This window comes from Vibrio aestuarianus, from assembly GCF_012395185.1.
GTDB classification, from domain to species: domain Bacteria; phylum Pseudomonadota; class Gammaproteobacteria; order Enterobacterales; family Vibrionaceae; genus Vibrio; species Vibrio aestuarianus.
In genome coordinates this window covers 57,672-115,342 of the sequence record NZ_JAAZTU010000009.1, presented here as the reverse complement: position 1 = coordinate 115,342, position 57,671 = coordinate 57,672, and the positions used below count along the sequence as shown (strand labels likewise).

Sequence of the window (57,671 nt, the reverse complement as noted above, 5' to 3'; positions counted from 1 at the left end):
CGATTACCCATCACGCGATCAAGTGTCGCTAAAGACATATGCGCAGGAATAATATCAATGCCTTCAATATCAGTCTTCAGTATCAGAGGGGTAACACTCTTCTCGGTAAGTTCACGTTGTTGAAATAGATCGAATAAACTGGCAGGTACATCGTCAGAGTCATACCCTAAGTATGTGGTAAGCGAGGCATGAGGATCGGTATCAACCAGCAACACTCTTTTTCCTTGCTGACTCAGCAAACCGGCAAGCGTAATCGTTGTGGTTGTTTTACCCACACCGCCCTTTTGATTTGCAACGCTCCATACAATCATTGAACTTCCTTTATGCAAGACCAACTTCAACCAACATACGTTCAGCAATACGCTCTAACGGTAAGTCCTCAGTCGAAATCCCTGCTTTAGCAACCGCTTGTGGCATACCATACACCACACAACTTTCTTCATCCTGAGCCCAGATTGTCGCACCAGCACTTTTCAACATACGAGCACCTTCACGACCATCAGCCCCCATACCAGTTAATACCATCGATAACACTTTATCAGCGTAGATCTTCGCGGCAGAACCGAAGGTTACATCAACACAAGGCTTATAATTCATCCGTTCACCACCATCAAGAATACGCAGCTTTGCCGCACCCGGGCGTCCTTCGATCATCATTTGCTTACCACCAGGAGCCAAATAGGCAACTCCAGGTTTTAATGCATCGCCATCTTGCGCTTCTTTCACTTCAATTTTACACAAAGAGTTCAACCGACTTGCAAAAGCGGCAGTAAACGTAGCTGGCATGTGTTGAATAAGCACAATTGGGTGTGGGTAATTAGCGGGTAACTTAGTGAGAATTTTTTGTAATGCAACAGGACCACCGGTAGACGTACCAATCGCTGTCAATTGATATTTTTTACCTGACGCTTTAAAACGAGCCAGTGCACTCGTTGATTTTGGCGTATGAGACGTTGTTGGTACTGGAGATCTACTCGATAAAGGTGTCGCCGCTGACACTGCTGGACGTGAAACCAGCGGTCTTCTTAACAACCCTTTTTTAGATGCAATTTGGATAACACGCTGCTGTAACAGAGCAACTGCTTCATCTCTATTGCGTGCGATGTCTTCAAATTTTTTCGGTAAGAAATCTAATGCACCCGCATCTAACGCATCCAGAGTGGCTTTCGCCCCATCATGAGTGAGTGAAGAAAACATCAAAATTGGAATTGGGTTCTGTGCCATTATTTCACGAACAGCAGTGATGCCATCCATGATCGGCATCTCAATATCCATTGTGATGACATCTGGCTTTAAGCTTCTCGCCTTTTCAACAGCTTCTTTACCGTTGGTAGCGACATCAATGACTTCAAGACGAGTTTCTGAGTTAATAATCTCACTCACTCGACGTCTAAAAAAGCTTGAATCATCAACGACTAATACTCTAATCGCCATGGGTATCCTTATTCTTGAGTGCTCAAATTATATCCGCGAAGCCGCCGCATATTGCTTAAGCAAATCTGGCACATCTAATATCAGTGCAATATGACCATCGCTAGTGATCGTGGCTCCCGCCATACCTGGCGTACCTTGAAGCAACTTATCTAAGGGCTTAATGACCACTTCTTCTTGACCAATTAGTGCATCAACAACAAAGCCGACTCGTTGGCTGCCAATTTGTACAATAACAACATGGCCATGACCTTTACGTAATTCGACTTTACCGGCTTGAGGAGCTAACCAGTTTTGCAGATAGAAAAGTGGTATCGATTTTTCACGCACAATGATAGTTAATTGACCATCAACAATATTGGTACGGCTAAGATCTAAATGGAAGATTTCATTAACGCTCGCCAAAGGAAGTGCAAACGGATGCCCAGCAACACCCACCATTAGAGTCGGCAGAATCGCTAACGTCAGAGGAACTTTAATGGTGATCTTTGTGCCTTTGCCCATTTCAGAATCGATATCAATGGAGCCGTTTAGTGTATTGATTGCTGTTTTAACAACATCCATACCCACACCACGCCCAGAAATATCTGAAATTTTTTCTTTGCTTGAGAAACCAGGCATGAAGATAAGGTTGAAACACTCTTTATTTGATAAGCGAGATGCGGCATCCTCATCCATCATACCGCGTTTCACCGCTATACCACGTAGAACGTCTGGGTTCATACCACCACCATCATCAACGATAGCGAGTTCGATATGGTCACCCTCTTGAGAAGCAGACAAAATAACCTTACCAGTACGAGATTTACCAGCTTTTACACGATCGTCTGGCATTTCAACGCCGTGGTCAACCGAGTTACGCACTAAGTGGATCAATGGATCGGCAAGCGCTTCAACTAAATTTTTATCGAGATCCGTTTCTTCTCCTCGCATTTCCAACACGATGTCTTTGTTTAAACTACGTGCTAAGTCTCGAACAACTCGAGGAAAACGACCAAACACTTTTTTGATTGGCTGCATGCGGGTCTTCATTACCGCACCTTGTAGATCAGCAGTCACAACATCAAGATTAGAGACGGCTTTGGCCATTTCTTCATCATTACTGTTCAGGCCAAGGCTAAGCAAACGGTTACGAACTAATACTAACTCACCAACCATGTTCATGATGATATCAAGTGTCGAGGTATCAACTCGGACAGTCGCTTCCGCTTGTTGCGCTTTTTTAGCAGCGGCCGGTGCGACTTCTTTTTTATCTGTAACGACAGCAGTTGCAGCTTTCGCAGGTTCTGCGGTAACTTTAGGTGCTGGCTCTACGGCTGGTTTTGCAACTTGTGCTTTTGGTTTTACAGGCTCTGCAGGCTGCACATTCGCAGCGGCAGGCTTGGTCGCCATTTCCAGCTCTTCCACAGAAGGCCCTTTACCAGAACCATGTAGCTCATCGAGTAGTTTTTCAAACTCTGCATCGCTCATCAAATCATCACTAGCGCCTTGCGTTGGCTTGGCAGCTGGTGTTGTAGGAGTTACTGGGGTTTCAGAAACGGTTTTAGGCTCATCTACCGATGGCCCTTTTCCTGCACCGTGCAGCTCATCAAGCAATTTCTCAAACTCATCATCGGTGATGTCACCGCTTGCCGTGCTTACACTTGGTGTTTTTACTTCAGGTATTGCTGCCGGAGCAGAGCTAACTGCGTTAGGTGCCGTGCCCTTACCATGTAATTCATCCAGTAATTTCTCAAATTCGTCTTGAGTAATTTCATCGATAGAATTTGAATCGACAATATTGGCTGAAGCAGTGGCTTCCGGCTGTGACTCTTCAATGACGGGCTCATCTTCAACAACAGCATCAGCTACGACTTGTTCGACTTCATCTTCAGATTCAGGTCGGCAAAGTTTGTGCTGTTCATCGAGTAAAACAGGATCTGCGGCTTCAAGGGGTTCCCCTTCTTGAACAGCACTGAACTGTGCATTAACGGTATCCAAAGCACGCAACATCGTATCCATTAAGCTAGATGTCACACTTCTTTGGCCATTACGCAAGATATCAAATACGTTTTCAGCACCGTGGCAAGTTTCAACCAACTCCGTTAAAGCAAGAAACCCTGCGCCCCCTTTCACGGTATGAAAGCCGCGGAAAATTGCATTTAATAAATCTTTGTCTTCAGGGTTGTTTTCAAGTTCAACCAATTGCTCTGACAGCAATTCTAGAATTTCACCCGCTTCAACCAAAAAGTCTTGAAGAATGTCTTCGTCTAATTCGTAGCTCATACGTTACCCCTAAAAACCAAGACTCGATAACAAGTCATCGACTTCGTCTTGAGATGAAACCGCGTCTTCTCTTTCGTGAGGGTTCAGTATTGGACCTTCAGGATCGATTGAAGCGTTCTTCTTCTTATCCGATTCTTGTTCTATTTGGTTAGTACCAAAGGCTGTGAGGATTTCAACAAGACGACCCTCAACCTCATTAACCAAAGTAATTACACGTCTAATTATTTGACCTGTCAGATCTTGAAAATCTTGCGCCATCAAAATCTCAGTTAGCTGACCACGTAATTCGCTGCTGTTGCCTTCAACTTGTGACAACAATGCATCAATACGGTGGCAAAGCGCTTTGAACTCGTTGAGATCAATGCGTCCATGCATTAATTCGTTCCACTGAGGACGAACTTGAAGCAACCCTTCATGGAGGTTGTCGGCTATCGGCATGCATCTGTCCACTGCATCCATTGTCTTATTCGCAGCCACTTCTGTTTTATCAATGACGTATTGAAGGCGGTCCCTTGCATCTGGGATTTCGTCATTGGCAATTTGCGTCATTCGCTCATCAATACTGAACTGTTTCAAAGAATCATGCAGTTCCCTAGTTAAAGCCCCTATTTCTTGCAGCATTGGATTGCTTGCATTGTCATAGATGTCTTTAAGTAGCAGATCTGCCTGTTCTTGCTGTTCATTTTCTAGTAGCTGAACGAGCTCTTTTGCTTGTTCTAATGAAATCATCCGATTGGCCTTTTCGCGCGTAAAATGAATAGAATACCTTTTGCCTATGGCAAAAAAGCTTTATAAACGCTCGAAAATTTTATCTAGTTTTTCTTTAAGCGTAGCAGCCGTAAATGGTTTTACGATATAGCCATTAACACCAGCTTGCGCAGCCTCGATGATCTGTTCACGTTTTGCTTCTGCCGTAATCATAAGTACAGGTAAATGCTTTAGCTCTGCATCTGCTCGAATGTTTTTCAGCAAATCGATGCCTTGCATACCTGGCATATTCCAGTCAGTAACAACAAAGTCAAAATCACCTTTCTTAAGCATAGGCAACGCTGTCAGGCCATCGTCTGCTTCTTGGGTATTATTGAAGCCCAAATCTCGAAGTAGATTCTTAACAATACGGCGCATTGTTGAAAAGTCGTCAACAATAAGGATCTTCATGTTTTTATTCAAAATTGCCTCCACTGAGCTCGAAATCAGTGATATTAGTCATTTTGCGTCCAAGAACTTAACTTTACTCTTAGTCGCTGCATAGATTGGCTTAGTATTTGGCTAACGCGAGATTCGCTAACCCCAAGTACTTCACCAATTTCTTTTAAGTTTAGCTCTTCATCATAATAGAGCGAAAGTACTAAAGCTTCACGTTCTGGAAGTGATTTTATTGATTCAACCAATGCTTTACGAAACGATTCATCTGCAACTCCCTTAAATGGCGAGTTATCTTCATCGTCATCTAAAGGGGAAATTGCATCATCTGAAATGCCTAAGTCTTCAATACCGACAATTCGTGAGCAATTAATATCAGTCAATACAGTATGGTACTGATCTAATGACATGCCCAAAAACTTTGCAACTTCGGTATCAGATGGCTCTCGATTCAGCTCACCTTCCAGTACTGAAATAGCTTGGGTAATTTCTCGATTGTGTTTATGAACCGAGCGTGGTACCCAATCACCACGTCGAATATCGTCAAGCATTGCCCCACGAATTCGAATCCCTGCATAGGTTTCAAAGCTTGCACCTTTGGTCCCATCATAATTTTTCTGTGCTTCAAGTAGGCCGATCATACCCGCTTGTATCAAGTCTTCGACTAATACGTTGGGCGGCAGGCGTCCAATCAGGTGGTGTGCAATACGCTTTACCAATACAGAGTATTTTTCCAAAAATGCTTGTTGGCTATTAAGGTTTCCGTGTTGGTCATAAGTAAGCGCTTTATTCACCGAATGGTTCCCCTACACTTTCTGTTCTATTGAGTAAACGCTCTACAAAAAACTCTAGATGTCCACTTGGTGTTCTAGGAATCGGCCAAGTTAATGCTTTGTTCGCCAGTGAGCTAATTGCAAGTGCCGCTGGCGAGCGTGGATATGCATCGACGACAATCTTTTGTCTTTTAACGGCTTGGCGTACTTTATCATCTAAAGGTATACAAGCGACAAGCTCAAGGCTCACATTTAGGAATCTTTCTGTCACTAAAGTTAATTTAGCAAACAATTCCCTACCTTCACGATAGCTTCTGACCATGTTAGCGACAATCTTAAAGCGTTGAACTTGGTGCTCTCTGCTCAAAAGTTTGATCAGTGCATATGCATCTGTGATAGAAGTTGGCTCATCACACACCACAATAACCACATCTTGCGCTGCACGAGAGAAACTCACCACCATATCAGAAATACCGGCTGCCGTATCAATGAGTAAGATATCCATCTCATCTTCTAAGCTGCCAAAGGCGCGTATTAAACCAACATGTTGCGCATGTGACAACTCTGTCATTGCTTGAGTACCCGATGTCGCAGGGATAATTCGAATACCAAAAGGGCCCTCAACAATGGCATCTTTTAATTCACACTCACCCGCAAGTACATGCCCTAAGTTTCGCTTCGGTCGGATACCGAGCATAACATCCACATTAGCAAGACCTAAGTCAGCATCCAAAACCATGACCTTCTTGCCCTGACGAGCCATACAGATCGCCATACCGAGTGTCACGTGAGATTTACCAACACCACCTTTACCACCCGTCACGGAGATGACTTTGGTAAGTGACGGTTGAGTTAAGCGGCGTAAACCGCTCGCTTGGTCATATATCATATTATTCGCCATATCTGTCCGCCGCCTAGAATCTCTCGGAGTCACTGCTCCAGTAATGAGGTTCATTTTCTGTCGACTTCTCGAGCAATTCATTTGCCTTTGCGACCATGTATTTCGGCTGTGCAATCACAATATCTTCGGGTACACGTTGACCATTCGCGATATAAGCGACGGGTAACGCATTTTGAACGACAACACTCACAAATTCACCCAAACTCAATGATTCATCCAGTTTAGTCATAATGCACCCGGAAAGAGGTATCCTTCTGAAGTGCTCAATGGTTTCTTGTAGTACTTTTCTTTGAGCTGTAGCCGGCAATACAAGATAGCTATGAATCACTTCGCTACTCTCTTGCATTAAAGTATCGAGCTGTTCGGATAATCGAACATCACGTTGCCCCATACCAGCGGTATCGACTAAAATTAGGCGACGATTACGTAGCTGATATATTACATCGGCTAACTCATTGGAATCTTTAGCAACTCTTACAGGACAACCCATGATTCTGCCATAAATAGAAAGTTGCTCATGTGCGCCTATACGGTAAGTGTCCGTAGTAACGAGTGCTACATTGTCTGCTCCATATTCCATCGCAGCGCGAGCCGCCAGTTTTGCAATCGTGGTGGTTTTACCTACCCCGGTAGGACCGAGCAACGCGACCACACCACCACGCTTTAGAATATCTTGTTTAGAAACAGGAACTTGGTCCGCAACTAAGCCAAGTAACGCTTTCCATGCTTTGGGTGGTGGCGTATCTTCTGGGATATAACAAGCCAGTTGATCCGCTAGCTCTTGTGAAACTCCCATTCGCTCGAGTCTTTTTATCAACATTGCTCGCAGTGGTTCACGACGTTCAACTTCTTGCCACATGAGACCGGACACTTGATGCTCCAATAAGCGTCGAATCGACGTCATTTCTTCACGCATATTTTCAAGCTCAGGGTTTGCAGCATTCTGCTCCTTAACTTGTTGGCGATCATAGCGGGATGGGTCTAATTTTGGTGCAGGTCGAGATGCCGTTCTTCTGTCTTCAGCAATTAATTTTGCCAACGGTGAGTCAGCATTCAGTTCTGGGCTATTTCGACCTGTATTAGAATGCTTAGAACCCGACTGGCGTTGCAACAATGCCGACAAGGAATCTTCATTCTCTGAACGATATTCAGAATCAGAACTTCCCGGGGTACTGTATTGCTTAAGCATGTTCGCGAAACGCTTGGTCATTGAGCGTCCAGTATCTGCGCTATTTTGCAGGCTGACGCGATCATCATCGAGCTCGCGAGATGTAGTAGCATTATTCAATGACGGGGTGACCTGGGTATATCCCTGCTGTCTAGGCTGAGAACTGTAACGCTTGTTACTGTTTTGTTGAGTTGGCTGCTCACCATCAACAGCGGCGACAATTTCTACACCACCCGCGACTTTTTTATTCGACATGATCACCGCTTCTGCACCAAGTTCTTCTTTCACTTGCAGCAGTGCAGTACGCATGTCTTTGGCAAAAAATCGTTTTATTTTCAAAGCAGATATCCGTGTTTAAGGGGCAAAGCCTTATGTATCAGTTGGCCGCAGTTCCGTTAATTTCCGACGGCTTGAACAATTCGAATTTGTTTCTCATCAGGTATTTCTTGGTAAGAGAGCACTCGCAAATTCGGTATTGTGTTTTTCACAAACTTCGCCAATGTAGAACGAAGTACGCCTGAAGTTAGTAACACCGCAGGTTCACCTTTTAATTCTTGCTCTTGCGTTGCGTGGCTGAGTGCAGCTTGTAAACGTTCCGCTAAACCAGGTTCAATACCCGCAGACTCTCCGCCCGATGCTTGCATTGTCTGATGCAATATTTGTTCCAGCTCAGGAATGAGTGTAATAACTGGCAACTCAGGCTCTATTCCATTGATTTCTTGGACAATTAAACGTTTTAATGAGATTCGAACCGCTGCGGTTAATATGTCAGGTTCTTGACTCTTACCTGAGTACTCAGCCAATGTTTGTATGATGGTTCTGATATCTCGGATAGGAATGGCTTCATTAAGTAAGTTTTGCAGCACTTTAACGACGGTACCAAGTGGCAGTTGGTCAGGAACAAAGTTTTCCACCAATCGCGGCGCTGATCGACCAAGCATTTCGATGAGATTTTGCACTTCCTCATGACCAATAAGCTGTGAAGCATTATTTGTGAGAAGTTGGCTAAGGTGTGTAGCGAGTACGGTTGATGAGTCAACAACGGTGTAACCTAACGCTTGAGCATGTTCGCGTTGATCTTCTCTGATCCACACGGCTTCTAGTCCAAAAGCAGGGTCAACCGTACGCTCGCCATCAATGACGCCATAAACTTGCCCAGGGTTGATCGCAAGCTCTTGATCGGGACGAATTTCTGCTTCGCCAACGGCTACGCCCATCAACGTTATCCGATAGCTGTTTGGCGTTAACTCTAAGTTATCGCGAATATGCACTGCTGGGATCAAAAAACCAAAGTCCTGAGATAGCTTTTTACGGACACCTTTGACTCGCTCTAACAACTCGCCACCTTGGTCTCTGTCGACCAGAGGGATCAAACGGTAACCGACTTCTAAACCAATCACATCAACGGGTTGAACATCATCCCACGACAGCTCTTTCTGTGTCGGCGTATCGCTGTCAACTTTGGCGGGCAATTGTTTCTCTTCTGCCGCTTTCTTCTGTTTACGCTGCATTAAATAGGCACCGCCACCAGCCAAAGCTGCCAATAGTAAAAATGCAAAGTGTGGCATTCCCGGGACAATACCCATCACACCCAAAATACCGGCGGTGATGGTCAAAGCTTTAGGGTTGTCGAACAGCTGGAAAATAACCTGCTCACCCATATCCTCATCAGTATTTTGACGAGTCACCATGATGGCAGCCCCGATCGACAATAGTAACGATGGGATTTGTGCAACCAAACCATCACCAATAGTCAACAAGGTATAAATTTCAATGGCTTCTTTAAAGCCCAGACCATACTGAGCCATACCGATGGATAACCCACCAATAATGTTAATAAATAAGATAAGGATACCAGCAATCGCATCCCCTTTAACAAACTTTGACGCACCATCCATCGAACCGTAGAAGTCAGCTTCTTTGGTGACTTCAAAACGGCGTACACGAGCTTGCTCTTGATCGATTAACCCCGCATTCAAGTCAGCGTCTATTGCCATTTGCTTACCTGGCAATGCATCTAAGGTAAAGCGAGCACTTACTTCTGAAATACGGCCCGCACCTTTAGTCACCACCATAAAGTTGATGATCATCAGAATTAAGAAGACAACTAGGCCAACCGCATAATTACCACCAATAACCACATTACCAAATGCTTCAATCACATTACCCGCCGCGCCTGGGCCTTCATGACCGTACAGTAAAACGACTCGAGTGGAAGCAACGTTCAGTGCTAGTCTCAACAAAGTGGCAATAAGAAGCACCGAAGGAAACGCAGCAAAATCTAATGGCCTACGGGTATAAACCGTCACCAATAGCACCACCATAGATAGGGCAATGTTAAACGTGAAAAACAGATCCAACAAAAATGCGGGGATCGGTAATACAACCATCGCCAACGTCGCCAAAACCATAATCGGCGCACCGATAGCAGGCATACTACGTTGTGGTATTGACGGTAATCTATCCGCAAATGGGAGTGTGAATTTCATAGGCTAGCAAGCAATCTATTGATGAATATTGATATATATGACAATGAATTAGCATTGTGATGCAATTTTCAGTCCAGCAACAAAGTCAAAATAATGGCTACATATGATAAATGTTACTCTCATTGATCAAACGTAGCCTAGTTATTCATCTTATGGGAGTTTTTTACCCGCCCTCATTAAGGGTAGATACTCCACATCTGCTTTCCTTGCATAGTGTGCGGATCATAGTCGATGCCGATCAGTCCCGAGGTCGGAAACATCGGTGGTACAAGATCGGTGACAAATTCTGCGGCCAAATAACCGACTAATGGTAAGTGAGAGACCAATAAAACTGACTCTAACTGCTCGATATCGACTAACGCTGAAACATAGTCAAAGACCGTATCGGCTTGTCCATAGGGCGTAATATCATCATAAGTAACCACATCGTCAGATTCAAAATATGACGCGATAGATGCCCATGTTTGTTGCGCCCTTAGGTAAGGGCTAACAAGCACCTTGTCAAAGTGACGAAGACCTTGTTTCTCACAAGCAACGGCCACAGCTACTGACTCGCGCTGCCCTCTTTCGGTTAAGGCTCTTTCTGCGTCACTCGCGGCATAATGCTCAGCTTCTCCATGGCGCATAATAAAAATCTTCATTACTCATTCCTAGTGATTATCATGTTGGCAGTCTACGCTGCATTATTTTCAATTATATCAGGAGACCTAGCAAAGACTTCGACCTTGTTAACAGTCTATTAAAGTTGATCAAAGACTTAAAATGACATTTTGTTCATAAAATCGTTGCTTACTGTTTGCACCAAACTGTTTCAACGCCATAATTAGAATAGCATTTTCTGTGGAGATTCACCGTGCATTTAAGCCCAAACGACACTCACCATTATCGCTATGTAACGTTGACCAACGGGTTGAGAACGTTACTAATTCAAGCCGATGATGCGCAAAAATCAGCGGCGGCCTTAGCGGTCAATGTCGGCCATTTTGATGATCCATCAGATAGAGAAGGCCTTGCACACTACCTCGAACACATGTTGTTTTTGGGCACAGAAAAATACCCGAAAGTAGGCGAATTTCAAAGTTTTATTAGTCAACATGGTGGCAGCAATAATGCCTGGACAGGAGCAGAACATACTTGTTTCTTCTTCGATGTCAGCCCGAATACATTCGAAAAAGCCCTCGACCGCTTCAGCCAATTTTTCTGTGCTCCCCTGTTTAATGAAGAAGCCTTAGATAAAGAAAGACAAGCCGTCGATTCTGAATTTAAACTCAAACTCAACGACGACTCTCGCCGCTTGTACCAGGTGCAAAAAGAAACCATCAACCCTGCGCACCCCTTTGCGAAATTCTCGGTGGGTAATTTAGATACTCTGTGTGACAGAAATGATGTTTCTATTCGCGAAGAAATCGTCCAGTTCCATAATCAACACTACTCTGCCGATTTAATGACGCTTGCTTTATCGGGCCCACATAGTCTAGATGAACTTGAGCAGCTAGCAGAAGAAAAGTTCTCTTCAATATTGAATCAGCAGCTTGGGCATAAATCTGTCTCGGAACCTTTTGTGTTGGAAGAGCATACCGGGGTATTTATCCAAATCGAGCCATTAAAGGAACTTCGTAAACTTATACTAAGCTTCCCAGCGCCAAGCATGGATGATTTTTATGAAGTGAAACCATTGTCTTACTTCGCTCATTTACTCGGTTATGAGGGTGAAGGGAGCTTGATGCTAGCCCTAAAAGAAAAAGGTTGGATCACCTCTTTATCCGCAGGAGGAGGCGCTAGCGGTAGTAACTATCGCGAGTTTTCGGTCAGTTTTAGCCTCACCCGCGCAGGACTAGATCATGTTGAAACGATCATCCAAGCGCTCTTTAGCCAAATCAAACTAATCACCGAGCAAGGGCTAGATGAGTGGCGCTATGACGAAAAAAGAGCGGTGCTTGAATCGGCGTTTCGCTTTCAAGAAACCACTCGACCATTAGATATGGTGAGCCATTTAGTGGTGAACATGCAGCATTACAAACCGCAAGACACCATCTATGGTGACTACATGATGGCGGGTTACGATGAACAACTTCTACGAAAAATGCTTGCGTATCTAACGCCTCGCAACCTACGGGCTACTTTAGTTGCCAAAGGTGGTGTTTATGACAAACACGTAAAGTGGTATTCAACTCCCTATTCTGTGACGCCTTTTTCCAGCTCACAACTCGCACTATTTTCAACACCTATTGATATAGCGACCTCACTACCACCAAAAAATCCATTCATTTGTTACCACTTAGACCCAAAAGATTTGGAACCATCACAATCAGAATATCCTGAAATTATTGAAGAATTACCAGGTTTTCGTTTGTGGCATTTGCAAGATAGGGAATTTAGGGTGCCTAAAGGGGTGATTTACATCGCCATTGATAGCCCGATTTCGGTCGCGAACCCAAGTAATATCGTCAAAACACGTCTATGCGTTGAAATGTTTTTAGACTCTCTTGCCAAAGAGACTTACCAAGCCGAAATCGCCGGCATGAACTACAACATGTACGCACACCAAGGTGGCGTTACATTAACTATTTCAGGGTTCAGTCAAAAACAACCTCAGTTGATGGAAATGATTTTAGAACGCTTCGCCAAACGTGATTTCAGCGAGAGTCGTTTTAAAACCATTAAACAACAGCTTTTGCGAAATTGGCGCAATACGACTAAAGATCGTCCAATATCGCAGATTTTTAATGCCATGACAGGAATTTTGCAGCCCAACAACCCTCCTTATCATGTACTACTCGAGGCGTTAAAAGACATCAAGTTAGAAGAGCTACGTGACTTTGTTGATCAAATTTTGGCTCAGCTGCATGTTGAGATGTTCGTTTATGGTGACTGGCTACGAAAAGATGCACAAGCGATGGCCGAAACATTGAAGAATGCGTTGCGAGTCAAAGATCAACAATATGAAGAGTCACTACGCCCACTGATCATGCTCGGGAAAAATGGGACATTTCAAAGAGAAGTTCATTGCGATCAAGAAGACTCAGCGGTAGTAGTGTACTACCAATGTGATGATATCTCAGCACGTAATATCGCCTTATATTCACTGGCAAACCATCTGATGTCAGCGACTTTCTTCCATGAGATCCGTACCAAGCAACAACTTGGCTATATGGTCGGCACTGGCAATATGCCACTCAACCGACACCCTGGCATTGTACTTTATGTACAATCGCCTAATGCGGCTCCTAGCGAGTTAATCACCGCTGTCGATGAATTTCTGAATGCTTTTTACATGGTGCTTCTTGAACTTAATGAATACCAATGGCACAGCAGTAAACGCGGGCTGTGGAATCAGATTTCAGCGCCAGACCCGACACTACGTAGCCGAGCACAAAGGTTGTGGGTCGCTATTGGTAATAAAGATGCAGGTTTTGATCAAAGAGAACAGGTCTTGGAAGAGCTTAAATTACTCGCTCGCAGTGATATGATTCGTTTTATTGTTAATGAATTAAAACCAAGAACAGCAAATCGCTTGATTATGCACTCTCAAGGGAATGCTCATCACGACGCTGAAACACTGAATTTAGGCCAAGAAATCGGCTCAATTGAAGAATTTCAGCTTCGTCCTAAAGATTGCGATTTAGGTTAATATTGTTAGCAGAAAAATAGTCAGAGCGAGTTAAGCTTGCTCTGACGCTACGATATCTTTCAATGAATGCGGGTGTAACTTAATACATACCCCCTGCCACTTAAAAGCAACTGTCGGGTTATTCAACCGCTCCCCCTCTCCTTTTGGGCTCGATAATTTTACTTTAACCCCTTTTGACTCAAGCTTATTCCACTGCTCTTGCAGAGATGGATAACGCGACTGTATGTCATGCAGATATTCTTGAGCAGTTTGTACATTGGATGGCACAACAAACTCGATGTGTTCCCAAGTTTGCTGTGGGTAAATTTTTCCAGGAGCCGGATAAGGCAGTTCTAGACACTCAATTGACCAACCTAACACCTGCAGTGGTGATGAAAATTCAAGCACAATAATAGGACGCCCGTTAATTTCAGCGTTCGAAATCTCTCTTCCTTCATTAAGCCAAGCTTTATGTGCCAATATTGCTAAGTCAGGATCATTAATACGCAACGCAATGTGGTCGGCTTTATTGCTTGATAAATCAATATGCAAAATTTCAGTTAAGTCTTGAATTTTATGCATAAATTGAATGATATTTTGTTTTAACTGCTCAGGGTGAAGTTGTGCATCAATGAGAGGTTCAAGCATTTAAACGGTCCAAAATAATGATTTTCGCCCAATAGTACCAAGATCGGTTTGAAAAGTAGAAAATTTCCTAATTTAGTCCCTGTAAGCGCCTTAATAAAATTGGTATTATGTGCGCCAAATTATGAACAAAATCGAGATATGCATTCACCCAATGCGGTGAATAAAATGCATACCTTTGCAATTCCCAGAATTGAAGGACACGCGTGTGAATATCCAAGCACTTATTAATGACAAAGTATCTCAGGCTCTTGAAGCCGCTGGCGCACCTGCAGGCAGCCCTGCAGCTGTTCGCCAATCTGCAAAACCACAATTTGGTGACTACCAAGCAAACGGCGTTATGGGCGTTGCTAAACGACTAGGCACTAACCCTCGAGAATTTGCTCAGAAAGTATTGGACGTTCTAAACCTAGACGGTATCGCTTCTAAAGTTGAAATCGCAGGTCCGGGTTTCCTAAACATCTTCCTAGATGAAGCTTTCCTAGCAAAACAAGCAGACGCAGCATTGGCTGATTCTCGCCTTGGTGTAGCAACCGCTGAAACGCAAATCATCGTTGCAGATTACTCTGCACCAAACGTTGCGAAAGAAATGCACGTTGGTCATTTACGTTCTACCATCATCGGTGACGCTGTGGTTCGTACATTAGAGTTTCTCGGTCATAAAGTGATCCGCGCTAACCATATCGGTGACTGGGGTACTCAGTTTGGTATGCTTATCGCCAACCTTGAACGAGTACAGCAAGAGTCAGGCGAAGTATCAATGGAACTGTCTGATCTTGAAGCCTTCTATCGCGAATCGAAAAAACTGTACGACGAAGATGAAGCGTTCGCAGCTAAAGCGCGTAGCTATGTGGTAAAACTGCAAGGTGGCGATACGTACTGTGCAGAAATGTGGAAGAAACTGGTTGATGTCACAATGATCCAAAACCAGCGCAACTATGACCGCTTGAATGTATCTTTAACTCGTGATGATGTCATGGGTGAAAGTATGTACAACGACATGCTACCAACTATCGTTGCCGATCTGAAAGAGAAAGGCTTAGCTAAAGAAGACGATGGTGCACAAGTTGTATTCTTAGATGAATACAAAAATAAAGATGGCGAACCAATGGGCGTTATCGTTCAGAAGCGTGATGGTGGTTTCCTATACACCACAACCGATATCGCTTGTGCTAAGTACCGTTACGAAACCTTGGGCGCTGATCGCGTCTTGTACTTCATCGACTCTCGTCAACATCAGCACCTAATGCAAGCTTGGACCATTGTTCGCAAAGCGGGTTATGTTCCTGAAGAAGTCACTCTAGAGCACCACGCATTCGGTATGATGCTAGGTAAAGATGGCCGTCCATTTAAGACTCGTGCGGGCGGTACAGTACGCCTTGCTGATCTTCTCGATGAAGCACAAGAGCGCGCTGCAAAACTAATTGAATCGAAAAACCCAGATCTCGCCGCAGATGAGAAAGCCAATATCGCAAATACAGTTGCGATGGCCTCTGTAAAATATGCCGATTTGTCTAAACACCGTACCACTGACTACGTATTTGACTGGGATAACATGTTAGCGTTTGAAGGGAATACTGCACCATACATGCAATATGCCTACACTCGCGTTGCATCTATTTTTGCAAAAGCTGGGGTATCAATGGATAACCTGACTGGCGAAATCAAAGTTACTGAAGAAAAAGAGAAAGCCCTCATTGCTAAACTACTTCAATTTGAAGAAGCGGTACAAACCGTTGCTCGTGAAGGTCAGCCACATGTTATGTGTAGCTACCTATTCGAACTTGCGGGTCAATTCTCTAGCTTCTATGAAGCCTGCCCGATCCTTGTAGCAGAAGATGAGAGCATCAAACAAAGCCGTCTAAAATTGGCTGCGCTTACTGCGAAAACCATCAAGCAAGGCTTATCACTGCTAGGTATAGATACGCTAGATCGTATGTAATTATTTGATGTGACAAATATAAAAGGTTGGCAAACGCCAGCCTTTTATTTTATCTAGTAAAACACGACTTATATTGGATAGCGCTATGGATTTTGAACTTCACCCTCAACTGACTAAAGATACTTCGTTAATAGGTCAGTTTCCTCTTTGCTTAGCTTTATTACACAAAGATAACGCGGTTCCGTGGGTTATTCTCGTCCCTAAACGAGCAAACTTAAAAGAATTACACCACTTACCCATGCACGAACAACAGCAATTTTTGCTTGAATCACAGGCGGTTAGCCAAGCACTTGAAGCAACATTTTGCCCCGACAAATTAAACCTAGGTGCACTAGGTAATATGGTGCCTCAACTTCATATTCACCATATCGCTCGCTTCAAAAGTGATATTGCTTGGCCTGGTCCTATTTGGGGAAATACTCAAGGCGTAACACGCACAGAGCAAGAACAGCACGAACTATTGAGCAGAATACAGAATGTACTTTCATTAAGTTCAATTTTTAATAAAGCATAAATTAAAAAGCCGCTGAAAATTCAGCGGCTTTTTTTAAATCGAACCGTTAAAAAAGTTACAAAGTTACCGTCAGTGATAAGCCATCATTGCGGTTAAGTGCATAACGCACTCTTGTCACATGATGTGCTTTGTTGGTATCGATAGTGCGTGAAATAATCCCTTTTTTAATCCAGACACTCAGCATTGCGTCTACCCCATCTTCACTCATTGAAAATTTCTTAGCGAGATCTGCGCGGCTGACGATACCATTCTCTTCGATGTAACCTTTTAACTCAGTCAAGATCATGCGGCTTGTATCTCCAGTAACGACTGCAATTTACGCCCACGAATCTTCAATGTTTGGTAAATCAGAAGCCCAGTGATGACTATTGCACCGATCCAAAGTGAACTTTTCACCGGTTGCTGTATAAGGTGGCTTGCTTGGTAATACAATGTTGCACCACCGTAGGCTAACCCCATAGTCCAGATCGCAATAAAACGGGCATATTTCATACCAAATTCTCGAACATAAGCGCCCATTGCCGCAACACAAGGCGTATAAAGTAAGATGAAAATCAAATAAGCAAAAGCAGCATGGCCAGTCACAAAATGGTGCTTTAGGTTGCCAAAGATTGATGCATCTACCGCTTGATCTTCTGCAATAGCGTTACTGTCCGTTAAGTCACCAACTTCAATACCTAGTGGATCAGAAAAACTTAACCCCATTAAGTTTTCAGGTATCGACATTACGGCTTCTTGCAGACTTGCTACAAGGTCATACTCACCCTCATCGCTGGCGGCTGATGTGTACAAGTTATTCAAAGTACCGACTACCGCTTCCTTGGCAAAAATACCAGTGATAATACCTACCGTTGCAGGCCAGTTGTCTTGATTAACACCTATAGGTGCAAATACTGGAGTCACAACTTGCGCCGCTTTAGACAATACTGAATTGTCACTGTCTTCATTGCCAAAGCTACCATCGATACCAATTGAGTTTAAGAAACTCAAAATGGTCACGACCACAACAATGGTTTTCCCTGCGCCTAAAACAAAACGCTTTAATTTTTGCCACGTTTTGATCAGCACGTTTTGCACGGTAGGGATCTCATAGTCAGGCATTTCCATCACTAAACTATCACTGGAACCTGGAAAAAGTGTGTGCTTCAAAATAAGTCCAGTGAAAACTGCCGCCAAGATACCCAATAAATAAAGCGCAAAGACCACATTCTGCCCGCTTTCAGGGAAGAAGGCTGCGGCAAATAATGCATATACAGGTAAGCGTGCACCACAAGACATAAACGGTGCCATTGACGCGGCCAATTTACGCTCGCGCTCTTGATCTAATGTTCTGGTTGCCATAATCGCAGGAACATTACAACCAAAGCCTAGGACTAACGGCACAAAAGCTTTTCCTGGTAAACCGATACGCTGCATTACTTTATCTAGCACAAATGCGGCGCGAGACATATAGCCCGAGCTCTCCAAAATAGCCAAGAAAAGATATAAACAAGCAATGACAGGAATAAAGGTGGCAACCGTTTGAATACCACCACCTAAACCATCAGCAAGCACAGTAACTAACCAAATTGGTAAATGGTCATCCAGTAGATAATGCCCACCATCAACCAACAGTGCACCAACGCCAATATCAAAAAAGTCAATGAATGCGCTACCAATGTTGATAGAGAACATAAACATTAGATACATGACTACAAAGAAAAATGGTACACCAATCCATTTATTTAAAATGAATTTATCGGCTTTTTCAGTGAAGTTATGGCTTAATTTTCCTTCCGTTTGACGGATTTTTTTACATTGCTCATGTAAAAAAGTGTATTTGGTATCAGCAACATGTAGGTCGATATCTAAACCACTTGATGTTTGCTCTCTACGAACAAGAGCACGCTGTGACTCAGGTAAACTATTAATCACCAACAGATCATTTTCTAAAGCACGAATAGCCAATGCACGCGCAACCACTTCTTGATGCTGAAAAGCTGTCGATAATTTTTCAATTGATCGTTCAAATGCCAAACCATAGTCAAGTACCAGTTCTTTAAGAGCAACACCTTGCAGTAATAATTTGTGCAATTTCTCTTTGAAGCTATTGACCTGCTCTGTACTGGTAGCCGACAGCATGAATACCGGGCAACCCAATATCTTTTCAAGTCTTTTAATATCAAGGCGTTGTCGCTCTCGCTTCAAAGCATCCATTTTATTCAAAACGACAATCATCGGGCGCCCTAATTCACGAAGTTGCAGCGTCATGTATAAGCTACGTTCAAGGCAAGTCGCGTCGACAACATTGATAATGAGATCCGCTGGATGAGTCAATACCGCTCTAGAGGCAATAGACTCATCGATACTATTACTGTCATTACCACTATCTAAAGCGTAGATACCCGGCAGATCGGTTAATTTAAATTCATCGCCAGAGTGAGAATAGTGGCCTGTTTTTTTCTCTACGGTTACACCAGCCCAGTTACCGACTTGTTGTTTGGCACCTGTCAAGCCGTTAAATAGTGTTGTTTTTCCACTATTGGGGTTACCAACGGTTAGAATTTGATATTGCATTAAGCTTTCTCCACCTCAATACAAGCTGCGATTTTTTCACGCACAGCTAATGACACTCCTCTTACTTCAATTTGAAGTGGGTCTCCCATTGGAGCTCGTCGAACTAAAGTCACCGCAGTTTGAGGCAACAATCCCATCACCATCAATTTTTTGCGAACATCGTTTGGAAGTTGGTAAAACGCCGTAATATTTGCGCTTTCCCCTTCCTTTAATTGAGATAGTTTCATTTATAGCACTCTCAATGGTAGTGGTAATGAGAAATATTTTTATTAACATGAATAATACACGTTCATACGACTAATGTTCTTGAGTGAAATCAAAGATTGCGCAAATCAAAACGTTGCTTTCGTTAAAACCTATCACGTCAAAAACGTTAAATTGACCTTTTCACAAAATAACAAATCAACAAAAAAAAGAGCCAATAGTTAAGAGTCGATAATTTTATATTTAAAATCATGATGTTATAAAAACATCGAACATTGTCGCTTTTCTTATGCCATCTTGTCGTTAATTTTATAAGTGAAATAAGTAACTAGCCATATAGTGAACCCATCGAAAGGAAACTTCTCCTTTGATATGAATCCAGAGGTGATGTGAGGCTAACTCATATCACTCCGGCAGCAAGCGAAGGCACCTTTGGTGCCCGTGGTATAGTCCCCCCGGCTATACCACGATATTTTTTTTCATCATCACATCAAAGCCCTCTTCGAAGACGACAATTCCATCAACACACTGTTAGGCATATCGATATCTATCTTCGATCATAATATTCGCTACAAAACGTTCTTGAGCTCGCTATAGCTTATGGAGTTAGTTTTTACTCGTTGTCATCAATAAACTGAGTCGGAGATAAACCAAAGTGATATTTGAATCTTTGGCTAAAGTAGGAGGGATCATTAAAGCCACTGCCGAAAGCAACTTGAGATATTTTTTCACCAGCTAATAAACGCTGACATGCTTTTTCTAAGCGAACCTCATTCAAATACTCTTTGAAGGTTTTTCCAGTAACAGCTTTAAAACGTCGCTGAAGGCTTCTCTCTGAAACAAATAAGAGCTTAGCGGCCGATGATGTACTGAAGTCAGGGTCGGAATAGTATTGCTGTATCAGCAGTTCAACTTTTTTGAGCCACTCTTTCTCCAGCGGCTCAATCGTTACCTTCTCTGCGGCATCTTCCAGTTCAATGGCTTCAGACTCTTCTGTTAATAAATCCACACTAGGCCAAGAAAGCTCTGTCAAGTTTCGCTCTGAAGAAGAAAAAATATGGATTTCACCACCTGAAGATCGCATTAATTGATGTAACTCTTCTTGTTCAAAACCGGAAGTAGAGCCGTCAACGCTTGAGTTCATCATTTGATCACCACTATCAATAATAACAACAAATAAACGTCTTTCACGCTCATAGCAGTGGATCTGTAATGATTGATTGCGATATAGACGATTAACAGCATCAGACAGTAACGTATTGAAAATTAAATCAAAATTAAAGCTTTCAGATTCAATATAAGATTGCTTGAGCTCATTATTTACGACTAATGTGATTTCGGCTTTATCGAATTCATCTCGCCAACTGTCGATTGATGAGTTAAGAATGATCGATAAATCATAAATTTGCTGAGTGGAAGCTTTATCACTTCTCACATTCCGTAATAGCGTAAGTTCTCGTTTCACTTTTTGTGCAAGACGTTCTAAACGACCAAGTTGATTGAGTTGGGTACGATAAATCAACTGATCTAGAGTAGGTGAAATTGAATCTAGCATCTGTTCCACAAAAACATGTCGAATTTGTAGCTGCTTACGTAATTGGTGGTTGTTAGTGAGTACAATTTTACTTTGATGGCGTAATTGTTCCGTCTTCAATGCCACTTGTGATTTCAATTCTCTGTTCGCTTTCGCCACCCAATGCGAACGCCATAAAGAGGCTACAGCAACACAGCCCAATACTATAATGCTGTAAAACAAGATTGCCCATGATGAAAGATACCACGGCTTAGCAACAACAAATGATAAGCTGTTCATTGTGCTGTTTTGTGGATATTGAGTGTTGTCTCTAACTAAAATTCGGTAGTCACCAGGAAGTAAATGATCCAGCGTTAATTGCGAACCCTCTAGCGGTTGCCACTGGCCATCGCCTTCAATACGAAATTCAAGCGATTGGGTTCGGGATTCAGGTAAAGAACCAAATAAAAAACTAATCGAGCTACCATATTTCAGTTCTAGAGGGTGAAAACGGCTACGACCAATCATCACTGGCGTATGATCGATACTTATTTGGCTAAAAATAATCGACGTATTTGGGGGGGTAGCCGTAACAAGTTTACCCGGTGAGACCCTAAGCAGACCAAAACGGGAACCAGACAACAACCACGCTTTATTATCAATAATACTTGATGTACAAACCCCACTTTGAAATTCATTATGAATAAGACCGTGAGGTGCAGCATAGTGTTTTTTTATATCGCCTTGTTGATTATAAAGAGAGATACCATTCGATGAAGTCAGCCATATTCCTTCTTGTGATTCGGCTAAGCATTTAGGGCTGATATTATCCTCGGCCAAAGGGATTGAATTAAATTCATTCCTGTCATGAGAAAGGTTAAACAAACCGTAACTACTCGCAAACCAGATATCCCCATTGCTCCCTTCAAGTATATTGACACTGCGCCCATAACCACTTGTTGGCCGTCGAAAAACGATCTTACCTTGATTTAAGGTATAAACACCATGGTCTGTCCCGATAAACAGACCACGCTGAGTCGCTTTTAATAAGGTCACTTTAGCCGGTAGAAAGGCGTCAACAAACCAATCGATACCGTAATTAGTCAACGTATTAGCACCAACATCATAGGACCACAGTTGGTTCTCATTCGCTCCCCATAATAAACCGTTATTATCAAGGGTTAGGTGTAGGATACCTGCCGTGCGTAGATTAAAGGGCAAATGAGAAGATTCCTCCGCCTCAGTTTCTAAGTTATAGACAACAAGACCTTCATGGGTGGCAAGCCATAACGATGTGTTACTCAATTGCACAAAATCATTTATTGGCAGGTTGAACAAAAGCTTAATCTTGTTCCAATTGCTATCGAATTGGTAGAGACCTTGATTGGTTAATACCCAATAGCCTTTCTTATCTAACCGCGGAATAATTTTCTTAATTTGATTATGAATTAACTGTGGTTGCTGGTTGCGTTCGAAACGAAACCCAAAAAGCGAAAAATAGCGAATTCCTTTATCCGTTGCTATCCAAATACCGCCTTGCAAATCATTGACTAAAGAGTAAATTTGATTACCTGGCAAACCATTGCTGTCTTGATCATTACTTTCCAATTTAACTACATTGTTGGTCAGAAATGAGTAGACGAATAGACCATCTTCGGTGCCAACCCAATATTCGTTGTCGGTTTCAGCCAATGATAATACGTGTGAATATCCAATCCGTTTTGGTTGTTGGGAATTTGGATTTTTTATATCAATAATGAGTGCTCCGTTCAGCGTACCGACGATAAGCTCTCTGTTTTTTGCAGAAAAATAAAGCTTTTCAATAAAATGCTTCTTCGAGCTCAATACATGAGAAAAGCTTTCGCCATCAGATAAATAAACACCAGCATTGGTTGCTAGCACCCACTTTGACAATAGAAATTTAGCATCATTGATTGTCAATTGACTGACTTGGTTGAATTGATACATATCCGACAACGGATAAGTATCAATTCTTTTTGTCTGGATATTATAGGTGTAAAAATGTGCGTCATCGGTTAACCAAATAAAACCGTTAGAAGCACCTATATTTTTTATAACTGAACCGGCTGTGAGGCTGAAAACAAGCTCTCGGTGTTGGGCTGGGTAAGTACGATAAACTTCATTCTCAACGTAAGACCAAAAAGCATTATCGAAATAAGCAATGTGACCGCTGTCTTGTGCCAGTACTGAACCGCGACGAGGAAGGATATTTTGTCCATCAAAGAACACCACTTTACCATGAACATCGTGTATCCATATCCCCCCTTCATCACCCAAGAATAAGTTTTGGGCAACAAAGACTTTGCCTTGAGCTTGGGTTGGCAAGGGGTAAAAAATCGAAGGGGCTTTGTCCAGGGCTTGTGCATACCACGCCAATAACAGAAGTAGTAAGCACAAAACCTGACTCAAATATTTGGAATACAAAAATGTTCCTTTCAACAGCAGAGCCTTAATCGATGATACGCCTAATCATTAAACGTTTTTTTGCGACGATAATTATCAACTATTCTAGCTAAACTTATAACTTTTTGAAGTTACGGAACAAATAAAACAATAATATTTAGTGAAAATGACCACAAGTAAATGTACAACAAACAATACAGCGTGCATCTATTCAGACAAGCAGCCATAAATGCTATTACTCAACTGGTTCAGCAACTCAAAATAGCTGCCACTTTTCACATCTATATCCATACCCAACGGGTCGAGCACACCGCTATTCACTTGGCTACCTCGAGTCACGGTATCGATAACAGCTGGAGTAAACTGTGGCTCTGAAAAAACACATTTAGCTTCATTTTTCGCAAGTGAATTTTTGATGTTGATCAGGGTCTTAGCCCCAGGTTTTCTATCTGGGCTAACGGTAAAGTGACCTATATTATTTAACTGATATTGTTGCTCAAAATATCCATAAGCATCATGAAAAACGTAATAACCTTTATGTTTAACCGAACTCAACTGCTGAACAATATTTCGGTTAGTGATAGCTATTTCATTTAAGAAATTTTCTAAGTTAGCTTGGTATAGCAGCGCATTATCTACATCAGTGCTCTTTAAGCGCTCAGTGATTGCACTAGCGACCTGTTTAGCTTGCTCAACCCCAAGCCAAAAATGAGGATCATGAGTTCCATGGTTATGTCCATCATGGTCATGGTGATCACCAGAGAATTCTCTTAACTTTAGTTCAGGTATTTGACTAATGGTTAAGACGTTATGATGTGCTTGTAAGGTTTTACTTAAAAATGGCTCTAAATCTTCGCCATACCAAATCACTAAATCGGCTGCTCTTATCTTTTTTACATCAGACGGGCGCATTGCGTAATCATGAGGTGATGTGTTGGAACCAAGTAATACCGTTGGTTCTGTGACGCCTTTAGTCAGTTCAAAGGTGATCATTTGAATCGGTTTAATACTTGTCAAAACGGTATTAGCCCAAACCAGTGGTGATAAGGTTGCTAAGCATAAACAGTAGGCGATTTGACGCAACATGGTGGTTTTTCCATTCGGTATATAGCGTTAAAGAGAGCGAAATGTTACATTATAACACTTCCTAATTGCAAATAAGTTCCATTCATGTCCAGCTTAATTCAACTGCAAGATATTTGCGTAGACTTTAATGATCGTCGTGTTTTAGACAATATCAGCATTAGTCTGGAAAAAGGCAAAATTACAACGTTGATCGGTCCCAATGGTGCAGGTAAATCAACACTCGTCAAAGTTTTATTAGGGCTGCAAAAACAAAACAGCGGTACGATTACTCGGGCAAAAAAACTTAAAATTGGCTATGTTCCACAAAAACTAAAGCTCAATGACTCGTTACCCTTACCAGTTAAACGTTTTTTAAGCTTAGCGGGCAATTTCAGTAAGCAAGAGTTATTAGATGCGCTGAGACTGGTTGGCGCTGAACATTTACTAAATAACGATATGCATAAGTTATCCGGGGGAGAAACTCAGCGAGTTTTAATTTCTCGCGCCCTTTTACAACGACCTGATATGCTAATTTTGGATGAACCAGCCCAAGGCGTTGATGTTCAAGGCCAGATCGATCTCTATGACCTCATTGATGCTATACGCCACCGCTTTGGTTGCAGTGTGTTTATGGTTTCACACGATTTACATTTAGTGATGGCTAAAACTGATGATGTCATATGCTTACATCATCATATTTGCTGCTCTGGCTCTCCTGCAGCGATCACGCAGCACCCAAGCTACATAGCTCTGTTTGGTACAAGTAACCGTGAAACGCTTGCGTTTTACCACCATCAGCATGAGCATCATCACCATGACTTAGCCGGTCAACCAGTAAAGGGCGATGCGACTTGCTGCCATAATCATTCACACGGTCACCATCATGATTGAATTTCTTCTCCCATCAATACTTGCGGGTATCGGTATTGCCATTCTTGCAGGACCGCTAGGTTCTTTCGTTGTTTGGCGCAAGATGGCCTACTTTGGCGATACATTAGCACACGCCTCTTTAATGGGACTGGCGCTTGGCTTTTTATTAGATATAAACCTTTATCTAGCGTTACTCGTTTGCTGCCTTGGCCTTGCCATCATTCTTGTTACGATGCAAAAACAGCAGTTGGTGGCCACTGATACATTACTTGGTATTTTGGCACACAGCTCATTATCTGTTGGCTTAATTGCCGTGAGTTTTCTTGATAATGTACGCATTGATCTAATGAGTTATCTATTTGGTGACTTACTCTCGGTTAATACCACAGACCTCATGTTTATTTGGTCAGGTGTCATTGCTGTCAGTATTTTATTATTGATTTTTTGGCGACCCTTACTTTCAACCACAGTGAATGAAGAGCTGGCCTTTGTTGAAGGCATCAACGTCGATCTGATGCGGCTCATTTTAATGCTGCTGATTGGTGTTGTTATCGCTTTAGGTATGAAATTTGTTGGTGCCTTGATCATGACATCGCTACTGATTATACCTGCAGCAACCGCCAGACGTTTGTCCACCACTCCAGAACAAATGGCTTTCATTGCTTCCGTTATTGGAGCATTAGCTGTACTAGGTGGTTTAACTCTTTCATGGCATTTTGATACACCAGCTGGTCCTTCCGTTGTGATCAGTGCAAGCTGTATGTTTATGTGTAGTCAATTTGTAAAACGCTAAAACCCTTACCTATAAAAAAAATAAACCCCAGATTTTATCTGGGGTTTATTTTTCAGTCAGTGGTTAGAGACCTACCAGCCAGTCACTTCACGAAGTGCTTTACCGATATCCGCCAAACTTTTTACTGTTTTAACGCCAGCCGCTTCAAGAGCCGCAAATTTATCTTCTGCCGTACCTTTACCACCAGAAATAATCGCCCCCGCATGGCCCATGCGTTTACCTGGAGGAGCCGTTACACCAGCGATATAAGAAACAACCGGTTTAGTCACATTATCTTTAATAAATGCCGCCGCTTCTTCTTCCGCGGTACCACCAATTTCGCCGATCATAACAATCGCTTCAGTTTCCGGATCTTCTTCAAACAGTTTAAGAATATCAATAAAGTTAGAGCCTGGAATTGGGTCACCACCAATACCAACACAGGTTGATTGGCCAAAGCCTTCATCCGTGGTTTGCTTTACTGCTTCATAAGTCAAAGTACCTGAGCGAGATACAATACCGACTTTACCTTTCTTATGAATATGGCCTGGCATAATACCAATTTTACATTCATCCGGTGTAATAACACCTGGGCAGTTAGGGCCGATCATTCGTACGCCAGATTCGTCCAGACGTACTTTTACATCGAGAAGATCAAGAGTTGGGATACCTTCCGTGATAGTAACAATCAGTTTGATGCCTGCATCAATCGCTTCTAGGATCGCATCTTTACAAAAAGCAGCGGGAACATAGATAACAGAGGCTGTCGCGCCAGTTGTTTCAACAGCTTCACGTACTGTATTAAATACTGGAAGACCTAAATGGGTTTGGCCACCTTTGCCAGGAGAAACGCCACCGACCATTTGAGTGCCGTAGGCAATCGCTTGTTCTGAGTGGAACGTACCTTGTCCACCAGTAAACCCTTGGCAGATAACTTTTGTATCTTTATTAATTAGTACCGACATTATTTGCCCTCCGCCGCAGCAACTACTTTTTCCGCAGCTTCAGTTAGAGAAGTCGCAGCAATGATGTTTAGACCACTTTCCGCCAGCTTTTGAGAGCCTAGCGGCGCGTTGTTACCTTCAAGGCGCACAACGACAGGAACCGTAACACCCACTTCTTCTACAGCGCCAATGATACCGTCAGCAATCAGGTCACAACGAACGATGCCACCGAAGATATTAACAAGCACGGCTTTAACGTTTGAATCAGAAAGAATGATCTTAAATGCTTCTGTTACACGCTCTTTTGTTGCGCCACCACCAACATCTAGGAAGTTTGCCGGTTTGCCGCCATGCAGGTTAACGATGTCCATCGTTCCCATCGCAAGACCGGCGCCATTGACCATACAACCAATGTTGCCTTCAAGAGCGACATAGTTAAGTTCCCACTGAGCTGCATGAGCTTCACGTTCATCTTCTTGCGATGGATCATGCATTTCACGTAATTTTGGCTGGCGGTACATCGCGTTAGAGTCGATGTTAATTTTACCATCTAGACAAAGCAGATTACCTTCAGCGGTAATAACAAGCGGGTTAATCTCAAGCAGGGCAAGGTCATATTGTGCAAACATATTGCCAAGACCCATGAAGATTTTTACAAATTGCTTGATTTGATCACCTTCAAGCCCAAGTTTGAATGCCAGTTCACGGCCTTGGTAAGCCTGCGGTCCTACAAGTGGATCAATCGCGGCTTTATGAATCAGTTCAGGTGTCTCTTCTGCCACTTTTTCAATCTCGACACCACCTTCCGTAGATGCCATGAATACGATACGACGAGATGAACGGTCGACAACCGCTCCAAGGTAAAGTTCGTTCGCTATGTTTGAAGCTTCTTCTACCAAAATTTTAGATACAGGCTGACCATTTGCATCTGTTTGGTAAGTGACAAGATTCTTGCCTAGCCATTTCTGGGCAAAATCTTTAACACCATCTTTGGTGTCATGCAACTCAACGCCGCCCGCTTTACCGCGACCACCAGCGTGTACCTGACATTTGACGACTTTTTTGGCTGTACTAATACGACCCGCAGCTTCAAAAGCTTCTTGTGGCGTATCACAGGCGTAACCTTCTGGTACAGGCAAACCGAATTCTGCAAACAGCTGTTTGGCTTGATATTCATGCAAATTCATTATGTTATTCCGTTTGTTTATCCCTTAAGGGATTTATTATTTCCATAAAGCGACAGCCTCTGCTGTGCTGTACGTCTGTAGGGTGCTTCTCAAATTAAGCGAAGGTATTGGTACTCTTGCTTAAATGAAGGCTAAACGTGAGCATGCTTAGCCTTAAGGTTACTGGCGACTGTTACAGCCGCCAGTGTTGAAAACTCAACTTAAACGTCTAGTAATAGACGAGCTGGATCTTCAAGTAGTTCTTTGATTGTCACAAGGAAACCAACCGATTCACGTCCATCGATAAGACGGTGATCGTAAGATAGAGCTAGGTACATCATTGGCAAAATTTCTACTTTACCATCGACAGCCATAGGACGATCTTGGATTTTGTGCATACCAAGAATTGCAGCTTGTGGCGGGTTAATGATTGGCGTCGACATCAACGAGCCAAACACACCGCCATTCGTGATAGTAAAATTACCACCAGTCAATTCTTCAACCGTTAACTTGCCGTCACGACCTTTGATTGCAAGCTCTTTGATGCCTTTTTCAATTTCAGCAAGGCTCAATGTATCACAATCTTTTAAGACTGGCGTCACAAGACCACGTGGTGTAGAAACAGCCATGCTGATATCGAAATAGTTATGATAAACAATTTCTTCACCATCAATAGAAGCATTCACTTCAGGGTAACGCTTGAGCGCTTCAGTCACCGCTTTGACATAAAACGACATAAAGCCAAGACGAATACCATGCTTCTCTTCAAACAAGCCTTGATACTGCTTGCGAAGATCCATGATCGGTTTCATGTTCACTTCGTTGAATGTCGTTAACATCGCGGTGCTATTTTTCGCTTCCAATAAGCGCTCAGCAACACGCTTACGCAAACGAGTCATAGGCACGCGTTTTTGGCTACGTGCGGCAGCTTGCACTGGAGCAACTTCAACCATTGGAGCTGTCTTTTTCGCATTCGCTAGGTGAGCATCAATATCTTCACGAGTGATACGTCCGCCAACCCCGCTACCTTTAACCTGACTAGCTTCCAAACCATGCTCAGCAAGCAAGCGGCGAACTGCAGGGCTTAGAGCGTCATTGCTCTCTTCGGTTAACGTTGCTTTGTGGCGCTTATCAGGTGAAGGCTCTGTATCACTCGTTGTATCTTTTGTTGGTTCACCAGCGACTGCGCCTGGTTTCAACTTAGCTAACAACTGCTTAGAAAGTACTGTTGCACCTTCTTCTTCAACAATGACTTCAAGTACACCAGCTTCAGGAGCGGGAACTTCAAGCACAACTTTATCAGTTTCAATTTCAACAATAACTTCATCACGTTCAACCGCTTCGCCTGGCTTTTTGTGCCATGTTGCTACGGTTGCATCTGCAACTGATTCAGGTAGATCTGGAACCAGAATTTCAATTGTCATATCTGTATCTTCCTTTTACTTCTAGTTCTTTAAGCTAGGGTCAGAGCGTCTTCAACCAACGCTTTTTGTTGTTTCAAGTGTACTGACATATAACCAACCGCTGGTGAAGCAGATGCTGGACGCCCTGCATATTTCAGATCAGCACCTGCTGGAATGGCAGAACGGAAGTTATGTTGGCTACTGTACCAAGCACCTTGGTTTTGTGGCTCTTCTTGGCACCATACGTAATCAACAACATTAGTGTACTGAGCAATGGCTGCTTCCACTTCCTCTTTAGGGAATGGATACAACTGTTCTATCCGCACGATCGCAACATCATCTTGTTCGTTGTTACGACGTTGCTCAAGTAAGTCGTAGTAAACTTTACCTGAACAGAACACCACACGTTTCACTTTAGCTGCATCAAGGTTATCAATTTCACCAATTGCTGGTAAGAATGAACCTTCGGCTAAATCTTCAAGCGTTGATGTACATAGCGGATGACGTAGCAAAGATTTCGGCGACATTACAATCAACGGTCGACGCATCGGACGAACCACTTGACGACGTAGCATGTGGTAAACCTGAGCTGGCGTTGATGGAACAATAACCTGCATATTTTGTTCTGCACATAGCTGCAAGTAACGTTCTAAACGGGCTGATGAGTGCTCTGGACCTTGGCCTTCATAACCATGAGGCAGAAGCATAGTTAAGCCACACAAGCGCGCCCATTTTTGTTCACCAGAAGAAATAAACTGGTCGATAACAACTTGAGCACCATTAGCAAAGTCACCAAACTGCGCTTCCCAAATCGTTAGGCCGCTTGGTTCTGCTGTTGCATAGCCATACTCAAATGCCAATACCGCTTCTTCAGAAAGAACAGAATCGAGCACTTCAAACGGGCCTTGCTTGTCATGAATATTGGCTAAAGGAATATAGGTGCTTGCATCGCTTTGATTATGCAATACCGAATGGCGATGGAAGAAAGTACCACGCCCAGAGTCTTGCCCAGAAATACGAATGCGCTTGCCATCATCGACTAATGTTGCATAAGCAAGTGTTTCAGCCATACCCCAGTCCAGCAGCTTTTCACCGTTTACCATCGCTTGACGATCGTTGTATATTTTATCAACACGGCTTTGCAGCTTATGGCTTTCTGGATACTGACAAATTCTGTTGCCTAGCTCTTTTAAACGCCCCAGGTCAATTTGGCTATCCCAAGGCATATCCCATTCATGGCCAATATACGGTGACCAATCAACCGAATGCAGCGCCATTGGACGCCACTCTTTCACGACCACTTCGCCATGATCAAGAGCATCACGATATTCATTGACTAATTGAGTAGCCGTTTCTATATCGAATTCACCGCGTTCAATTAACACATCAGCATAAAGCTTACGTGGTGTTGGATGCTTCTTGATCTTTTGGTACATCAAAGGCTGCGTTGCATTAGGTTCATCAGCTTCGTTATGGCCATGGCGTCGGTAACAGACTAAGTCAATAACCACATCACGTTTAAACTCATTGCGATAATCAAGCGCAATGCGCGTAACAAAAGCAACGGCTTCAGGGTCATCAGCATTCACATGGAAAATAGGTGCTTGGACCATTTTTGCGATGTCAGTACAGTACATAGTCGAACGCGTATCACGAGGGTTCGAAGTCGTAAAACCAACTTGGTTATTAATGACGATACGTACCGTACCACCAACGCAGTAACCACGCGCCAAAGACATATTAAAGGTTTCAGCAACGACACCTTGTCCTGCGACCGCAGAATCTCCATGAATTGAAATCGGTAACACCGCTGAGCCATCCTCATCACCTAAGCGATCTTGACGAGCTCTAACAGAACCAATAACAACAGGGTTAACGATCTCAAGGTGAGATGGGTTGAATGCTAGTGCTAAATGCACATCACCACCTGGAGTGGCAAAATCAGCCGAGAAACCTTGGTGATATTTAACATCACCCGTCCCCCACGTTTCATCATGCTTACCAGCAAATTCATCGAATAAATCTTGAGGTTTTTTACCCAGGACATTGACTAGCATATTCAAACGACCACGGTGAGCCATTCCAATCACAACTTCCCTCATGCCATTACCGCCAGCATGTCGAATCAGTTCTTTCATCATTGGAATTAACGCATCACCACCTTCGAGTGAGAAACGCTTAGCACCGGGGAATTTCGCACCAAGATAACGCTCAAGCCCTTCAGCCGCTGTAAGTTCTTCAAGGAATACTCGTTTTTCATCTTGAGTAAAGGATGGCTGACCAACCACAGACTCTAAACGCTGCTGAATCCAACGTTTTTGCTCAGTATCTGTCATGTGCATATATTCTGCACCGATAGATCCGCAATAGGTTTTATTCAGGGCTTGATGAATATCTTTCAACTTCATGGTTTCTTGCCCAATAGCAAAAGAACCGACGTTGAAAGTTTCTTCGAGATCATCTTCGTTGAGATTATGAAATGACGGGTCTAATTCAGCAACAGGTGGACGTTGCCAAAGACCGAGGGGATCAAGCTGGGCAGCTTCATGACCGCGGAAGCGGTAAGCATTAATTAGCTGCAAGACTTTTACTTGCTTTGCATCGACATCAGGATCACTAACTTGGACATTGTAATGCTTTGTTTCTTTAGCGAGTCGTCGGAAGTAGTCACGGACACGTGAATGTGGTTGTTCTACCACATTGTCAGATTGCGCAGGCAATCCATCAAAAACACGTTTCCACTCCTCACTTACCAGATCGGGATCACTTAGATACAGTTCGTAGAGGTCCTCTACGTAAGTTGCATTGGCGCCAGCCAAGTGTGAAGACTCGAGCCATGCCTTCATCACGCCGTTGTGCATATTTTCCCTTAACCAGTAGTTTTCACGTTTGCTTCGGTCTATGCCGAGCTATTAAAGGCAGGTCCGAAGACCTGCAATTTTATTCATTTTAAACCGAGCGATTAACAAGCATAGATTTGATATGCCCAATTGCTTTCGTCGGGTTTAATCCCTTAGGACAAACACTTACACAATTCATGATGCCATGGCAACGAAAAACGCTAAATGCATCATCAAGATTAGATAAACGTTCATCTGTTGCAGTATCTCGACTATCAATTAACCAACGATACGCCGCAAGCAAACCAGCAGGGCCGATAAATTTATCCGGGTTCCACCAAAAAGATGGGCACGATGTTGTACAGCATGCACACATGATGCATTCGTACAAACCATCTAGGTGGGCACGTTCGTCTGGTGACTGAAGATTCTCGCGTGCAGGCGGTAAGTTTCCATCCGTCACTAAATATGGCTTAACTTTTTCATAGTTCTCATAGAACTGAGCCATATCGACAATCAGGTCACGTACTACTGGTAAACCAGGCAGAGGACGAATGACAATGGTGTCTTTGTTTAACAACGCCGACAGCGGAGTAATACAAGCCAAACCATTTTTACCATTCATATTCAAACCATCAGAACCACAAACCCCTTCACGGCATGAACGGCGGAAAGCGATGGTTGGGTCTTGCTCTTTCAGTAAGATCAACGCATCCAACACCATCATGTCAGAGCCTTCTTCCACTTCCAGCACGTAATCCTTCATGTATGGCTTCTGATCGACATCTGGATTGTAGCGGTATATAGAGAATTTCAATTTCATAATAACGCCCTCTCCTTAGTACGTACGTGCTTTAGGTGGAAATGCATCACGGTAAATGGGTTCCATATTTACATTACGCTTCGACATAGTTTCTGTCTCAGGATTGTAAATTGAATGGCACAACCAATTTTGGTCATCACGATCTGGGTAATCGAAACGCGCATGAGCACCACGGCTTTCAGTACGATAGTTGGCAGCAACCGCAGTAGCGAATGCCGTCTCCATTAAGTTTTCTAGCTCTAAACACTCAATACGCTGAGTGTTGAACTCGGTTGACTTATCAGAAAGGTACGCATTATTTAATCGTTCGCGAATGACTTTAAGCTCTTCTAAACCTTTTGCCATCGCTTCACCTTCACGGAATACTGAGAAGTTATTCTGCATACATTGTTGAAGATCTTTACGAATTTGTGCAGGGTCTTCACCACCAGTACTATTTTCCCAACGATTATAGCGTTCAAGAGATTTTTGAATATCAGCTTCAGTAGCAGGTTTTGCGTCAGCTTGTTTCTTAAGCGTTTCACCCAAATGTAAGCCTGTCGCTCGACCAAAAACCACTAAATCAAGTAACGAGTTACCACCTAAACGGTTCGCACCATGAACAGAAACAGAAGCAATCTCGCCACACGCAAACAGACCTTGAACTTCTACATCTGCGCCATTAGCGTCTTGTTTGATAGCTTGACCTGAAACTTGAGTCGGAACCCCCCCCATCATGTAATGACAAGTTGGGATGACTGGGATTGGTTCTTTGACCGGATCAACGTGAGCAAAAGTGCGTGATAATTCACAAACACCAGGTAAGCGAGACTCTAACGTTTCTTTGCCTAAGTGATCGAGTTTCAATTTGATATGTGGTCCCCATGGGCCATCGCAACCACGACCTTCACGGATCTCAATCATCATTGAACGAGCAACAACATCACGACCAGCCAAATCTTTAGCATTTGGTGCATAACGCTCCATAAAACGTTCACCATCTTTATTTAGCAGGTAACCACCCTCACCACGACAGCCTTCAGTTACAAGCACACCTGCACCTGCGATACCTGTCGGGTGGAATTGCCACATTTCAATATCTTGCATTGGCACGCCAGCACGGATCGCCATACCCACACCGTCACCGGTGTTGATGTGCGCGTTAGTTGTTGACGCATAAATACGGCCAGCACCGCCTGTCGCAAGAACTGTCGCTTTTGCTTTAAAGTAGCAAACTTCACCCGTTTCCATACACAGTGCTGTACAGCCAAGCACTGCACCATCTTCATTTTTCACCAAATCAAGGGCGTACCATTCAGAGAAAATGGTCGTTTTATGTTTGATATTTTGTTGGTATAGAGTATGGAGCAAAGCGTGGCCAGTACGGTCAGCCGCAGCGGCAGTACGAGCCGCTTGTTCACCACCGAAATTCTTCGACTGGCCACCAAACGGACGTTGATAAATAGTACCATTATCAAAACGAGAAAAAGGTAGTCCCATTTTCTCAAGTTCGATAACTGATTCTGGACCATTTTTACACATGTATTCGATAGCATCTTGGTCTCCGATATAATCCGAGCCTTTCACTGTATCGTACATATGTTGTTCCCAGTGATCTTCATGCGCATTACCTAGCGCTACAGTAATGCCACCTTGAGCTGATACCGTATGAGAACGAGTTGGGAAAACTTTTGACAGCAAAGCACATGATAGGCCTTGCTCTGAAATTTGCAGTGCGGCACGCATGCCAGCACCACCTGCACCGATTACAACGGCATCAAATTCACGAACTGGAATAGTCACTTACGCACCCCACAATACAAATAAGCCAGAGAAGAAGTATCCAAATAGCACGGCGATAACCACAAGCTGTAAACCACCGCGTAACTTAGAACACTTGATATAATCCGTTAGTACTTGCCATAGGCCTATCCAGCCATGGATTAGGACTGAGACTAACGCTAGCATTGTGAAGACTTTAGTAAATGTACCACCAAAGAACTGCGTCCAAGAGACGTAAGAAATATCTCCTGAGAAAGCACAAAAGCTCACTAGGTAGATAGTATAAAGCGTCATGATGATCGCAGAGGCACGGATGAGTAGGTAATCATGCACCCCGTTGCGACCAACTGAAGAAACGTGTTTTACCATACCAAAACCCCCGCTAAAACTGACAACACTGCGGTTACGATAAACGTAACTTTTGCACTCATTGCACCAGACTCTAGCTCTTCAAAATGGCCGAGGTCCATCAGCAAATGGCGAATACCACCAGCAATGTGGTATGACAGTGCAGTTAATATTCCCCACAAGATAAATTTCACAAAAAAGCCGTTAACAATGTTGCTGGCTTCCATAAAACCTACAGGGGAGGCTAACGAGAGGGAGAGTAACCACAACAAAATTCCGACTGCAACAAACATGATCACCCCAGACACACGATGTAGGATAGATGCGATTGCGCTGATCGGAAAGTGGATGGTCTGTAAATCTAAATTAACAGGTCTTGACTTTCTTTCTTTCACGGGCTTGCTCACTCAGCTCCATTGAGCATTTATAGTTATAGATGAAATTTGGTTCCAAACCCACAAAAGTTAACATTAATTTAACAACAAGCCGCGGAATCAGCACGGTTAAATGTAAAAACATTGTTAACAACAAGACTAAACACACTACCTCACAATTGTTTTTAGCCTTGAATTTATAAGGTTTTCACCAAAATTTGCAGTGCCACTATACGGCTGGCAACATTCTAATACAATTGATGTAACAATTTTTGCTACACAGAACAGATTTTTAACTTTATATGTCCAAAAAATCTAAACAAGTGCACACATCAGAGGAGAAAAATTGACTTTAACCCCGAACACACGTAAAAAAATGTCACACAAACATCCTGGACGGATTAAATAATAAACAAAGGAGATTGTTATGGCAGATAAGAAAGCTACCCTTCATATCGAAGGCAAAGCGCCAATCGAACTGCCGATTATGGATGGGACAGTAGGTCCTCAAGTAATCGACGTTCGTAAACTGGGGTCCAACGGATACTTCACTTTTGATCCTGGTTTCCTTGCCACTGCATCTTGTGAATCTCAAATCACTTATATTGATGGTGGTAAAGGGGTGTTATTGCACCGTGGTTTCCCTATCGATCAGTTAGCCAATAACGCCGATTACTTAGAAGTTTGTTACATTCTTCTTTATGGTGAAGCTCCAAATCGTGAACAATACGAAGAGTTTAAAAAGATCGTTACTCGCCATACGATGGTTCATGAACAAATTGCGAGTTTCTTTCACGGTTTCCGCCGTGACGCTCACCCAATGGCTGTTATGTGCGGTGTGGTTGGAGCGCTTGCGGCGTTCTACCACGATTCACTCGACATTAATAATGATACACACCGTGAGATAGCGGCTTACCGCCTGCTTTCTAAAATGCCAACACTTGCAGCCATGTGTTACAAGTACTCAACTGGTCAACCGTTTATTTACCCACGGAATGATCTAAACTATGCGGAAAACTTCCTGCACATGATGTTTGCAACGCCATGTGAAGAATATGAAGTCAACCCTGTAGTGGCTCGTGCGATGGATAAAATATTTACCCTGCACGCTGATCACGAGCAAAATGCGTCTACATCGACCGTACGTCTAGCGGGTTCTTCAGGTGCTAACCCATTTGCGTGTATTGCCGCTGGTATTGCTTCTTTATGGGGACCAGCTCATGGTGGTGCAAACGAAGCTTGTTTGCGCATGCTTGAAGAAATTGGCAGCGTAGATAACATTCCTGAGTATGTGGTGAGAGCAAAAGATAAGGATGATCCATTCCGCTTAATGGGCTTTGGTCACCGAGTGTATAAAAACTATGATCCACGAGCGACGGTAATGCGTGAAGCTTGTCATGAAGTTCTAAAAGAGTTGAACATCCAAGACCCACTATTGGATGTGGCGATGGAGCTTGAACGCATCGCACTTTCTGACGAATATTTTGTTGAGAAAAAACTCTACCCGAACGTTGATTTCTACTCAGGCATTATCCTAAAAGCTATCGGTATCCCAGTTTCTATGTTTACCGTTATCTTCGCCATGTCTCGTACTATTGGTTGGATTGCACACTGGAACGAAATGCACAGCGACCCTGACAATAAAATTGGCCGTCCTCGCCAACTTTACACAGGTCAAAAAATGCGTGATTTCAAACCATTGCACGAACGCGAATAACAGATCTAGTCAGTATGACTTAATTGAAAAGAGCGAGTATCCACTCGCTCTTTTTTATTTTATGCAACCACGCAACAAGCTGACTACACAGGATTATCGATATCGATAAACTCAACCTCAAAACCATATTCTCTCGCTAACCATTCTCCTAAAGCCTTAATACCATAACGCTCTGTTGCATGATGCCCGGCTGAAAAATAATGAATACCCTGCTCTCTTGCCGAATAGGTGGTTCGTTCTGATATTTCACCAGAAATAAAGGCATCAAGTCCCTGTTGCACCGCAAGTTCGATGTAATCTTGCCCCCCGCCCGTACACCAACCAACGGTTTCAATCATTTTTTCCGTCTGTTCTGGCGCAATATGCAAAGGCTGACGGTTGAGAACTTGATTGATTTTGCTCGCCAACTCAGCACCTGACATCGGTTTGTTAAGACGCCCAAACATGGCAACAGATTGAGGGTGACCTTCCATTCCACCTTCGACTTCAATATCGAGTAAACGCGCAAGCTCGGCGTTATTCCCTAACTCTGGATGGATATCTAGTGGTAAGTGGTAACCAAATAGGTTGATATCATTTTTAATTAAAGTTCGAATTCGTTTGCCCTTCATGCCTCGAATCGGTTCAGGTTCACCTTTCCAAAAATAGCCATGGTGAACCAGTAAAGCATCGGCTTTAAGTTCGACAGCCTTGTCAATGAGCGCTTGAGAGGCGGTAACACCCGTAACAATCTTTTTGATTTTAGATCGACCTTCGACTTGTAATCCATTCGGGCAATAGTCTTTAATTAACTGAGGAGTAAGCTTTTGATTAATTAAAGCTTCAAGTTGTAAATTATCCATTATTCATCCCAAGATTGTATTTTTAACTAGCGTGGTTATAGCAATTCCGAGCTAAGATGTCGAAAAATGAAGAAGAGAAATATCAATGAAGATAGACCTAAACTCACTGGCTAATTGGGTATCAACCACTCCTGCATTATTTCATGACAAAGGTGTTGTTGCCGCGCATCATCCCTTTATGCGGGATATTCCGCAGCTTAAAGAAAGTTATGCTGGTAACCCAAGATTAGGCTTTATCTATCAGCATCTATGCTCTCTACTATTTAGACTCGATCCAACGTATTCAGCTGTATCTGAAGAAATTCAATTAAATGATGCGGGAACGACACTGGGTTCACTTGATTTCGTTGTGAAAAATAAGCGGCAGCAACGCTATGAACACTGGGAAGTGGCGATTAAATTTTACCTTCTCCATCAAGAGCTCTGGTACGGACCAAACTCACAAGATCGTCTTGATATAAAGCTCGACCACATGCTCAATCAGCAACTAACGCTATCTCAGTCCGAATCATTTCAAACCACCTACCCACTATGGCGTGACATCAGCCACCACTTGTTAATGCAAGGCCGTTTGTATATCAACCCCTTTGCCAATGAAACGGTTCCAGAACAATGTTTAGGTTACACAATTAATTCATCACAAATTGCTGGGTATTGGTGCTATCAAAGCCAAACAGAGCAAATAAACGAAACGCTATTCTTACTTGACAAACCACAATGGATAAGCGGAAAAAGTACTACAAGCCCAGTTTTTGCCTCAGCCCCAGAACAAGGTTTTGTGCATTGCCAAATTGAGAGTGGTCGATTTTGGTTTATCGTGCCAGAGCAATGGCCACATCACAGCGTTTGAACTGTGCATTACTGTTTTGATATGCCATTTAAGCGATGATGGAAACAAAACGGGCGACCAACATGGTCGCCCGTTTACATTGATGATTTGTATTATAAACCCGCGTCAGCAAATACTTGATTAACAATATCCTGAGCTTCAGATTCAATCTGCTTTAAGTGCTCTTCACCTTTAAAGCTTTCACAATAAATTTTGTAAATATCTTCCGTACCTGAAGGACGAGCTGCAAACCAACCAAAATCGGTAGTCACTTTAAGGCCACCGATTGCCGCGCCATTACCCGGAGCATGCGTCAAACGTGCGGTGATTGCGTCACCTGCCAATGTTTGCGCTGATACCATTTCTGGTGACAGCTTGCTAAGTACAGCTTTTTGCGGGCCATTAGCGACCGCTTGGATACGGCTGTACTTTGACTCGCCATGTTTTGCTGCAAGCTCTTCATAGTATTGTTGCGGGTTTTTGCCTGTCACTGCGGTAATTTCTGCTGCCAGTAAACAAAGAATAATGCCGTCTTTATCTGTTGACCATGGCGTACCGTCTTTACGCAGGAAAGATGCCCCGGCGCTTTCTTCACCGCCAAAACCAAATTGACCGCTGTATAAACCATCAACAAACCATTTAAAGCCAACCGGTACTTCACACAATTCACGGCCAAGGTCAGCGACAACACGATCAATAAGAGCACTTGATACCAATGTTTTGCCAACAGCCACGTCTTGACGCCATTGCTGACGATGACGATATAGGTAGTCAATACATACCGCTAAGAAATGGTTCGGGTTCATCAAACCTTTCGGTGTCACAATACCGTGGCGGTCATAATCAGGATCATTACCAAAAGCTAAGTCATACTCATCTTTTAGTGCCAGCAGCCCTGCCATCGCATAAGGTGAAGAACAGTCCATACGCACCACACCATCTTTATCCAATGACATGAATTGGAAAGTAGGATCAACCGCCTCACTGACTAGCGTTAAATTCAGCTTATAAGCTTTAGCAATTTGACGCCAATAATCGATGCCACTACCGCCCAATGGATCAACACCCAGTTTAAGGTTAGCTTTTTGGATAGCTTGCATATCAATAACATTGACCAAGTCATCAATATACGGTTTCACGAGATCAACCTCTTTAAACAGTGGTGACTGCTTGGCTTGCGTAATCGCTACGCGTTTAACACCTTGCATGCCCTCTGCAATAATGACATTCGCTCGGTCTTCTATCGCTTGCGTTAATTCACCTTCAGCTGGACCACCGTGTGTTGGGTTGTACTTAATTCCACCGTCTTGTGGCGGATTGTGCGATGGTGTAATTACAATACCATCGGCTTTCTGTTGATGAGTTAAGTTATAAGTCAGAATCGCGTGTGAGATACCTGGCGTTGGTGTATAGCCATTATTCTGTTGCACAATCACTTCAATGCCATTGGCAATCAGCACTTCAACAACGCTAGAAAATGCAGGTTCCGATAACGCATGCGTATCTTTTCCAACAAAAATAGGACCTTGAGTACCTTGTTCTGCACGCACTTCGGCCAGTGCCTGAGTAATCGCTAAGATATGATTTTCGTTGAAGGTTGATTTATCTGCGCTACCGCGATGACCTGAAGTACCGAACTGCACTTTATGCTCAGGGCAAGTAGGATCGGGTTGAAGTAAGAAATAGTTTGCGACAAGCGCAGGGATATTATGTAGATCTTCCTGAAGCGCTTTCTGTCCTGCGCGTGGGTGCATAGCCATTTTTGACATCCTTTCTTGAAATAACGACGAAACAAAAAGCCTCATAATACGAAATTTATTTCTCGCAGTATGAGGCTTAAATCAGATTTTTATCTTTGAATAACAAGCTAAAGAGAATGTTAGATAGCGTTTGTTACTTTCTCAATGATGTCTGATGGGAAATTCATCAGCGCCATCAATTGTTCAATCATCTGCTGCTTACGGCTGGTATTATTGTTAGTGATCACCCAAAACGGCGTATTTGGAATCGCTTTTGGTTTGGTTGTTTGACCACTTTCAAGTAAAGTTTGCTCATTATCTGCAAAGTAAACACGTTTACGCCCTTTGTTCACTAATGTCGCTTCAGAAAAACTTGCAGGATCAATGCGGTATAAAGTTGAAAGCACCAACATAAAGCGATCAATCGCTTTTTTCAGACCCGCAAATTCATCAGAAATCAGCAAAGAACGCATCTCTTTTACGCTATCAATCTGTGTATCTCGAACGGCATCTTTACTCACAACAATGCCTTTAGGTTCAACGTTTACTTGTGTCATTACCGTTGCAGCAGAAACCTTACCATCAACGTTCAGCAAACGACGTAAAATGTCAGACGCGCTTTCACCAATATGCTGGGTTTGACTTGCAATGTAACGGTATAGATCCTCATCAACCTCAATTGTTTTCATTCGCTTTTCACAATCTCAATGTTTAAACTCTGGGGGATTATAGCGAGATCTTCACTGATACTCTACGTTAAACCAATCACTAATAAGATAAAATGTCAGCACTTCTTAATTACAAACTCGAAGGTGAAGGTCACACCGTTGTTTTGATCCATGGGTTATTTGGTAATCTCGACAATTTAGGCTTACTCGCCCGAGATCTTAAAACCGACCATCAAGTCCTAAGTATTGACCTGCGTAACCACGGTCAATCATTCCACTCACAGCAGCATGATTACACCGGTATGGCTCAAGATGTCGCCAATCTACTCGAGCATCTAGCCGTTGACTCAGCGATAGTCATCGGACATTCAATGGGCGGTAAAGTCGCCATGAAGCTGACTGAAATTGCACCGAAGAAAATGAGCAAACTTATTGTGTTAGATATGGCACCGGTGAGCTACCACCAACGACGACATGACAATGTGCTCGCAGGGCTTAAGGCGGTTATCGAACAACAACCAAGCTCTCGTGCTAAAGTGATGTCGATTCTAGCCGAGCATATTGAACTCGAAGGTGTACGACAGTTTTTGAGTAAATCAATCGCAAAAGGTAATGATAACGTCATGACATGGCGTTTCAATGTCGCAAGTATTGAGAGCAATTATTGGCATATCTTAGGCTGGCAGCCTATTGCGACCACCGATATCCCAACACTATTCATTAAAGGCAGTGAGTCAGATTATTTAATGGCTGAGCATCAGCCCTTGATTCAGCAACAATTTAGCCAAGCGAAAGCCCACGTCATTGCTAATACTGGCCACTGGTTACACGCTGAGAAGCCGGTAGAAGTGTTACGAGCTATCCGCAAGTTCATCGATTAAGCATCGTTTGTTGTTGAAACAAGTGTGAAATAGGTACTCATGCACGCATTAACTTTGATGAATAACAGTGGTATAGTGCGCGCAAGCAAATTGGCATAAAGGATTCCCATGCTGTACGACTACATGAACATGCTTGAGTCGATTGGACTCGATCTTCTTTTTGCAGCTATATTCTTTCTTATTGGTATGGCGATCAAAGATGTCCTTAAGCAGGGTAATGTTCCACCATTTGGACGTCGTATTGTATGGCTGGTTCTGTTTTTAGGGTGTGCTGGCTTTATCACTAAAGGGCTAATCCAACTCAGTTGGGAAGGCACCGGTCTTGGATAAAGATCAGCTTCATCCGCCAGAAAATGACAAATTAAAGGTAATGATTCTATGGCAAGTGTAGGTCTCTTCTTTGGTAGCGATACCGGTAATACTGAAGCGGTTGCGAAGATGATTCAAAAGCAACTGGGTAAGCAGCTCGTTCACGTTCAAGATATTGCTAAAAGCAGCAAAGAAGATATTGATAATTTCGACTTATTGCTTCTTGGTATTCCAACTTGGTACTACGGTGAAGCACAGTGTGACTGGGATGATTTCTTCCCTGAATTAGAAGCGATCGACTTCTCAACCAAGCTGGTTGCTATTTTCGGTTGTGGTGACCAAGAAGATTACGCAGAGTATTTCTGCGATGCAATGGGTACCGTGCGCGACATTATCGAAAGCAAAGGCGCAACCATCATTGGTCATTGGCCAACCGAAGGTTATGAATTTGAAGCATCAAAAGCATTGGTAGCCGGTGATAACGACCACTTTGTCGGTCTGTGCATTGATGAAGACCGCCAGCCTGAGTTGACCGACGAACGCGTCAGCAAATGGGTTAAGCAAATTTACGATGAAATGTGCTTAGCTGAGCTTGAAGACTAAAAAAGCCCCCCTGCGAGAACAGGGGGTCTTTTTATATCAACCGATATAATACTTACCAAAGTAGATGGCCGATGAAAGGTGCTAACAATACCGTTACCATACCTGCTAGCATCATCACCACGCTTGACACAACCCCTTCAGAATTGCCAATTTGATAAGCCTTAGCCGTACCGGCACCGTGAGCCGATGCACCGAGACTGGCTCCCCTTCCTAACCGCGAGCGGATAGACAATGTTGTCAAAACCACTTCACCAATCGCCATGCCGATAACCCCAGTTAATACAACAAATAGCGCCGTAAGGTCACTTTGACCACCGATCGATTTGGTCGCTTCAACAGCAAATGGAGTGGTAATCGAGCGCATGGCTAAACTACGTTGTAATATCTCAGGGAGATCAAGCCAACGAGCCATCAGAACTGAACTACCAACAGCAGTAACGACTGATACTAGCACCCCTACCGATAAGGACAACCAATGCCGTCTAATCAACACCCGGTTATCATAAACCGGTATCGCAAAGGCAACCGTTGACGGACCTAACATCCACAATAACCAATGAGACTCTTCCATATAAGCAGGGTATGGAATGTGAAAACCCATCACAACGGCTACCAACAATAGTGGAGCAAGTAACAACGGCATTAAGAAAATTGAACGTTTACGCTGATAAAGAAACTTACTAAAGTAATAAAATGCTAGTGTTAATACTAAACAAAGCAGTCCAAGCTGTGATGAAGTGAAAATAGTGGCCATGAATTAAGACCCCACTCTAGCAAGACGATTTCTTTGATTGCTTTTACGACGAGCCAACTTTAATTCTATTCGATATACTTTGTCGACAACCCACGCCGTAACGGCAATCACGACCATAGTACTTGCTATTAATACCGCCAGAATTCTCAGCCCATCTTGCTGCACAATGTCCTGGTAATTAACCACAGCAACCACCGCAGGTACAAAGAATAATAGCATTTCCGCCAGTAGCCATGTTGCGCCTTTACGTAACCAGTCAACACGAACTACGCGTAGCACAATCAGAGCAAGCAGCAAGAGCATTCCAGTCAAATTTGCCGGTAAAGGTAGGTGAAAAGTCGTAACCAGATACTGAGCTGCAAACCAAATTAATGACAGTATAACGATTTGCAACAGAGTTAAAGCGACAGTGCTTACTTTTTTCATGATGGTTTTGCTGTAATTTTGTGAATTGAGTCACACTATAATCTATTGCAAAACCATCACAAAATGAATTTTTATTATCAAATTTATGCCAAAATGGAATGAAATTGAGAGGTATGGAGTGAGTATGAATATAAAAGCATTGCGTTACTTCGTCGAATTAATTAATCAGCAGAGCTTTACTCGTGCATCCGAAAAACTTTTCGTTACACAACCGACCATCAGTAAAATGATTCGCAGCCTTGAGCAAGAGATAAATCAACCGCTAATACAACGTGAAGGAAGACGTTTCTGGTTAACGGATGCGGGAGAAGTTGTCTACCAAAGAGGGCTAGATATTCTTGCACAAATGGCGCAGTTAGAAGCTGAATTAATCGACTTAAACACGCTTGAACGTGGGCATTTACGTCTTGGTATCCCACCGATGGTTGGTCACTTATACGCGGGACTTATTCGTCAATATCGCCAAGCCCACCCAAACGTAGAACTGACCATAGTCGAATATGGCGGGAGAAAAATAGAACAGGCCGTGCTCAATGGAGAAATTGATGTGGCAATAACCATGCTCACACCACACACTAGCGACAGCCTGATCTCTTTGTCTTTAGACTGCTATTTAATTTATGCCGTATTACCAGATACCGAGCCTTGGCGTAGTGGTAAAAATATCACTTGGTCTGAGCTACAACATGAGCCATTTTATCTTTATACACAGGAGTTTACCCTGAGTGACTATATTGGCTCACTTTGTAAACAACATGGCTTTACTCCACAAGTTGCTGCACGTAGTAGTCAATGGGATTTTTTAGTCGCACTGGTTAAAAGTGGTGTCGGCGTTGCATTTCTTCCCGAACCACTTTGCCAGAAAATTCAAAGCCAAGGCGTTTTAGTGAAACCAATAACGCCAAATATTGATTGGCACTTAGGCGTTATTTGGCACGCTGAACGTTATGTATCTCGCACTGCCGACGCATGGATTAACCTATGTAAGCAATATCGAGCTAAGCCTTAGTCTTAGTCTTAGTCTTAGTCTTAGTCAGAGAATGTCATATCCTGCTCAGAGTCCAGCGCTGCGCGGTACTTAGGCTTTTTACGCACATACAATTTTCGCTGCACTTCCGACACAACATCTCCTTGAGCATTTTTCACGTGTATGATGAACTCAGGAAAACACTTATCTCCATTCACTGTACTGGCCAATATTGTATCAAGCTGGTCTTGGGTGATCTCAAAGTCCGCATAGAGATCTGACTGGCCAGGTTTGATAAAATTGATGCTCGCTTCTTTATCCCATACGTAGTATTTCTCACCCAAAATACCCATCAACATTAAAGAATAAACGGGATCGGTTAACGAAAAAATACTGCCACCATACTGGGTGCGATTAGCGTTTTTATTCCACCATCTTAACTTCAAGCGCATTTTAACCTGGCGAAAATCGTCACTAATTTCATCAATGCGGATCCCAGCCCCCCAAAATGGTGGCCAGCTATTTAATGCCCATTTGACTATATTTGGTTTATAAAACTTCGCTAAAGACTGATTCATTCCTTGTTCGCCTTTCCAATCTATACCCAAACTATTTGGAGTTGCAGCTAGGCGACCAGTGAGTAAATCCCCATAAGCATAGATAAACTATGTGATTGGGATAAGCAAACGTAGCCAACACCGCTGCAACTTCAAGTAGGAAAGGTATATCTACTTAACTACGAGGACGTGTTAACCTCTAAAAGTCGGCACGCCCTAATAAATGTTACACAATTGTAACTGGTCAGAGCTGTAATATCAGTGATATTGAGCGACTTTATGGAAAATACAGAGTAACCCTTTGAAGTTCGTGGTTTATTGTTAGCGGTCAGTGCCCTATAATGCTCAGAATTATGTATTCTGTTAACTGCTGCAGATCATCAACAGGAAAGTATATGTCAGATAATAACCAAGCGCTGAAGGATGCAGGCCTTAAAGTTACCCTTCCAAGGCTAAAAATTTTAGAAGTATTACAGCAGCCTGATTGCCAACATATCAGTGCTGAAGAGCTGTATAAGAAATTGATTGATCTTGGTGAAGAAATCGGTCTTGCGACGGTTTATCGAGTATTAAACCAATTTGATGATGCAGGTATTGTCACTCGCCACCACTTTGAAGGTGGGAAATCCGTATTTGAGCTTTCAACACAACATCACCATGACCACCTAGTCTGTCTTGACTGCGGTGAAGTGATTGAGTTCTCTGATGACGTTATTGAATTGCGTCAAAAAGAAATCGCAGCAAAGTATAACGTTAAACTCACCAACCACAGCCTTTACCTTTATGGGAAATGTGCGGATGGTAACTGCAAACAAAACCCTGGCGCGCACAAGCCAAATAAATAGCAAAAAAACCACCGAAATCTCGGTGGTTTTTTTATTCATTCGCAACTAATACCACATATGGTATTAGAAGTAGTCACGAATCAGTACTTCTGCAATTTGCACTGCGTTCGTTGCTGCACCTTTACGAACGTTGTCAGCAACTACCCACATATTAATCCCACTGTGGTGGCTGATATCATTACGGATACGTCCAACCAATACGTCATCTTTACCGCCAGCGTCACGAACTTGAGTTGGGAAATCTGTACCTTGGAAAACCGTAATTCCGGCCGTTTGTTCAAGCAATTCAACTACCTGCTCAGCATCGATAGGGGCACGGGTTTCGATATGTAATGATTCAGCATGACCATAAAATACCGGCACACGAACACAAGTCGGGTTAACCATGATAGTTGAGTCATTAAAGATTTTTTGTGTTTCCCACACCATCTTCATTTCTTCTTTGGTGTATCCGTTATCCATAAACTGATCAATTTGTGGAATACAGTTAAAAGCAATTTGCTGGCTGAACGCTTCAGCTTCTGCAGGCATACCGTTGAGAAGTCTTGCTGTTTGACCAGCTAGCTCATCAATACCTGACTTTCCTGCACCAGAAACTGATTGGTAAGTCGAAACATTAATACGCTCAATGCCCACCGCATCATGGATCGGTTTAAGCGCGACCAACATTTGGATAGTCGAACAGTTTGGGTTAGCAATGATGTTACGATTACGAAAATCAGCAATCGCCTCTGGGTTAACTTCAGGCACAACCAATGGAATGTCGTATTCATAACGGAAGTGAGAGGTATTGTCGATCACCACTACGCCTTCTTCAGCCGCGATAGGAGCCCATTTCGCGGAAAGTTCACCACCGGCTGAAAACAGCGCGATGTGAGCTAATGACCAATCGAAATCTTCTACATTTTGCACTTGTACCGTTTTGCCGTTAAAGCGATAGGCTTTACCTTCACTGCGTTCACTGGCAAGCAAATACAGCTCGCCGACTGGGAAATTACGCTCATTTAATACTTCTAGCATGGTTTCGCCAACAGCGCCGGTTGCGCCAAAGATGGCGATATTAAATTCTTGGCTCATTTGTTACCTCTGTTTTAAAACCTAATTTGGCTAATGGAGCGAGGTTACATGACTCACTCCCTTTAATGGTTATCGCGCTGTACTCTCTTCTATCCCAATACACTTTACGCATATGATCAAAAGCGCCTGGGGTACTAATTTCGCGACGAAATACAGCATCATCTTTACGCACATCATAAATTAATTGTGTCAGGCTATGCAGGGTGGCTTCATCCCACTCACGTTCTAAATACAACTCAGGAATAGGGGCTGCCGGTAATAAACTGCTTGCATTGGCACAATGTTCATTGTCGAGGTATTCGCAAAAACTATTAAAAATCATCGTAGTTCCGCGCGCTTTGCCCTCTAAGCCGTAGCCAGCCACATGTGGCGTAGCAAAAGCGAGTAACGGCAGCAACTCCATGTCAACTTGAGGCTCAAATTCAAAAACATCTAACGCTGCAGTAAAGCCGTCTTTTTCCAATAACCTTTCTTTTAGTGCTTGATTATCAACAACCGGCCCCCGTGCGGCATTAATCAAAATTTGATCACTTCGCAGTGCCGTTAAACGTTGTGCATTGATTAGATGATGGGTTGGCCATTCACCTTCTGTCGTGATTGGCGTATGAAGGGTTATAACATCCGCCTGCTCTAATAACACATCAAGATGAGTAAATTGACGGCTATCACCTTGTGCTTGCTTAGGTGGATCATTGATCAATACTTTGATACCAATGCCAGTTAAACAATCAGCGAGGTAACTACCCACTTGGCCCGCGCCAATAATACCGACGGTTTTATCTAAAGCAGAAAAACCGTGTTGCTGCGCTAACACCATCAAAACACTGAATACATATTCTGCGACCCCGACCTTATTACAACCCGGGGCGGCGGTAAAAAAGATGCCTTTTTCAGCCAATAGTGGCTGATCAACGTGATCCATACCAGCCGTAGCTGTTCCGACAAACTTAAGTTTGTTTGCCTTAGTGAGTAGTGCATGGTTCACTTTCGTCACAGAACGAATCATTAACGCATCAACATCAATCAGATCATCAGCCGTTAAGGTTCTACCCGGTTTCAACACCACCTCACCAAGCTGGCTAAACAGCGCTTCAGCGTAAGGCATGTTTTCATCAATAAGGATTTTCATAGCGGAGTTCACATTATTGGAAATTGAAGGGATTGTGCAGAAAAGCGCACTAGCTGTCGAGAAGAAATCCCGCTTTCAATAAAAATGCCCGGCTCCTATTGGAAACCGGGCAAACATCCAGAACAAAAGGATCTTGTCCCGCTCTCCAGGGGACAAAGTCTGCGTCTGTGGATCAGCTAGGCTGATCCGCTCTGGAAACCTGAAACCTATCACACGTAAGGTACTGAATACCTGATGTGATTAGGCTTGGTATTTTTTGATGACTAATGTTGCGTTAGTACCACCAAAACCAAAGCTATTCGACATTACAGTAGTCAATTCCTGCTCGCGACCTTCAGTAACAATATCAAGACCTTCTGCCGCTGCATCTAGATTATCAATATTGATGCTCGGTGCGATAAAGCCATGGTGAAGCATTAAAGTGGAATAGATAGCTTCGTGTACGCCCGCCGCGCCTAATGCGTGACCTGTCATCGCTTTAGTTGCAGAAATTGCAGGGCTGTTACCACCAAAGACTTCTTGGATTGCACCTAGCTCTTTCACATCACCAACCGGGGTTGAAGTACCGTGAGTATTCACATAATCAACACTTTCTACGCTTTGCATTGCCATCTTCATACAACGTACTGCGCCTTCACCTGATGGAGCAACCATGTCGTAGCCATCGGATGTCGCACCGTAACCAACAATTTCACCGTAGATTTTTGCGCCGCGAGCCAAAGCATGCTCAAGTTCTTCGACAACAACCATACCGCCGCCACCTGAAATGACGAAACCATCACGATCAGCATCGTAAGTACGTGATGCTTTCTCTGGTGTTTCATTGTATTTAGTAGAGAGTGCACCCATGGCATCAAACATCATGGTCAGTGACCAATCTAGCTCTTCACCACCACCAGCAAATACAACATCTTGCTTACCTAGTTGGATAAGCTCCATCGCATGACCAATACAGTGTGCAGAAGTCGCACACGCTGAGCTCATGGTGTAGTTTACGCCACGGATTTTAAACGGCGTTGCAAGACATGCAGACACAGTTGAAGACATAGTACGTGGAACCATATAAGGGCCAACACGCTTCACGCCTTTTGTGCGTAATGTATCAACAGCAATCACTTGGTTATAAGACGAAGCGCCGCCTGAACCAGCGACAATGCCAGTACGATCGTTAGAGACTTGCTCTGGTGCTAGGCCAGAATCAGCAATCGCTTGTTCCATCGATAGGTATGCAAACGCTGCCGCATCACCCATAAAGCGCATTTGTTTGCGATCGATATGGTCGGCAGGGTTCATTTTTAGGTTACCCCAAACTTGAGAGCGCAAACCGTTCTCTTTGAACTGCTCAGAAGCTGTGATACCCGACTTTCCTGCTTTTAAAGACGCTAAAACTTCTTCGACGTTGTTACCGATACTTGAAACAATACCCATACCGGTGATTACGACTCGTTTCATGTGACATTCCTATAATTCAAAATTCCGCTAGATGATAACTAAGAAGGATAACAAAAGTGGTCAGCTTTCCCAGAAATTCGTACAATCTAACCCTATATATCGCCTGATTTCACAGAATTCAAACATTATGACTACCATTACCAACGCAGAACTCGGTTGGAATGAAGCTGGTACGCCTGTTTCTGACCAATTTGATGATGTCTATTTCTCTAACGTAAATGGTCTCGAAGAGACACGTTACGTGTTTCTTAAACAGAATCATCTCCCTCAAAGATGGCATACCTATGACCAAAAACGTTTTGTGATAGCAGAAACTGGTTTTGGTACAGGCTTAAACTTTCTTGCTGTTTGGCAATGGTTTGATGCATTTAAACAGCAAAACCCAGACGCCACTTTGCAAACACTGCATTTTATCAGTTTCGAAAAGTATCCGCTCAACCAACAAGACTTAATAAAAGCCCACCAAGCTTGGCCAGAATTAGCTGAATATGCAAGAAAACTTCATGCACACTATCCGATTGCAGTCCCTGAATGTCATCGTATTGTTTTGGATGATGGTGCGGTCACCCTTGATCTTTGGTTTGGTGATATCAAAGATTGCATGCCCCAAGTTCCGACCCCTGAACATGGCTTAATTGACGCTTGGTTTTTAGATGGTTTTGCACCGAGCAAAAACCCAGAAATGTGGAATCAAACCCTATTTGATGGCATGGCTAAGCTCGCCAAGCAAGATTGCACTTGTGCTACCTTTACCGCAGCAGGCTTTGTACGCCGAGGGCTAATTGATGCCGGTTTTGCCATGCAAAAAGTCAAAGGTTTTGGTACTAAACGAGAGATGATCGCCGGCAAACTGGACAGTAAGCAGCCTTATAGCAACATCAAACCTTGGTTTGCAACCACGTCATCAAACCATGTAACCGACGTAGCGATCATTGGTGGCGGAATTGCCAGTGCCACCTTAGCAAAAACGCTCACTCGCCGCGGTATTAATGTCAGCTTGTATTGTGCAGACGAAAAGCCTGCTCAAGGAGCATCAGGAAATCGTCAAGGGGCAATATACCCACTGCTTAATGGCAACCACTCTGGAGTTTCTCGTGTCTTTGCTCCGGCTTTTTTATTCGCTCGACAATTTGTTGAGCAGATGGCTACACAAACCGCATTTGATCACGACTGGTGCGGTGTCACTCAGCTCATGTGGGATGAAAAATCAACCAAAAAGCAAAACGCCATGCTTGATGGGAGCTTTAACTCACAACTGATGCACCACTGTAATCCACAACAAACTGAACTCAATATCGGACTGCCTAATACAATGGAAAGTATTTACTACCCATTAGGTGGATGGCTATGCCCTGCTCAGCTTACTCAAGGGCTAATTGAGACTTTAGAAAAAAACGATTCCTTTAACGCCTACTTTAATCACCGAGTGGAAAAATTACGTTGGGATGAAACACAGCAACAGTGGATATTAAGTATCAATGGCATAGAAAAGCATCATCAATCCATCATTATTGCTAATGGTCATCAATTCGACCAGTTCGACCAAACTCGTTATGTACCATTAGGCAAAGTGAAAGGACAAGTCAGCCATATTCCTACCACGGATAACTTGCAAAAACTCAGCAGCGTATTGTGCTATGACGGCTATATGACACCACACAACCCGCTTAATCAACAGCATTGTATCGGGGCGAGCTATGACCGAAGCCAAATTAATCAAATGTTTGACCCAATCGCGCAACAAGAAAATGGTCAGCGTTTAATAAATTGCATTGCAAACCAAAACTGGCCGAAGGATGTCGATACATCAGGCAATCAAGCTCGCCAAGGGGTTCGTTGTGTCAGCCGAGATCATCTTCCCTTTGTCGGCGCGGTGGGAGACTTTGAACAAATTAAAACTAATTATCAACAGCTGCATAATCAAAGCAAGCAAGATGTCGAGCCTGTCGCTCAATACCCTAATTTGTATTGCTTGTTAGGTTTAGGTTCTCGTGGGCTGAGTTCTGCGCCGCTGATGGCTGAATTATTAGCTTCACAGATAAGTGGCGATCCTCTGCCTTTACCGGTTGACGTTCTAGAAATGCTTCACCCAAGTCGCATGTGGGTAAGAAAGCTGAGAAAAGGAAAGGCGATTACCGAATAGCCATCATACAAGACACCAGTAAAACGCCTCATAGCGCAGTGAGGCGTTACGCTTGGTTATGTAGCTCTGTCCACAGATCAAACACAATTACACGGTCAGCAGGGCTCAATTCAGAACGAGCTTGTTCTAGGCTCTGTTCTATACGTGCTTTGAAAATCGTAACATCATCGATACCTTCCTCTTCGCAAGAAGCCGCAGAAAGAGAAATATGACCACGTAAATAACCGCCAGCAAATAATTCATCATCCGATGCCGTTGCAATACGTACATCAATCATTTCTAGCAATTTTTCTTCAAATTCAATAATCATAACCTTCTCATTTCTCTCTATTTTTATCTTGTTATTTGGCGAGTTATTTGACGATAAAAAGTTCTGAAGTTAACTCTGGCGTACCATAAAAAGCACGCAATGCATCAGACAACATTTTTACTCGCGGTGGTAAGCCGAGCGGCAAAATCGACATCACTTCTTGGTGTACTTTAGTCATAAACACGATGCGATCAGGCTCAAAATCGCCGTGTAGGTTGTCACAACTGACACTAAAAGGAAAGCCTGCACTCACAGACAAAATCCATTCATACGCTTGTGGACGAATTTCCACTTTTTCAAACTCAGCTTGAACTTGCGCGGTGCGACCATCTGGCTCATACCAATAACCGAAGTCTTCCAATAAGCGACGTTTTGGCCCGGCGACACACCAATGTGCTATCTCATGTAATGCGGACGCAAAGAAACCATGAGCAAAAATAATACGGTGGTAATCGGTATGCTCATCAGCAGGAAGATAAATAGGCTCATCACCACCTAGTTCTAAACGCGTATTAAACGGCTCAAAAAAAGTCAGGTTGAAGATAGAGATAAGGTCTGAATAGTGGTGGGTCATAGTGAATTTAAGTATCAAATAATTTTCGCTGCACATTCTCGCGTTTTTTCACTTTTAGGTAAAGCCTAACCCGCATCAATGTGCTGGTTTCGCCTTGCATGTGATTAGTTTTATTTATCGAGCAAACGGTTTCTCGTTATAAAAACTCATTCGTCAGCTGTAGCATTTCCCACTACACTTGCGCCTTCATTTTCATCCCCATATGCAATATGGGTGCTATTTACGTTTGCCGGGGTATCACACGTATGTTGCTCAGCGTTTTATATATTATTGGAATTACCGCCGAAGCGATGACCGGAGCATTGAGTGCAGGTCGCCGTAAAATGGATTGGTTTGGTGTGATGTTAGTGGCCAGCGCTACCGCGATTGGTGGGGGTACTGTAAGAGATATTTTACTCGGACATTATCCACTAGGTTGGGTTAAAAACCCCGAGTTTTTAGCCATTACTTGTTTAGCGGGTGTCTTAACGACCGGGCTTGCAAAATGGGTCATCAAGCTAAAAGGCCTATTTATTCGCTTAGATGCATTAGGGTTGATTGTGTTTAGTATTATCGGCACCAAAGTGGCAATGAGCATGGGTCATCATGCGATGATTTGTATGGTAGCGGCGTTAGTAACCGGTGTGTTTGGCGGGTTACTGCGTGACCTTATCTGTCGTCAAACACCGCTAGTTCTGCATGAAGAGTTGTATGCATCTGTATCGCTTGTCGCATCTGGACTGTATTTGACGTTACTGGAATTTGGCGTGAATGATGTGACCAGTACCATCATTACCCTAGTGGTTGGTTATGTACTGCGTATGGCCGCGGTTCGTTTTAAGTGGCGCTTACCCTCTTTCCAGCTCGATACAGAAAGCCAAATCCATTAATTTTAGATAAACAAATGCCCTCATATTGAGGGCATTTGTGCATTTTAACCGGGCATTTTAGATTTTAGGTGTTTCGGTTTGCACACCAAAGTTTTGACCGCGATGACGCAGTAAATGATCCATTAAAACGATGGCAAGCATTGCTTCAGCAATCGGCACTGCTCGGATCCCAACACACGGATCATGGCGGCCTTTGGTAATCAGTTGCGTCGACTCTCCAGCGCGGGTAATAGTATCGCCCGGCACGGTAATGCTTGAGGTTGGTTTGAGTGCAATATTAGCCACAATCTCTTGACCAGTCGAAATACCGCCCAAAATACCACCAGCGTGGTTACTCGCAAAACCTTGCGGAGTCAGAGGGTCACGATGTTGGCTGCCTTTTTGCTGCACAACGTCAAAACCATCACCAATTTCTACCCCTTTCACCGCATTAATACTCATTAATGCATGAGCAATATCTGCATCTAGGCGATCAAATACTGGCTCACCAAGACCAACAGGCACATTCGTTGCAACAACTTGCAGCTTAGCACCAATAGAATCCCCTTCCTTTTTCAAGTCACGGATAAGTTGGTCAAAGGCATCGACTTTGTCGACATCAGGACAGAAAAAAGCGTTATTTTCGATTTCATCCCAATCGACTTTATCAATCGATACATCACCCATCTGTGACAGATAGGCACGGACTTCAACACCGAATTGTTGTTTAAGATATTTTTTAGCAATAGCCCCTGCCGCAACACGCATGGCCGTTTCACGCGCAGAAGATCGACCACCACCACGATAATCACGGATACCATATTTCTGATGGTAGGTGTAATCGGCATGGCCTGGGCGAAATTTATCTTTAATTTCAGAGTAATCTTTTGAACGTTGGTCGGTATTTTCAATCAACAGACCAATCGATGTACCTGTGGTTTTACCCTCAAATACACCCGAGAGAATTTTGACTTCATCAGGTTCACGACGTTGCGTGGTATAACGAGATGTGCCCGGACGGCGACGATCTAGGTCTTTCTGTAAGTCAGCTTCTGTAATTTCCAACCCTGGAGGGCATCCGTCGACGATACATCCTAGTGCGATACCGTGACTTTCTCCGAATGTCATCACTCGAAAATGTTGTCCGATACTGTTTCCTGCCATTACTTCCTCAATATTGATACCTCTCATACCTAGCCTAAGGCTGGGTGAGCAGCACCGATTCATTCAATTGTTCGTGTTTTCATAGTCGCTTTATTACGAAATGATGTAAAGCCCCAAAATAAGCCAATTGCATTTTCAGTCCATAAAAAACGCCAGCATGTCAGCTGGCGTTCTATTTAAAGCATTGAGCGCTATTTAATCGATGTACAGCGAGAATTCGTCAGCACAATCGAGCAACTGCTGACGAGTCAGCATAAATACGCCATGACCACCGTTGGCAAACTCGATCCAAGTAAATGGAATATTTGGATATTGTTCCATCATATGGACCATCGAATTGCCCACTTCACAGATCAAAATACCGTCATCTGTCAGGTAATCCGGTGCATTTGCTAAAATACGACGAACTAATTTTAAACCGTCAGTACCCGCCGCCAAACCAAGTTCAGGCTCATGGGTGAATTCTTTCGGTAAGTTGCTCATATCTTCTTGGTCCACATAAGGTGGATTGGATACGATCAAGTTATATTTTTCTTTAGGTAGATCACGCAATAAATCAGAACGAATTGGGAATACTTGCTGCTCCATTCCGTGATCCTGAATATTTTGCTCAGCAACTTGCAGCGCATCGACTGAAATATCAACCGCATCCACTTCAGCTTCCGGGAAAGCATGAGCACAAGCAATCGCAATACAGCCGCTGCCCGTACACAAGTCCATAATGCGCACTGGCTCTTCGATCAGCCAAGGTTGAAATTGTGCTTCGATAAGCTCGCCAATTGGTGAACGTGGTACTAATACGCGCTCATCAACATAAAACTCTAACCCACAGAACCACGCTTTATTGGTTAAGTAAGCAGTTGGTGTACGTTCATTAATACGCTTGATTACACGTTCAACGATGCGCAGACGTTCACTGCTGGTTAAGCGAGAATTCAATACGTGGGGAGGAACATCAATCGGAAGATAGAGCGTTGGCAAGATTAACTGCACCGCTTCATCCCACGCGTTATCTGTGCCATGACCATAAAATAAGTTGGCAGCGTTAAAGCGACTCACAGTCCAGCGAATCATATCTTGAAGCGTGTGAAGTTCAGAAACCGCCTCATCTACAAAAATCTTATCCAAAATTGCCTCCAAAAAGCGCTACAATACTGCCAATTTCGATCAGTTAGAAAATGACCAGACCCAATGAGCCAAAAAGACACCGAACACGATGACGATTTCGACTTGTTCCGGGATGCAGTACAGGGCGTCAAAAAGTTGCGACAGGATACCATAATCCAGCAGCCAAACAGAAACCCCAAACAAAAAGAAATCCGCCGTGTAGCGCGTGAAGCTAGCGATACAGAATTTTATTTCTCTGATGAGTTTATGCCTTTACTCAGTGAAGACGGACCGACACGTTATGCACGTGATGACGTCTCTAAATACGAAGTGAAGCGGTTAAGGCGTGGCGTCTATGTACCGGACGTTTTCTTAGACATGCATGGCATGACACAGCAAGAAGCAAAACGTGAACTCGGTGCTATGATTGCTTATTGTGTAAAAGAAAGTGTCCACTGTGCTTGCGTTCAGCACGGTATTGGTAAGCATATTCTAAAACAAAAAGTGCCGCTTTGGTTGGCTCAGCATCCCGACGTGATGGCATTTCATCAAGCGCCCCTAGAATTTGGTGGTGCTGGTGCGGTACTCGTTTTGCTATCCATACCGGACAAATAACACCATCACAACTGAAAATGCCACATGCTATGATGTGGCATTTTTCGCGACGGATGAATACAACGGCACGCTAATGTCTCAAATGTTTATCCAATTAAAATTAATGGCGTAAATCTGGGGGTATCGGCATATTCTGCTCTTCCAGTTTAGGCCTTTGTCCCCCGCGCTTAC

Annotated in this window: 53 protein-coding genes (2 of these 53 cut by a window edge); 15 read left to right on the top strand and 38 right to left on the bottom strand. The window is 43.4% G+C overall.

What is annotated here, in order from left to right:
- The 10 genes from HGG78_RS06365 to sixA form a co-directional block, all read right to left on the bottom strand.
- On the bottom strand, window positions 1-311 hold the 5' end (the start) of the coding sequence (locus HGG78_RS06365; RefSeq protein WP_053311796.1) for a ParA family protein. The gene continues 466 nt to the left of window position 1, outside the view; the window shows 311 of its 777 coding nt (coding positions 1-311); its start codon is at window positions 309-311; its stop codon lies off the left edge, out of view.
- A 10-nt stretch (window positions 312-321) separates the two neighbouring features.
- Window positions 322-1,434: a protein-glutamate methylesterase/protein-glutamine glutaminase gene (locus HGG78_RS06360; RefSeq protein WP_172532357.1), complete on the bottom strand. Its 1,113-nt coding sequence runs from the start codon at window positions 1,432-1,434 to the stop codon at window positions 322-324.
- A gap of 27 nt (window positions 1,435-1,461) precedes the next feature.
- On the bottom strand, window positions 1,462-3,696 hold the full coding sequence (locus tag HGG78_RS06355; RefSeq protein WP_172532356.1) for a chemotaxis protein CheA: 2,235 nt from the start codon (window positions 3,694-3,696) through the stop codon (window positions 1,462-1,464).
- Window positions 3,697-3,705: 9 nt separating this feature from the next.
- Window positions 3,706-4,425 (bottom strand): protein phosphatase CheZ, encoded by a 720-nt coding sequence (locus HGG78_RS06350; RefSeq protein WP_053311799.1) that lies wholly within the window; start codon window positions 4,423-4,425, stop codon window positions 3,706-3,708.
- 60 nt (window positions 4,426-4,485) lie between these two features.
- The gene (gene cheY / locus HGG78_RS06345; protein WP_017052487.1) at window positions 4,486-4,854 is read right to left on the bottom strand and encodes a chemotaxis response regulator CheY; all 369 of its coding nucleotides are present in this window, start codon (window positions 4,852-4,854) and stop codon (window positions 4,486-4,488) included.
- Between the two features lie 44 nt (window positions 4,855-4,898).
- Window positions 4,899-5,633 (bottom strand): RNA polymerase sigma factor FliA, encoded by a 735-nt coding sequence (locus HGG78_RS06340; protein ID WP_053311800.1) that lies wholly within the window; start codon window positions 5,631-5,633, stop codon window positions 4,899-4,901.
- On the bottom strand, window positions 5,626-6,513 hold the full coding sequence (locus HGG78_RS06335) for a MinD/ParA family protein (protein ID WP_172532355.1): 888 nt from the start codon (window positions 6,511-6,513) through the stop codon (window positions 5,626-5,628). Before HGG78_RS06335 ends, HGG78_RS06340 begins: the two co-directional genes overlap by 8 nt.
- Before the next feature lie 13 nt (window positions 6,514-6,526).
- Complete coding sequence (gene flhF, locus HGG78_RS06330) at window positions 6,527-8,020, bottom strand: flagellar biosynthesis GTPase FlhF (RefSeq protein WP_172532354.1); 1,494 nt, start codon at window positions 8,018-8,020, stop codon at window positions 6,527-6,529.
- 56 nt (window positions 8,021-8,076) lie between these two features.
- The gene (gene flhA / locus HGG78_RS06325; protein WP_172532353.1) at window positions 8,077-10,170 is read right to left on the bottom strand and encodes a flagellar biosynthesis protein FlhA; all 2,094 of its coding nucleotides are present in this window, start codon (window positions 10,168-10,170) and stop codon (window positions 8,077-8,079) included.
- A 176-nt stretch (window positions 10,171-10,346) separates the two neighbouring features.
- A complete protein-coding gene (gene sixA / locus HGG78_RS06320) occupies window positions 10,347-10,811 on the bottom strand; it encodes a phosphohistidine phosphatase SixA (RefSeq protein WP_172532352.1) in 465 nt (154 codons plus the stop codon).
- A gap of 212 nt (window positions 10,812-11,023) precedes the next feature.
- Between sixA and HGG78_RS06315 the strand changes: the two genes are divergently transcribed.
- A complete protein-coding gene (locus HGG78_RS06315; protein ID WP_172532351.1) occupies window positions 11,024-13,801 on the top strand; it encodes an insulinase family protein in 2,778 nt (925 codons plus the stop codon).
- Window positions 13,802-13,831: 30 nt separating this feature from the next.
- On the opposite strand, the gene HGG78_RS06310 is transcribed toward HGG78_RS06315, so the two are convergent.
- Window positions 13,832-14,428 (bottom strand): VOC family protein, encoded by a 597-nt coding sequence (locus HGG78_RS06310; protein ID WP_172532350.1) that lies wholly within the window; start codon window positions 14,426-14,428, stop codon window positions 13,832-13,834.
- Between the two features lie 205 nt (window positions 14,429-14,633).
- Here HGG78_RS06310 and argS point away from each other — a divergent pair, with 205 nt between their 5' ends.
- Both argS and HGG78_RS06300 read left to right on the top strand, forming a co-directional pair.
- On the top strand, window positions 14,634-16,367 hold the full coding sequence (argS, locus tag HGG78_RS06305) for an arginine--tRNA ligase (RefSeq protein ID WP_172532349.1): 1,734 nt from the start codon (window positions 14,634-14,636) through the stop codon (window positions 16,365-16,367).
- Window positions 16,368-16,452: 85 nt separating this feature from the next.
- Window positions 16,453-16,881 (top strand): HIT family protein, encoded by a 429-nt coding sequence (locus HGG78_RS06300; protein WP_172532348.1) that lies wholly within the window; start codon window positions 16,453-16,455, stop codon window positions 16,879-16,881.
- Window positions 16,882-16,936: 55 nt separating this feature from the next.
- On the opposite strand, the gene HGG78_RS06295 is transcribed toward HGG78_RS06300, so the two are convergent.
- From HGG78_RS06295 to znuA, 5 genes are all read right to left on the bottom strand, one after another.
- Window positions 16,937-17,167, bottom strand: a complete 231-nt coding sequence (locus tag HGG78_RS06295; RefSeq protein WP_172532347.1) for a FeoC-like transcriptional regulator — start codon at window positions 17,165-17,167, stop codon at window positions 16,937-16,939.
- Window positions 17,164-19,437 carry a Fe(2+) transporter permease subunit FeoB gene (gene feoB / locus HGG78_RS06290; RefSeq protein ID WP_172532346.1) on the bottom strand — a complete coding sequence of 758 codons (2,274 nt, stop codon included), beginning with the start codon at window positions 19,435-19,437 and terminating at the stop codon, window positions 17,164-17,166. The genes HGG78_RS06295 and feoB overlap by 4 nt, the downstream gene beginning before the upstream one ends.
- Window positions 19,437-19,664, bottom strand: coding sequence for a FeoA family protein (locus HGG78_RS06285; RefSeq protein WP_172532345.1), 228 nt, complete (start codon window positions 19,662-19,664; stop codon window positions 19,437-19,439). The genes feoB and HGG78_RS06285 overlap by 1 nt, the downstream gene beginning before the upstream one ends.
- Window positions 19,665-20,254: 590 nt before the next feature.
- Complete coding sequence (locus tag HGG78_RS06280; RefSeq protein WP_254068136.1) at window positions 20,255-23,599, bottom strand: AraC family transcriptional regulator; 3,345 nt, start codon at window positions 23,597-23,599, stop codon at window positions 20,255-20,257.
- A gap of 186 nt (window positions 23,600-23,785) precedes the next feature.
- Window positions 23,786-24,664, bottom strand: a complete 879-nt coding sequence (gene znuA, locus HGG78_RS06275; protein ID WP_168521487.1) for a zinc ABC transporter substrate-binding protein ZnuA — start codon at window positions 24,662-24,664, stop codon at window positions 23,786-23,788.
- Between the two features lie 84 nt (window positions 24,665-24,748).
- Here znuA and znuC point away from each other — a divergent pair, with 84 nt between their 5' ends.
- Together znuC and znuB are read left to right on the top strand one after the other, a co-directional pair.
- The gene (gene znuC, locus HGG78_RS06270) at window positions 24,749-25,534 is read left to right on the top strand and encodes a zinc ABC transporter ATP-binding protein ZnuC (protein ID WP_172532343.1); all 786 of its coding nucleotides are present in this window, start codon (window positions 24,749-24,751) and stop codon (window positions 25,532-25,534) included.
- Window positions 25,527-26,306 (top strand): zinc ABC transporter permease subunit ZnuB, encoded by a 780-nt coding sequence (gene znuB / locus HGG78_RS06265; protein ID WP_172532342.1) that lies wholly within the window; start codon window positions 25,527-25,529, stop codon window positions 26,304-26,306. Before znuC ends, znuB begins: the two co-directional genes overlap by 8 nt.
- A gap of 71 nt (window positions 26,307-26,377) precedes the next feature.
- Here znuB and sucD read toward each other — a convergent pair whose 3' ends face one another.
- From sucD to sdhC, 8 genes are all read right to left on the bottom strand, one after another.
- Window positions 26,378-27,250, bottom strand: a complete 873-nt coding sequence (gene sucD / locus HGG78_RS06260; RefSeq protein ID WP_053311816.1) for a succinate--CoA ligase subunit alpha — start codon at window positions 27,248-27,250, stop codon at window positions 26,378-26,380.
- Window positions 27,250-28,416 (bottom strand): ADP-forming succinate--CoA ligase subunit beta, encoded by a 1,167-nt coding sequence (gene sucC, locus HGG78_RS06255; RefSeq protein ID WP_053311817.1) that lies wholly within the window; start codon window positions 28,414-28,416, stop codon window positions 27,250-27,252. Before sucC ends, sucD begins: the two co-directional genes overlap by 1 nt.
- A gap of 200 nt (window positions 28,417-28,616) precedes the next feature.
- Entirely contained in the window at window positions 28,617-29,819 is a 1,203-nt protein-coding gene (odhB, locus tag HGG78_RS06250) for a 2-oxoglutarate dehydrogenase complex dihydrolipoyllysine-residue succinyltransferase (RefSeq protein WP_053311818.1), read from the bottom strand.
- A gap of 29 nt (window positions 29,820-29,848) precedes the next feature.
- A complete protein-coding gene (gene sucA, locus HGG78_RS06245) occupies window positions 29,849-32,659 on the bottom strand; it encodes a 2-oxoglutarate dehydrogenase E1 component (RefSeq protein WP_168521483.1) in 2,811 nt (936 codons plus the stop codon).
- A gap of 88 nt (window positions 32,660-32,747) precedes the next feature.
- Window positions 32,748-33,461, bottom strand: a complete 714-nt coding sequence (locus HGG78_RS06240; RefSeq protein WP_053311820.1) for a succinate dehydrogenase iron-sulfur subunit — start codon at window positions 33,459-33,461, stop codon at window positions 32,748-32,750.
- 15 nt (window positions 33,462-33,476) lie between these two features.
- The gene (sdhA, locus tag HGG78_RS06235; protein WP_053311821.1) at window positions 33,477-35,243 is read right to left on the bottom strand and encodes a succinate dehydrogenase flavoprotein subunit; all 1,767 of its coding nucleotides are present in this window, start codon (window positions 35,241-35,243) and stop codon (window positions 33,477-33,479) included.
- A complete protein-coding gene (gene sdhD / locus HGG78_RS06230) occupies window positions 35,244-35,591 on the bottom strand; it encodes a succinate dehydrogenase, hydrophobic membrane anchor protein (RefSeq protein ID WP_053311822.1) in 348 nt (115 codons plus the stop codon). It abuts the gene before it with no gap.
- On the bottom strand, window positions 35,585-35,977 hold the full coding sequence (gene sdhC, locus HGG78_RS06225; protein WP_053311823.1) for a succinate dehydrogenase cytochrome b556 subunit: 393 nt from the start codon (window positions 35,975-35,977) through the stop codon (window positions 35,585-35,587). The genes sdhD and sdhC overlap by 7 nt, the downstream gene beginning before the upstream one ends.
- Window positions 35,978-36,371: 394 nt before the next feature.
- On the opposite strand from sdhC, the gene HGG78_RS06220 reads away from it, so the two are divergent.
- Window positions 36,372-37,661: a citrate synthase gene (locus HGG78_RS06220; protein ID WP_053311824.1), complete on the top strand. Its 1,290-nt coding sequence runs from the start codon at window positions 36,372-36,374 to the stop codon at window positions 37,659-37,661.
- A gap of 83 nt (window positions 37,662-37,744) precedes the next feature.
- On the opposite strand, the gene HGG78_RS06215 is transcribed toward HGG78_RS06220, so the two are convergent.
- Window positions 37,745-38,503 (bottom strand): Nif3-like dinuclear metal center hexameric protein, encoded by a 759-nt coding sequence (locus tag HGG78_RS06215; RefSeq protein WP_172532341.1) that lies wholly within the window; start codon window positions 38,501-38,503, stop codon window positions 37,745-37,747.
- An 85-nt stretch (window positions 38,504-38,588) separates the two neighbouring features.
- Between HGG78_RS06215 and HGG78_RS06210 the strand changes: the two genes are divergently transcribed.
- Window positions 38,589-39,353, top strand: coding sequence for a DUF1853 family protein (locus HGG78_RS06210; RefSeq protein ID WP_172532340.1), 765 nt, complete (start codon window positions 38,589-38,591; stop codon window positions 39,351-39,353).
- A 92-nt stretch (window positions 39,354-39,445) separates the two neighbouring features.
- On the opposite strand, the gene pgm is transcribed toward HGG78_RS06210, so the two are convergent.
- Together pgm and seqA are read right to left on the bottom strand one after the other, a co-directional pair.
- Window positions 39,446-41,092: a phosphoglucomutase (alpha-D-glucose-1,6-bisphosphate-dependent) gene (gene pgm / locus HGG78_RS06205; RefSeq protein WP_172532339.1), complete on the bottom strand. Its 1,647-nt coding sequence runs from the start codon at window positions 41,090-41,092 to the stop codon at window positions 39,446-39,448.
- A gap of 119 nt (window positions 41,093-41,211) precedes the next feature.
- Window positions 41,212-41,760, bottom strand: a complete 549-nt coding sequence (seqA, locus tag HGG78_RS06200) for a replication initiation negative regulator SeqA (RefSeq protein ID WP_172532338.1) — start codon at window positions 41,758-41,760, stop codon at window positions 41,212-41,214.
- Window positions 41,761-41,852: 92 nt separating this feature from the next.
- On the opposite strand from seqA, the gene HGG78_RS06195 reads away from it, so the two are divergent.
- From HGG78_RS06195 to fldA, 3 genes are all read left to right on the top strand, one after another.
- A complete protein-coding gene (locus HGG78_RS06195) occupies window positions 41,853-42,620 on the top strand; it encodes an alpha/beta fold hydrolase (RefSeq protein WP_172532337.1) in 768 nt (255 codons plus the stop codon).
- A 108-nt stretch (window positions 42,621-42,728) separates the two neighbouring features.
- Window positions 42,729-42,950, top strand: coding sequence for a DUF2788 domain-containing protein (locus HGG78_RS06190; protein ID WP_053311830.1), 222 nt, complete (start codon window positions 42,729-42,731; stop codon window positions 42,948-42,950).
- Window positions 42,951-42,998: 48 nt separating this feature from the next.
- A complete protein-coding gene (gene fldA / locus HGG78_RS06185) occupies window positions 42,999-43,532 on the top strand; it encodes a flavodoxin FldA (RefSeq protein ID WP_172532336.1) in 534 nt (177 codons plus the stop codon).
- Between the two features lie 52 nt (window positions 43,533-43,584).
- Here the strand turns inward: fldA and HGG78_RS06180 are convergent, their stop codons facing one another.
- The gene (locus HGG78_RS06180) at window positions 43,585-44,286 is read right to left on the bottom strand and encodes an LrgB family protein (protein ID WP_172532335.1); all 702 of its coding nucleotides are present in this window, start codon (window positions 44,284-44,286) and stop codon (window positions 43,585-43,587) included.
- A 3-nt stretch (window positions 44,287-44,289) separates the two neighbouring features.
- Window positions 44,290-44,712, bottom strand: coding sequence for a CidA/LrgA family protein (locus HGG78_RS06175; RefSeq protein WP_172532334.1), 423 nt, complete (start codon window positions 44,710-44,712; stop codon window positions 44,290-44,292).
- Window positions 44,713-44,836: 124 nt separating this feature from the next.
- Here HGG78_RS06175 and HGG78_RS06170 point away from each other — a divergent pair, with 124 nt between their 5' ends.
- Entirely contained in the window at window positions 44,837-45,721 is an 885-nt protein-coding gene (locus HGG78_RS06170) for a LysR family transcriptional regulator (RefSeq protein WP_172532333.1), read from the top strand.
- Between the two features lie 20 nt (window positions 45,722-45,741).
- Here the strand turns inward: HGG78_RS06170 and HGG78_RS06165 are convergent, their stop codons facing one another.
- The gene (locus tag HGG78_RS06165) at window positions 45,742-46,257 is read right to left on the bottom strand and encodes a DUF4442 domain-containing protein (RefSeq protein ID WP_172532332.1); all 516 of its coding nucleotides are present in this window, start codon (window positions 46,255-46,257) and stop codon (window positions 45,742-45,744) included.
- Between the two features lie 374 nt (window positions 46,258-46,631).
- Between HGG78_RS06165 and fcrX the strand changes: the two genes are divergently transcribed.
- Window positions 46,632-47,081: a ferric iron uptake transcriptional regulator FcrX gene (gene fcrX, locus HGG78_RS06160; protein ID WP_172532331.1), complete on the top strand. Its 450-nt coding sequence runs from the start codon at window positions 46,632-46,634 to the stop codon at window positions 47,079-47,081.
- A gap of 63 nt (window positions 47,082-47,144) precedes the next feature.
- Here the strand turns inward: fcrX and HGG78_RS06155 are convergent, their stop codons facing one another.
- The 3 genes from HGG78_RS06155 to fabB all read right to left on the bottom strand — a co-directional run bounded on the left by HGG78_RS06155 (window position 47,145) and on the right by fabB (window position 50,739).
- Window positions 47,145-48,158: an aspartate-semialdehyde dehydrogenase gene (locus tag HGG78_RS06155; protein WP_172532330.1), complete on the bottom strand. Its 1,014-nt coding sequence runs from the start codon at window positions 48,156-48,158 to the stop codon at window positions 47,145-47,147.
- A complete protein-coding gene (locus HGG78_RS06150) occupies window positions 48,142-49,287 on the bottom strand; it encodes a 4-phosphoerythronate dehydrogenase (protein WP_172532329.1) in 1,146 nt (381 codons plus the stop codon). The genes HGG78_RS06155 and HGG78_RS06150 overlap by 17 nt, the downstream gene beginning before the upstream one ends.
- A 240-nt stretch (window positions 49,288-49,527) precedes the next feature.
- A complete protein-coding gene (gene fabB / locus HGG78_RS06145) occupies window positions 49,528-50,739 on the bottom strand; it encodes a beta-ketoacyl-ACP synthase I (protein ID WP_053311839.1) in 1,212 nt (403 codons plus the stop codon).
- 127 nt (window positions 50,740-50,866) lie between these two features.
- Between fabB and mnmC the strand changes: the two genes are divergently transcribed.
- The gene (mnmC, locus tag HGG78_RS06140) at window positions 50,867-52,882 is read left to right on the top strand and encodes a bifunctional tRNA (5-methylaminomethyl-2-thiouridine)(34)-methyltransferase MnmC2/FAD-dependent 5-carboxymethylaminomethyl-2-thiouridine(34) oxidoreductase MnmC1 (protein WP_172532328.1); all 2,016 of its coding nucleotides are present in this window, start codon (window positions 50,867-50,869) and stop codon (window positions 52,880-52,882) included.
- Between the two features lie 46 nt (window positions 52,883-52,928).
- On the opposite strand, the gene HGG78_RS06135 is transcribed toward mnmC, so the two are convergent.
- Entirely contained in the window at window positions 52,929-53,192 is a 264-nt protein-coding gene (locus tag HGG78_RS06135; protein ID WP_053311841.1) for a YfcL family protein, read from the bottom strand.
- A gap of 43 nt (window positions 53,193-53,235) precedes the next feature.
- Entirely contained in the window at window positions 53,236-53,766 is a 531-nt protein-coding gene (locus tag HGG78_RS06130; protein WP_172532327.1) for an elongation factor P hydroxylase, read from the bottom strand.
- 245 nt (window positions 53,767-54,011) lie between these two features.
- On the opposite strand from HGG78_RS06130, the gene HGG78_RS06125 reads away from it, so the two are divergent.
- Window positions 54,012-54,635, top strand: a complete 624-nt coding sequence (locus HGG78_RS06125) for a trimeric intracellular cation channel family protein (protein WP_053311843.1) — start codon at window positions 54,012-54,014, stop codon at window positions 54,633-54,635.
- Between the two features lie 57 nt (window positions 54,636-54,692).
- Here the strand turns inward: HGG78_RS06125 and aroC are convergent, their stop codons facing one another.
- Both aroC and prmB read right to left on the bottom strand, forming a co-directional pair.
- Window positions 54,693-55,778, bottom strand: coding sequence for a chorismate synthase (aroC, locus tag HGG78_RS06120; RefSeq protein ID WP_172532368.1), 1,086 nt, complete (start codon window positions 55,776-55,778; stop codon window positions 54,693-54,695).
- 195 nt (window positions 55,779-55,973) lie between these two features.
- Window positions 55,974-56,906 (bottom strand): 50S ribosomal protein L3 N(5)-glutamine methyltransferase, encoded by a 933-nt coding sequence (gene prmB / locus HGG78_RS06115; protein WP_053311845.1) that lies wholly within the window; start codon window positions 56,904-56,906, stop codon window positions 55,974-55,976.
- 63 nt (window positions 56,907-56,969) lie between these two features.
- On the opposite strand from prmB, the gene smrB reads away from it, so the two are divergent.
- A complete protein-coding gene (gene smrB / locus HGG78_RS06110) occupies window positions 56,970-57,500 on the top strand; it encodes an endonuclease SmrB (RefSeq protein ID WP_172532326.1) in 531 nt (176 codons plus the stop codon).
- A gap of 100 nt (window positions 57,501-57,600) precedes the next feature.
- On the opposite strand, the gene flhB is transcribed toward smrB, so the two are convergent.
- A protein-coding gene (flhB, locus tag HGG78_RS06105) for a flagellar biosynthesis protein FlhB (RefSeq protein ID WP_053311847.1) crosses the window boundary here: on the bottom strand, window positions 57,601-57,671 show its final stretch. It continues 1,060 nt past the right edge of the window; only the last 71 of its 1,131 coding nucleotides appear in the window; its start codon lies off the right edge, out of view; it ends in the stop codon at window positions 57,601-57,603.

Bases quoted from the DNA above. Each gene is read 5' to 3' on its own strand.
- sucC (WP_053311817.1), bottom strand. From the start codon at position 28,416: ATGAATTTGCATGAATATCAAGCCAAACAGCTGTTTGCAGAATTCGGT.
- HGG78_RS06295 (WP_172532347.1), bottom strand. From the start codon at position 17,167: ATGATCTTGACTGAGTTAAAAGGTTACATCGAAGAGAATGGTATCGTC.
- HGG78_RS06355 (WP_172532356.1), bottom strand. From the start codon at position 3,696: ATGAGCTACGAATTAGACGAAGACATTCTTCAAGACTTTTTGGTTGAA.
- odhB (WP_053311818.1), bottom strand. From the start codon at position 29,819: ATGACAATTGAAATTCTGGTTCCAGATCTACCTGAATCAGTTGCAGAT.
- sucD (WP_053311816.1), bottom strand. From the start codon at position 27,250: ATGTCGGTACTAATTAATAAAGATACAAAAGTTATCTGCCAAGGGTTT.
- HGG78_RS06125 (WP_053311843.1), top strand. From the start codon at position 54,012: ATGTTGCTCAGCGTTTTATATATTATTGGAATTACCGCCGAAGCGATG.
- znuB (WP_172532342.1), top strand. From the start codon at position 25,527: ATGATTGAATTTCTTCTCCCATCAATACTTGCGGGTATCGGTATTGCC.
- HGG78_RS06285 (WP_172532345.1), bottom strand. From the start codon at position 19,664: ATGAAACTATCTCAATTAAAGGAAGGGGAAAGCGCAAATATTACGGCG.
- feoB (WP_172532346.1), bottom strand. From the start codon at position 19,437: ATGCAATATCAAATTCTAACCGTTGGTAACCCCAATAGTGGAAAAACA.
- HGG78_RS06170 (WP_172532333.1), top strand. From the start codon at position 44,837: ATGAATATAAAAGCATTGCGTTACTTCGTCGAATTAATTAATCAGCAG.
- HGG78_RS06310 (WP_172532350.1), bottom strand. From the start codon at position 14,428: ATGCTTGAACCTCTCATTGATGCACAACTTCACCCTGAGCAGTTAAAA.
- pgm (WP_172532339.1), bottom strand. From the start codon at position 41,092: ATGGCTATGCACCCACGCGCAGGACAGAAAGCGCTTCAGGAAGATCTA.
- HGG78_RS06195 (WP_172532337.1), top strand. From the start codon at position 41,853: ATGTCAGCACTTCTTAATTACAAACTCGAAGGTGAAGGTCACACCGTT.
- HGG78_RS06215 (WP_172532341.1), bottom strand. From the start codon at position 38,503: ATGGATAATTTACAACTTGAAGCTTTAATTAATCAAAAGCTTACTCCT.
- znuC (WP_172532343.1), top strand. From the start codon at position 24,749: ATGTCCAGCTTAATTCAACTGCAAGATATTTGCGTAGACTTTAATGAT.
- cheY (WP_017052487.1), bottom strand. From the start codon at position 4,854: ATGAAGATCCTTATTGTTGACGACTTTTCAACAATGCGCCGTATTGTT.
- HGG78_RS06130 (WP_172532327.1), bottom strand. From the start codon at position 53,766: ATGACCCACCACTATTCAGACCTTATCTCTATCTTCAACCTGACTTTT.
- HGG78_RS06210 (WP_172532340.1), top strand. From the start codon at position 38,589: ATGAAGATAGACCTAAACTCACTGGCTAATTGGGTATCAACCACTCCT.
- HGG78_RS06175 (WP_172532334.1), bottom strand. From the start codon at position 44,712: ATGAAAAAAGTAAGCACTGTCGCTTTAACTCTGTTGCAAATCGTTATA.
- HGG78_RS06165 (WP_172532332.1), bottom strand. From the start codon at position 46,257: ATGAATCAGTCTTTAGCGAAGTTTTATAAACCAAATATAGTCAAATGG.
- mnmC (WP_172532328.1), top strand. From the start codon at position 50,867: ATGACTACCATTACCAACGCAGAACTCGGTTGGAATGAAGCTGGTACG.
- znuA (WP_168521487.1), bottom strand. From the start codon at position 24,664: ATGTTGCGTCAAATCGCCTACTGTTTATGCTTAGCAACCTTATCACCA.
- HGG78_RS06350 (WP_053311799.1), bottom strand. From the start codon at position 4,425: ATGATTTCATTAGAACAAGCAAAAGAGCTCGTTCAGCTACTAGAAAAT.
- HGG78_RS06190 (WP_053311830.1), top strand. From the start codon at position 42,729: ATGCTGTACGACTACATGAACATGCTTGAGTCGATTGGACTCGATCTT.
- sucA (WP_168521483.1), bottom strand. From the start codon at position 32,659: ATGCACAACGGCGTGATGAAGGCATGGCTCGAGTCTTCACACTTGGCT.
- flhA (WP_172532353.1), bottom strand. From the start codon at position 10,170: ATGAAATTCACACTCCCATTTGCGGATAGATTACCGTCAATACCACAA.
- HGG78_RS06360 (WP_172532357.1), bottom strand. From the start codon at position 1,434: ATGGCGATTAGAGTATTAGTCGTTGATGATTCAAGCTTTTTTAGACGT.
- aroC (WP_172532368.1), bottom strand. From the start codon at position 55,778: ATGGCAGGAAACAGTATCGGACAACATTTTCGAGTGATGACATTCGGA.
- HGG78_RS06220 (WP_053311824.1), top strand. From the start codon at position 36,372: ATGGCAGATAAGAAAGCTACCCTTCATATCGAAGGCAAAGCGCCAATC.
- HGG78_RS06300 (WP_172532348.1), top strand. From the start codon at position 16,453: ATGGATTTTGAACTTCACCCTCAACTGACTAAAGATACTTCGTTAATA.
- fcrX (WP_172532331.1), top strand. From the start codon at position 46,632: ATGTCAGATAATAACCAAGCGCTGAAGGATGCAGGCCTTAAAGTTACC.
- fldA (WP_172532336.1), top strand. From the start codon at position 42,999: ATGGCAAGTGTAGGTCTCTTCTTTGGTAGCGATACCGGTAATACTGAA.
- fabB (WP_053311839.1), bottom strand. From the start codon at position 50,739: ATGAAACGAGTCGTAATCACCGGTATGGGTATTGTTTCAAGTATCGGT.
- HGG78_RS06135 (WP_053311841.1), bottom strand. From the start codon at position 53,192: ATGATTATTGAATTTGAAGAAAAATTGCTAGAAATGATTGATGTACGT.
- HGG78_RS06335 (WP_172532355.1), bottom strand. From the start codon at position 6,513: ATGGCGAATAATATGATATATGACCAAGCGAGCGGTTTACGCCGCTTA.
- sdhD (WP_053311822.1), bottom strand. From the start codon at position 35,591: ATGGTAAAACACGTTTCTTCAGTTGGTCGCAACGGGGTGCATGATTAC.
- seqA (WP_172532338.1), bottom strand. From the start codon at position 41,760: ATGAAAACAATTGAGGTTGATGAGGATCTATACCGTTACATTGCAAGT.
- HGG78_RS06150 (WP_172532329.1), bottom strand. From the start codon at position 49,287: ATGAAAATCCTTATTGATGAAAACATGCCTTACGCTGAAGCGCTGTTT.
- smrB (WP_172532326.1), top strand. From the start codon at position 56,970: ATGAGCCAAAAAGACACCGAACACGATGACGATTTCGACTTGTTCCGG.
- HGG78_RS06240 (WP_053311820.1), bottom strand. From the start codon at position 33,461: ATGAAATTGAAATTCTCTATATACCGCTACAATCCAGATGTCGATCAG.
- HGG78_RS06180 (WP_172532335.1), bottom strand. From the start codon at position 44,286: ATGGCCACTATTTTCACTTCATCACAGCTTGGACTGCTTTGTTTAGTA.
- HGG78_RS06155 (WP_172532330.1), bottom strand. From the start codon at position 48,158: ATGAGCCAAGAATTTAATATCGCCATCTTTGGCGCAACCGGCGCTGTT.
- sixA (WP_172532352.1), bottom strand. From the start codon at position 10,811: ATGAAGATTTTTATTATGCGCCATGGAGAAGCTGAGCATTATGCCGCG.